Source organism: Mycolicibacter minnesotensis (assembly GCF_010731755.1).
Classification (GTDB): Bacteria; Actinomycetota; Actinomycetes; order Mycobacteriales; family Mycobacteriaceae; genus Mycobacterium; species Mycobacterium minnesotense.
The window spans coordinates 2,457,731-2,515,401 of the sequence record NZ_AP022589.1; the positions used below are offsets into that span (position 1 = coordinate 2,457,731).

Sequence of the window (57,671 nt, forward strand, 5' to 3'; positions counted from 1 at the left end):
CCGCCTATATCGCCCGCCGGACCGGCTGCGCGCAGGCGTCGCAGGCCATGGACGCTGCGGCGGCAGCCCTGGCTGATCCGGATCAGGCTCCCGCGAGTATCGATCCGGCCGACGCCTACTCGGTGGCGCTGGACCACTGGCTGGCCACCGGTGCGGCCGACCTCGACGAACGGGTGCCAGCGGTGCTGGCCGACCTGGGCCTGGACTCCGAGGCGGTGCAGCCCGAATCGACGCTGATGACCGGGCTGTCGGGTGGGCAGGCCGCCCGGGTGGGTTTGGCCGCGCTGATGCTTTCGCGGTTCGACATCGTCCTGCTCGACGAGCCGACCAACGATCTCGACCTGGACGGGCTGGCCCGGCTGGAGCAATTCGTCCGGGATCTACGCGGCGGAGTGGTGCTGGTCAGCCACGATCGGGAGTTCTTGGCCCGCAGCGTCACGCGCGTCCTGGAATTGGACCTGGCCCAGAACACCACGACGGTCTTCGGCGGCGGATACGACAGCTACCTCGAAGAACGAGAGATCAACCGCCGGCACCGGCGCGAGCAGTACGAGGAGTTCGCCGAGAAAAAAGCCGACCTGGTCGCCCGCGCCCGCACGCAGCGGGAATGGTCGAGCCAGGGCGTCCGCAATGCCATGCGCAAGGCGCCGGACAACGACAAGATCCGCCGACGCGCCGCCACCGAATCCAGCGAGAAACAGGCGCAGAAGGTGCGTCAGATGGAGAGCCGGATCGCCCGCCTGGAGGAGGTGGTCGAACCCCGCAAGGAATGGACCCTGCAATTCAGCATCGGGGCTGCGCCACGGTCAAGCTCGGTGGTCGCAACGCTCGACAATGCCGTGGTGCGCCAAGGCGATTTCACCCTCGGACCGGTGTCGCTACAGGTGGATGCGGGCGAACGGATCGGCATCGTGGGCCCCAACGGGGCGGGAAAGTCGACGTTGCTGCGACTGCTGCTCGGCCGCCAGCAGCCCGATGCGGGCCGGGCCAGCTTGGGAGCCAATGTCGCGATCGGTGAAATCGATCAGGCGCGGGCCGATTTCACCGGTTCCGCCCGTCTCGTCGACCGCTTCGAGCAGCGGGTGCCGGACTGGTCGACCGCCGACGTGCGAACCCTGCTGGCGAAGTTCGGGCTGACCGCCGACCATGTGGAACGCGCGGTCGACGACCTCTCACCCGGGGAGCGGACCCGCGCCGGCCTGGCGCTGCTGCAAGCCTGCGGCACGAACGTGCTGGTCCTGGACGAACCGACCAACCATCTCGATCTGCCCGCCATCGAACAGCTGGAGCAGGCGCTGGAAACCTACGACGGCGCGCTGTTGCTGGTGACTCACGACCGCCGGATGTTGCAGAACGTCCGATTGGACCGCTCCTGGCGAGTCGAGAACGGGCGCGTCACAGAGTTGTAGGCGAGCTGGCGCGTTCACGCGACTGGCATTTTCCTTAGAGATATGATGTGGTGTAGACCACGTTAGAAACTCTGATGTGACGTAGACCACAGGAGCCGATGTAATGACCGCTTTCTTGACTGGCTTGGGCGTCACGGCAGCCACCGCGACCACCGCCGCCGGCATGATGGGCCACGCCACCGTGGCACTGTGCGTCGGTCTGGTATCGGCGGCCTTCTTCGCCGGCCAGATCTGCTGAAAAGCCCCCTGAATGGCGGCACCTGAGCCGCCGAAATCCGCATCGGGTGCCCCTAGGGTGACGCTGGACGCCGACAACTATCGTCGAGCGATGACCCCCGAGGAGCGGCTGACCGCGCTCGAACACATCGAGGCGATCAAAGCCCTCAAACACCGCTACTTTCGGGCCTGCGATGCCAAAGACCCCGAAACCTTCCGGGCCTGCTTCATCGCCAATGGCGCCGACATCCACTACGGCGCATTGGGCGGGTTCGACGATGCCGACAAAATCGCCGCGGTATTCACCAAGATCGCGCTGCACACCGTGGACGGCAAACCGGTGATCCTGGACATGCACCACGGCATGCACCCCGACATCGCCCTCACCGGCCCCGGCACGGCCACCGGCCACTGGACGCTGAAGTTCCGCCAGCTCAACATGATCGAGCGCACCGAACGCCTGCTCACCGGTGAGTACGACGACGACTACCGGATCGAGGACGGGGCCTGGAAGATCGCCCGCAGCCACTTCCGCCAGCTCTGGGCCATCACCCGGCCCCTGGGCGATGACGCCATCGTGGAGGTTTAGGGCGATGAGTACACCGATCGCCTTGGTCACCGGCGCCAGCCGCAGCGTCGGCAAGGGCATCGCGCTGGCCCTGGGCTCGCACGGCTGGACCGTCTACGTCACCGCACGCGGTGAGGTCGGTGCCGACGGGCCACTGGATGAGACCGCCCGCGAGGTCACGCAGCGCGGTGGGCGCGGCATCGCCGTGCAGTGCGATCACCGCGACGACGCGCAGATCGCGACGCTGTTCGCTCGCATCGCCGAGGAGCAGGACGGCCGGTTGGATCTGCTGGTCAACAATGTCTGGGCCGCGCCCAAGGGCTTCGCCGGGTTCACCGAGAAGTTCTGGCAGCGCCCGCTGTCGGACTGGGACACCCTGATCGGGGTGGGCCTGCGCACCCACTACGTCGCCTCGGTGTACGCCGCGCAGCTGATGGTCCCGCGCGGGGCGGGCCTGATCGCCAACATCTCCTCATTCGGCGCCCGCGGACACCTGCACTCGGTGCTCTACGGCATGTCCAAGGCCGGGCTGGACAAGATGACCGCCGACATGGCCGTGGAGCTCACCGGTACCGGGGTGAGCGCGGTGTCGCTCTGGCCGGGCCTGGTGAAAAACGAAGTGATGCAGGGCTTCATGGATCGCGGCCTGGACAACTTCCAGGGCTTCCCGCTGGCCAACGCCGAAACGCCGGAGTTCATCGGCCGCGTCATCGCCGCCCTCGCCGTGGACCCCGACCTCGCCGCCCGCAGTGGACACACCCTGATCACCGCCGAGACCGCGCTGGATTACGGCATCACCGACCTGGCCGGTAACCAGCCCGATTCGCACCGGAGCCTGTTCGGCGGCGGCCCGCTGTATTGACGCTGCGGCTAATTTCAGCTGCTAGCCGTGGCGCCACACCCGCAGCGCCGCGGTGACCATCGGAATCTGCAACGGCAGACGCGCCAGCGTCGCGGCCCGCAACCACGGCTTGTCCCAGAACAGCCGGACGCTGTTGAGGTTTCCCGGGTACACGGCGACGAACAGCGCGGCGGCGGCCAGTCCGGCCCGCCTGCGGGTGCTAGGCACCAACAGCAGCGCCCCGATCACCACCTCGGCGACTCCCGAGGCGTAGGTGTAGAACCGGGCGCTGCCGGGCAGTTCGACCGGAATGATGCTGTCGAAGGGCTTGGGCCAGGCGAAATGGGCGGTCCCGATACCGAGCAGCATGCCGGCGAGCCAGCGAGCACGGGTAATCGCGGAGCGCTGCTGCACTGTGGTGGTCGTCACGCCCCGAGTGTAGCTGCGGCGGCTACCAGTTACTGGGGACGTAATCCTTGAGGAAGCAGCCATAAAGGTCCTCGCCGGCTTCCCCGCGCACGATCGGGTCATAGACCCGCGCGGCGCCGTCGACCAGATCCAACGGCGCGTGGAAACCCTCCTCGGCCAGGCGCAACTTGGTGGGGTGCGGACGCTCATCGGTGATCCAGCCGGTGTCCACCGCGGTCATCAGGATGCGATCGTTCTCCAGCATCTCGGCCGCACTGGTGCGGGTCAGCATGTTCAGCGCGGCCTTGGCCATGTTGGTGTGCGGATGCCCAGGGCCTTTGTACTGGCGGCTGAACTGGCCCTCCATCGCCGACACGTTGACGACGTACTTGCGGCGGGCGGTCGCTGCCGCCATCGCCGGGCGCAGCCGGCTCACCAGGATGAACGGGGCGGTCTGGTTACAGAGTTGCACCTCGAGCAGCTCCAAGGCGTCGACCTCGTGCACCCGCTGGGTCCAGCTGTTCACCGAAGCGGTGTCGGGCAACAGTCCGCCGGCATCGATCGCGGTGCCGGCGGCGATCCGCTCCGGGGAGGCGCTGCGCGCGGTCAGGGCCAGCTCGGTCAGGGCGTGCGGCTCCTGGTGCGCGGCGAGGCTGCCGGCCAGCGCCGCGGGATGGGCGTCGCTGACATGGTCGAAGGTGATGACGTCGACGAGCTCGTTGGCCGGAGTGCGCTCGGCCTGCACCAGGGCCGCATACGAGCCCGGCGCGCGCCGCACCGTTTGCGCCGCGTTGTTGATCAGGATGTCCAACGGGCCCTGGGCGGCCACCGTGTCGGCCAACGCCACCACCTGAGCCGGATCACGCAGGTCGATGCCCACCACCTGCAGCCGATGCAGCCAGTCGGCGCTGTCGGGCATCGCGGCGAACCGGCGCACCGCATCGTTGGGGAAACGGGTGGTGATGGTGGTGTGCGCACCGTCGCGCAGCAGCCGCAGCGCGATGTACATGCCGATCTTGGCCCGCCCGCCGGTGAGCAGGGCGCGTCGGCCAGACAGGTCGGTGCGGGCGTCACGCTTGGCCCGGCTCATGGCCGCACAGTCCGGGCAGAGCTGGTGATAAAACGCGTCGACCTGCGTGTAGTGCGTCTTGCAGATGTAGCAGGCCCGCGAGCGCAGCAGGGTGCCCGCCGAGGCCCCGACGGCCGCAGACACCAGCGGGATGCCCTGCGTCTCGTCGTCGATACGTCCCGGCGCTCCGGTGGCCGTGGCGGCGATCACGGCCTTATCGGCGGTGGCCACGGCGTCGCGCTTGGCGCTGCGGCGAGCCTTCTTGACCGCTTTGAACATGCGCGCGGTGGCCCGGCGCACCGCCACGGCGTCGGGGTGCTCGGGCGGCAGCGCATCGATCTCGGCCAGCACCTGTAGGCAGGTGGCGAGCCTTTCGGAGTCGATCGCGGTCACGTCTGGAAGGGTATCGGGCCTGGTGCCCGATTATTGAATTGCTCAAGATCGCCCATACACTCAGCGACGCAATGACCGACAACGCCCTGGACTCGCCGGTGGTCGCCGCCGCGCCGCAAAGTGGCCGGATCTCCGCCGAGGCAGCCCGCCGCCGAACCTTCGCCGTCATCAGCCATCCCGACGCCGGCAAATCCACCTTGACCGAGGCCTTGGTGCTGCATGCCAAGGCCATCACCGAGGCCGGCGCGGTGCACGGCAAGTCCGGTCGGCGCGCCACCGTGTCGGACTGGATGGAGATGGAGAAGGCCCGCGGTATCTCCATCACCTCGACCGCGCTGCAGTTTCCCTACCGCACGGCCAAGGGCCAGGACTGCGTTATCAACCTGCTCGACACCCCCGGCCACGCCGACTTCTCCGAAGACACCTACCGGGTGCTGACCGCCGTCGACTCCGCGGTCATGCTCATCGACGCCGCCAAGGGCCTCGAACCCCAGACCCTCAAGCTCTTCCAGGTGTGTCGGCACCGCCGGATCCCGATCATCACCGTGATCAACAAGTGGGACCGGCCCGGTCGGCATGCCCTGGAATTGATGGACGAGATCGCCGACCGGATCGGATTACGTCCCACGCCGTTGACCTGGCCGGTCGGCATCGCCGGAGAATTCGACGGGGTTCTGGACCGCCGTTCGGGAGACTTCATCCGGTTCACCCGTACCGCCGGCGGCGCCACCGCCGCGCCCGAGGAGCACATCGCCGCCGCCGACGCCCATGCCGCGGCCGGCGCCGACTGGGACACCGCGGTCGAAGAGTGCGAGCTGCTGTCTGCTGATGGATCCGATTTCGACCGCGAGGCGTTCCTGGACTGCTCGGCCACCCCCGTGCTGTTCACCTCGGCGGCGCTGAACTTCGGGGTGAACCAGCTGCTGGATGTGCTCACCGAGTTGGGACCGGCGCCCAGTGGTGCGCTTGACGTCGAGGGCGGCCGGCGCGCCACCGGCGCCCCGTTCAGTGCGTTCGTGTTCAAGGTGCAGGCCGGCATGGACTCCGCCCACCGCGACCGGATCGCGTTCGCGCGGGTGTATTCGGGCACCTTCGAGCGCGGTGATGTGCTGACCCACGCCGCGACCGGCAAGCCCTTTGTCACCAAGTACGCCCAGTCGGTGTTCGGCCAGCAGCGCTCCACCTTGGACACCGCCTGGCCCGGTGATGTGATCGGGCTGGCCAACGCCGCCGCCCTGCGTCCCGGCGACACGCTGTATTGCGATGTGCCGGTGCAATACCCGCCGATCCCGAGTTTCTCCCCGGAGCATTTCTCCGTAGCCCGCAACGTCGACCCCAGCAAGCACAAGCAATTCCGCCGCGGCATCGAGCAGTTGGATCAGGAAGGCGTGGTGCAGGTGCTGGTCTCCGATCGCCGCGGCGAGCAGGCCCCGGTGCTGGCCGCCGTCGGCCCCATGCAGTTCGAGGTGGCTGCCCACCGCATGGCCCGTGAGATGGGGGCGCCGATCACGCTGGAGCCGTTGCCCTATCAGGTCGCTCGGATCGTGGATGCCGCCGACGTCGACTTCGTCAGCAAGCAGTCCTTGGCGGAGGTCATGACCCGCACCGACGGCGTGCACCTGGTCTTGTTCTCCAACGCCTGGCGCCTGCAGGGCTTCCAGCGTGACAACCCCGACATCACGCTGCGATCGCTGGTGGCCGCGGAGAGCTGACCGAACCGGCGGCGCTCAGTCGCGCAATGCGGTAAGCAGTTCCGGCAGCGGCACCGTGGCGATCCCGATGGCGGCGTCGCCGATACCGTACGGCAGGACCAGGGTGTTGGCGTGCACCAGCGCGCCGCAGGAGTAGACGACGTTGGGCACGTAGCCGTTCTGCTCGTCGTCGGCAGGGCTCAGCAGCGGTTGGCGCAGCCGACCGACCAGCCGAGTCGGATCGTCGAGGTCAAGCAGAATCGCTCCGATGCGATAGGTGCGCATCGGGCCTACGCCGTGGGTGAGCACCAGCCAGCCGGCCTCGGTTTCGATGGGCGAACCGCAGTTCCCGAGCTGCAGGGCCTCCCAGGCCTGGGCCGGTCGCTGGACGGGAACCGCGCTCGGCCACACCGACAAGTGATCGGAGTAGGCGATCGCATTGGATTCGCGGTCCGCTCTCGACATGGCCGCGAACCGGCCACGGATCCGGCGCGGAAACAACGCCAGGCCCTTGTTGGCCGCGGCGCGGCCGACGATGGGCGTGGACGTGAACGACCGGAAATCCGTTGTCTCCAAGAGCTGTTGGCTGATGTGGGATCCGCTGTAGGCGGTGTAAGTGGCAAGCCACCTGACGGACCCGTCGTCGTCGGTGAAGCGGACGAATCGGGCGTCCTCCATCCCGGCCCCCTCAGCTTCCGTCGAAGGCCACAGCACCCGCTCGGTCAGCGGGATGTCCTCGGAGAAATCGACGCGGTACGACCGCTCGGCGATCGCGCGGATCTCTGAGATCGTCTCTTCGGCGCGTCCACGGGTACGCAGATGGGTGTGCAGCTTTGCAAGTTGGCTGTTCAGGTCAGCCTGGGTGAAACGGTCTCCGAGGGCGTTGAGGACGTAGTCGGTGGCCTCGCCGGTGTTGTCGAGACGGGCGAGCTCACCGCGAAAGACGGCTGAGTCCAGCAGGGTTGGGGTGGCGGCGCCGACGGTGGCGAAGGGGCCCCGGCCATCGATCGTGGCGCGGCCCGCCGCGTCGACGACGCCGGTGCGGAACCCGATCGAGGACCGATGTCCTTCTCCGATGCCCCGCACGCTCATCACGAAACGCAACTCACCGGCTGCCGTGCCCGCCTGGTCGGGGTGCGCCACGATGCTGGGGTTGCACAACGCCGCACCCTCAATGGCGTATTCACTGGTGAAGGCCGCACCCAACAACAGCATGCGTGTCTCGGAGAGTGCCTGGTCGGGATCCAGCCGGTCGGCAAGTTCCCGGGCGTGCCGACCGAAGGTGCCGACCAGATCGCGGTGACGCCCGTCGAAGCGTGTCACGACATCGTCGAGCGAGGACCGCACCTCGGCCTCGTCCAGTGCCAGAATCCGTCTCAGTACCACGCCCGCGCGGGACTCCTGGTGCTCGAAACCCTCCTGGCCGGGCACGAAGAGTCGTGTGACGACGCGCGCCGGGTCGGCCGCGAGCCGCCCGGGGTTGCGCCTGCCCAGGCTGTCCTGCGCCGAAGTCATTGCGGCACAGTCGAGAAATTCTGAGCGTGCTGCAGGGTCGACAACACGGCCAGAGTCGACTCGGCGCCCTGATTGCGATTCACCCCGTTGGCCTGCAGGCCGTCGAATCCGCCGCCGGTCTCGGGATCCCACATCGGTTGGCTCGCATCGTTGGCGCCCTGGAACCACGCCGCGGCCGCTCGGACACCCGCCGTCCAGATCGCACCAGCGTCAACGGCGGCGGCCCGTGCGCACGCATCCGCGAGCGTGGACACCTCGATCGGCTGCTGGTCGAATCCGGGCCGACGGTCATCGGGGCCCCGTCCTGCCACCGGGGTGGGGGAGAGGTGCCCGTCTGCCGTTTCGTAATCCACCAGCCACTCCAACAGATCCAGTCCGCGCTGCCACAGCGGTGGTGAGTCGAGCACCACGCCGGCCGCGATCATCGCCTCGGCGAGGACGGCATTGGCGTAGGTCAGCCGTGCTTCGGGCCATGGCCACGCGGGGTTGCTGCTCGGTTCGGTGACGGTGGCCGCGTAGTCGGTGATGAGTGCGCGCGCCGCGCGGTGGTCGGGGTCGACGGTCAGAAGTTCCGCTGCCCCCAAAGCTGCGAACGCCATGGCGCGCGGCCAGATCGACCGTCCCTGAGCGGCACGGTCGAACTGGACTATCGCGGACTGGCGCACCCAGCCCACTTCGCTTCTCGCAGCGGCCGTCCCGAGCCCCCAGACACACCTGCCCCAGCAGTCCTCGAAGGCCGGTTCGTCGGCCCAGCGGCCGGCGACATCCATCCGATTGCGGCATGCGCCGGTGAGGGCCTGCGCCTCGTTCAGGAACCGCACCGCGACACTGGCGAGGCGGCGCACGTCCCCCTCAGTTTTGGGCTGGCGGGCGGCGACCACCAGGACGCGGCTCATGTCGTCGGCGCAATAGCCGTGCTCGGGCCGCGGATCGGCGAAACAGGCGTGCTCGAAGGTGCCCCGATGGTCGGTCATCCGCAGCAGATGGTCGAAGATCGGGGCGGGCGTGGCGGCGGTCATACCGCCGCTGGCCGCTGCACCAGATGGCGGCGCGCCAAGCTCAGATAGGTCTTGGCGACACTCGTCCAGGCCATCGTCGGAGCCAGCCGGCGCGCCTCGGCGGCCATCGAGCCGGCCACCCGCGGGTCGGTCAGCAACCGGCGCAGGGCGGCCGCCAGCGCGTCGGGGTCATCGTGCCCGACGACGATGCCCGCCCCGGTGCCCAGGAGCTCAATGGCGTGCGGGAAGGCGGTGGCGACCACTGGCCGGCCGCACGCGATGGCATCGACCAGCACACCGGACGTGACCTGGTCGGTGGAGTCGTAGGGCAGGACGACCGCCGCAGCGGACTGGACCAGCTCAACCAGTGACGCAACGCCCCGGTAGCCGGGATCGAACGACACCGAGTCCGCGACACCGCTGCTTCGGGCCTGTTCCGCGCGGGCGTCTCGGTAGGCCTCGCCGTCGGCGGCCAGAACCTTCGGGTGCGTTCGTCCGGCTACCAGGTAGCGCGGCCGACCGGGGAGATCATGCAGCGATCCCATCACGTCGATCACCCGCTCGATGCCCTTGCCCGGCCCCAGCAGGCCCCAGGTCAGCAGGGTGGGCCTGCCGGAACGCTTCAACGAGACGCGCCCCGGTATGGTCGCGCCGTGTGGGATCGTGGTGACCTTACGGCGATCGATGTTGAAGTCCAAGCGCAGGCGCGCATTGGCGACCTCGGACATGACGACCACCTGATCCGCCCGTGCCGCGATCGCTTCGAACACCGAACGCTGATGTGGCGTAGGGTTTTTAAGAATCGTGTGCGCGACGACGATAGCCGGGACGTGTAACCCGCCGATCAGGTCCAACACCTCTTCCCCGTCGGCGCCGCCATAGATCCCGTACTCGTGCTGGATGATCGCGACATCGCACTGATTCAGTAATTCGGAGCTGGCCGCCACCGACGTCGCTGAACCGTTGATCAGCTCTCCGACAACTCGGGAACTACTGGTCGGCGACCCGTCCGCGATGCGTACCACGCTGACCTCGGCGCCGTTGGCGGACAATCCGTCGGACAGTGCGGCGGTGAACGTCGCCAGCCCGCACGGCGTCGGTGGATAGGTACTGAGGATGCCGATGCTGGGTGGACGCGAAAAACATTGGCCCGCAACAGGTGCGGCAAAGGACGGGTACGCGAACAGAGAATCCATGTTGATCCCGACAAACGGTCGTGACCGGTGTGCCCGGTGCGAGCGACTGCTCTACAAGATCAACGACGAAACGCTGACTCATCCCGGACTGGCTCGGCTCCCAACCCTGTCGAGCGTACACCCGTTCTCTCCGGGCTCATCCGCGTAGCCGAACCAAGCGCGTTGTCGAACTCTCATCGAGCTCCACCAGGTCTGAGTAGGACCGGAGGAAGTCGCTGAAGGATTTGTAGCCCAGCGCTTTTTCGCTGAACGAGGGATCCATCCGCTTCATCTGCGCCTTGACCGACGAGTTGTGCAGCCACTCGACGTCGTCTTTCTCCAAGCCGATCTGCAGCGCACGGATGAGCAGCGCGGTAGCGGTGTCCTGCGGATCCGGCTGAACCTCTTCGGGTTCCTCTTTGGCCTGCCGGGAGCGCCGCTTCGGTTCGGCCTCGGTCTCGGTCTCGGGGCTGGCCGGCGCGGGCTTGAACACCGGCACGCCGGGCAGCGCGTCATAGCTGACGAAGTCGTCGCAGGCCGCCGCCAGTGCGCGGCTGGTCGAACCGGCCACGCCGATCCCGACAACGTAGCGGCCCAAGCGTTTACAGCGCTGCGCCAGGGCGATGTAGTCGGAATCGCCGGCCACGATCACCACGTGAGTCAGGTCCGGCAGCCGGAACATGTCTTCGACCGCATCGACGGCCAGCCGGATGTCGGCACCGTTCTTGCCGTAGGCCGCCGCGGGGAACAGCTGCACCAGATCGACTGCGCGCCCGACCAGTTGCTGGCGGTAGCCGGTGTTGACCTCCGCCGACCAGTCGGCATAGGCGCGGGTGAGAACCAGCGTCCCGAACGATGACGCGAAGTCGATGATCGCCCCGACGTCGACGGTGGCTCGGGCCAACCGTTCCGGGTTCTTGGACAGGCCCTTGGACTTGTCCTTCTGAAACGAGCTTCGGCCGTTGACCTGGTCATAGCGGGAGATCACGATGTTGTCGAAGTCGAGGTAGACCGCGACCCGGGTATCGCCGGATTCTGTCATCGGTCCAGTGTGGCGCACCACCGGCCGCATCCCTAATGGCTTGGCGGCGACGGGGGAATTGCCCGCCTCTGAGCGACAACGGCGCCCGAGCGCGGCGGGGGGTGCGAATTGTCGCTCAGAGCAGGGCAATTGTCCGCAGGGTTCGGCGTGACGACACGCCGAAACGGCCCGGCAGCAGGGCGGAATCAGCTCGGCGTCCTCACGCCTCCCGCAGGCGTAGCGCCAGTCCCGACGCCCGCACCACCCGGCGACCCAGCGCGGCACGCACCGAGGCCTCGGAACCGATCACGCGCACCTTGGTCTTGGCCCGGGTCACCGCGGTGTAGAACAGCTCCCGGGTCAACAGCCGCGACTCGACGGGCGGCATCAGCACCGTCACCTCACCGGCCTGGCTGCCCTGGCTCTTGTGGATGGTCATCGCATACATGGTCTCCACCTCCGCCAGGCGGCTGGTGGCGAACTCCAGCGGCCCGGACGCCGTCGAGATCACCGCGCGCAACCCCTCGTTGCGGACCACCACCGCCCCGGTATCGCCATTGCGCAGCCCGAGCCCGTAGTCGTTCGCCGTCACCAGCAAGGGCCGTCCGGCATACCATTCGGTCCACATCGGATCACCGGTCTGCTCAGCGACGAGGCGGCGGATCTGCTGGTTCCAGTGCCGCACCCCGTACGGCCCCTCCCGGTGTGCACACAACAGCCGATGCTCATCCAGCGTCACCGCCGCCGCGGTGGCGTCACCGAGCAGCGCGGCCTGGCGCACCGCCAACGCATGGGGCACCACCAGCGCCGCCAATCGCTCGGCCACATCCCCCGCATGGTCGGTGTCGAGCCACTCCACGTGGTCACCGCCGGCGGCCAGCAGCGTGATCGCCTTATCAGCGTCGCCGTCGCGGATCGCCAACGCCAGCGCGCCGATCGACTCGCCGAATCGGTGCGACGTCTGCAGCGTCGCCACCCGAGTGTCCGGCCGCGCCGCCAGCCCGTCCACCAGATCGGCCAGCACCGCACCGGCTTCCACCGACGCGAGCTGGTCGGCGTCGCCCACCAGAATGAGCCGGGCATCGGGGCGCATCGCCTCCAGCAGCCGGGCCATCAGCGTCAGCGACACCATCGACGTCTCGTCGACGACGATCACGTCATGCGGCAGCCGGTTGGCCCGGTCGTGGCGGAACCGCACGGAACTGTCCGGTCGTGAACCCAGCAGCGTGTGCAGGGTGGTCGCACCCAACCCGGCGAGCCGCGCCTGATCCACCGGCTCCAGCTCGGCAACCTCGGCGGCGACCGCCTCGGTCAGCCGGGCCGCGGCCTTACCGGTCGGTGCGGCCAACGCGATCCGCAACCCGGACGTACCCGAGCGTTCGGCATGCTCGGCCAACAGTGCCAGCAGCCGTGCCACCGTGGTCGTCTTGCCGGTTCCCGGGCCACCGGTGAGCACCGTCACCGGCTGCGACACCGCGATCTCGGCGGCCGCGCGCTGCTCATCGAATGTGCCGGGCGGAAAAAGCCGCTCAAAGGCGGGCAGCTGCGCCGGTACCGTCCCGGGCGCCGACAATGCCAGCAGGTCCGTGCAGACCTGCTCCTCTTCGCGCCAGTACCGGTCCAGGTAGAGCAGTCGGCCGTCATAGAGCCGCAGCACCTGGGCCTGCACCAGCTGACTGCCCTGCACCGCGGCCAGCCAAGCCCCCGGCTCCGGCCAGGACACCTCCGCGTCGGCGGTGTCCGCGGCCACCGAGGCCAGATCCAGGCACACCGACCCATGTCGCAGTGCGCGCACCGTCAGCGCCAGCGCCAAGCCCACCGTCTCATCGCTCTCACCGCCCAGTGCCGTGATGCGTTGGGCGGCATGCACATCAGCGGCATCGAGCACGCCGGCCTGATTGAAGTCCCGTAACAGCCCAGTGGCGCCCGAGGCCACGCGCCACTCCAACAGCTCACTCATGCCGCCCGCCTTGCGTGCAACAGATCCGACAACGCCACCACCAGTGCCGTCGGTGGCCGCCAGGCGAACACCCCGGCGCGATGCCCCTCGATGACGGGCGTGTCCGGCCCGCACATCCCACGCACAAACAGATAGAGCACCCCACCCAGGTGTCGATCCGGGTCGTAGTCGGGCAGCCGCCACCGCAGGAAGCGGTGCAGCACAGCGGTATACAACAACGCCTGCAGTGGATAGTCCGAATGCAGCATCGCGGCGGTGAGCCGGTCGAAGCCATAGTCGGCGGCGGTATCGCCGAGCCGGTTGGTCTTGTAGTCGACCACCAGGAAGCGTCTCTGGGGTATCCGCAGCACCACGTCGATCGACCCGGACAGATATCCGCGCAGCGGCTGGCCGCCCAAGGCCTCGGTGGCCAGCCGGTCGGCATACGGCGCGAAGGGATCGTCGGCGGACAGGTGCTCGCGCAGCAGCGCCCCGACTTCGGCCAGCCGCACATCCGGAGCACCGCTTCGAACATCTCCGCCGGCGAGTGGGATCTCGAAATCGAGCTCCCGCAACCGGTCGCGGGTGCCGATGTCGCGCAGTGTCAGATCGTCGGCCAGTGGCCCCAGGGGAGTGTGGTGCATGGGCATCAGTGCGGCGGCCAGTGCGGAAGGCTCGGCGTCCACCGACCACCAGGCGGCGTGCAGGCGGACCTGGGTCTCCAGCTCGGCCGCCAGGTCAGCGGAGAACGGATCGGCGGTCTCCAACACGGCGTGCACCAGCGACCCGAACGCCGCTCCCGCGGGCAGCTCGGCCATCGGCGAGATCAGATCCGCCCCGTCCGGCGGCGCCGCGACCGGCACGGGAACGTCATCGGCTTCGTCGTCGCGGGCGGCCAGCTCCGGCTCACTGTGTACCCCGGACGCCGCGCCTGCCACGTCCGCCCCGCCTTCTGAGGCATGCCGGATCAGTCCCGAATACGACGTGCGCCGCCATCCGGTGTCGATGTGCCGGTGAAAGTGCCTCGCCCCCAATTCTTCTAGCGCCTGTGACGGAGTGACCGGGGTCAGCGCCGCGATCACCGAATCCTCGATCACCAGACCGCCGGCAGTCTCCCACTCCCGGAAGCAGGCCAGGGCGTCGGCGTCCGACGGCTTGGGGTCGCAGCGATCCGGCACCGGCGCCTCGCCCTGGCGCCTACCCCGTAGCAGCCGGGACAGACCGCCGTTGGGCTCGTCATAGGACGCCGACCACCACGCCACCACCTGCGACTGCGCGCGGGTCAAAGCCACGTAGGCGAGCCGAATATCGTTGCGGGCGGCCTCGGCCAGGCTCAGTCGTTGCACGTCGGTGTGGTCGGCGCTGTCCGGTCCGCCGACGTGGCGGCAACGCACGCCGGCCTCGTGGTACAGCGGGATGGCCTCGTCGAACATGTGCCGATTGAACGCGAACGGCAGGTACACGATCGGGAACTGCAAACCCTTGGAGCCCCACACCGTCAGGATCTGCACGGCGGCGGCGTCGGAGTCCAGCCGACGATTGTGCTGCCCGCCACCGTTTCCTTCCGTGCATTGGCGGCGCAACCATTCGCGTAGTGCCGGTAGGCCCAGCCGGTCTCGATGGGCGGCCTCATGCAGCAGCTGTGCCACATGCGCCAGATCGGTCATGGTGCGTTCCCCGCCGTACTCACCGAGCAGGCGGCGCTTGAGGCCGGCCAACTGTGCCGCCTCGAAAACCGCCGCCGGCCCATGCATCCGCAGTTCATCGGCCCAGTCCCGCAACGTCGACGCCACCGTGTCGGTCAACGCGTCGCCGCCGTCGGCCAGGGCGGCGGCGCTATAGCCGAAGAACACCGTCGCCGCGGCGGCCCGCACCAATCCGGCGCGATGCGTGGCTTCGAACGCCTCCAGCAGGCACAACCAGTCGGCGGCAGCAGCCGAGGAGAACACGTCGGCGTCGCCGGTGAACACCGCGGGAATACCGGCCCGCAGCAACGCTTCCTGGCAGGCGGCCGCGTCCTTGCTGTTCTCCACGATCACCGCCACGTCGCCGGGGCTGATCGTCCTTCCGTCGAACGTGGCGCCGCTGGCCCACAAGGCCGCGACGTCCGCGGCGAGATCGTCGGGGATATGGCGCCGCAGCTTGGGCATCGGGACGACACGCTCTGCGCTGACGCCGAAGGCCGCGCGACCGACCACCCGCAGCCGGAACGGCGCCGTGCTGGGCGCGCCCGCCAGCCGGGTTCGGCCGACCGCAGACTCCACTTCGTGGACCACGATCTGCGGATCGCCCAGCGCCGCGCCGCCCATCACCGTCTGCAATGCGCGGACCAGTGCCGCATCGCTGCGCCAGTTCACCGCCAGGGTGCGCTGCTGCCCAGCGGTGCGGGCCGCCTGCAGATAAGTGTGGATGTCGCCGCCGCGGAAGCCGTAGATCGCCTGTTTGGGGTCGCCGATCAGCACCACCGCCGAATGGCCGACGAAGCCGCGTTCGATCACCTGCCACTGAATCGGGTCGGTGTCCTGGAATTCGTCGACCATCACGATCGGCCAGCGCTGCCGCATCCGTTCGCGGGCCGGCGAATCCTCGGGTTCCAGCGCGCCGGCGAGCCGGCGTAGCAGGTCGTCGTACCCCAGCACGCCGAGCCGGCGTTTGCGCAGCTCCAATTCCGTGCAGACCGCGTCGACGAAACGCAGCCGCACCTCGGCGACCGTGCCAGGTTCGGGATCCTGCGGGCGCAGTTGGGCATACGGGTCGGAGACCACCACCCGGGCGAGTTTCAGCGCGTCGGCATAACTCAATGCCACCTCGTCGCGCTGCGTGCCGAACTTCGCCAGGTACAGGTCGTCGACGACCTTGGTCACCAGGTCGTCCAGGCTATCCACCAACTCCACACCCGCACTGGTGTCACCGGCGATGCCCAGTGATTTCAGCACCAGATGACAGAACTGGTGGGTGGTGGCGATGGTCGCGGCGTCAAAGCCGGCCAACGCATCACGCAGCCGGCGCCGGCGCAGCTCTCGTTCAGCTGTGCTGCCGTTGCATAGGTGCGCGACAAGATCGTTGGGTTCCTGTAAACCGATGCCGTCGAGGGCGGCCAGGGTCTCCACCAGTTGGCGACGCACCCGGTCGCGCAGCTCTCGGGTGGCGGCGCGGCTGAAGGTGATCAGCAGCATCTCGTCCAGCGTGGCGTGCCCTTCGGCCAGATAGCGGGTCACCAACCCGGCCAGGGTGAACGTCTTACCGGTTCCGGCGCTGGCCTCCAGCACGGTGGTGGTGCCGCGGGCCGGCAGCGGGCCCAGCAGATCGAAGCGTTCCATCAGCGCCCCCGCCTCTCCGCGCGTAGCAGCGGCAGCCACAGTCGAGCCGCCAGCGCGCCCAGCCGGGTGTCCTCGCCGTCGATCTCCTCACCCGGGCGCGGGGGCACCTGCAGCACGTCGAACGGCGCACGCGGGCCCCAGACCCGGACGCTCGCCGGCTCGGCATCCTCGCCGGGGTAGCGCTGGGTGGCCCACTTGCTGCTGGCATACCCGACCGGGTCGCGCCCGGCGTGGCGCTTCTCGGCCCACGCGAAGGATGTCTTGATCGGCAGCGGCAGTGGTTCGCAACGCCCGATGTCATAGAGCCACAACAGCTCCCGCAACGTTTGGGCCGGGTTGGGCGGCGCCCCGAGAACCCGCTGCAGGGCGCGTTCGCCGTCGCGGGCCCTGCCGATGCAGCGCGCGGTCCATTCGACATCGGGACGTTGGGCGGCCAACACCACCAGCGGAATCCATGCCTGCAACAAGTGGGTGTCGCGCAGCTTGGAGTAGTTGACCGACACCGTGGCGGTATCGAACACCGGAGTGACGGTGCCGGTCAGCCGGCGTCCGCCCCCGAGATCGAGATCGATGTCGTAGGTCACCGGAGGGCCGTGGCGATGCTCGAGCGCCGCGGCGGCCAAGTGCACCACACGGTCCCGGATCTGTTTCGCGGTGCGCCAGCCCAGCTGCCCGGGCGGCAGGCTGCCGCGCCGCCACTCGGCGGCGATGGCGTTGGCGGGGTCGGTCCCCCGCAGCATGTCGTGCAGCATCCGGTTGCCGACCGCCCATTCGCCAAGGGCGTCGATCTCGACGGGCATACCGTCTTCGACCTCGTCGACCTCCCACGGCAGCGTGTAGTTCAGCGCACTGAAAAATCCCTTGACCGGGTCCTTGAAGAACTTCAGCAGGTCGATGAGTGCGACATCTCCCAGTGGCGGTGCAGCCAGCGGCTCGGTGATGAACCGCTGTGCGTCGCGGCGAGTTCCGGCGGCGGTTCTGGCTGCCAGCGGGACGGTCGGGTCGAAGGTGAACGGCACGTCGGGGATCAGCCGTCCGGGCTCGACGTTCTTGACGTCGAACGGCTGCAGCGGATGCTCCACGACAAGGTGTTCGCGTACCGGTTCCGGCGTGGTCTGATCCAGCGCGTCGATCAGCTCGGCCAAGGGGACAGCGGGCGGGCGGGGGTGGCCGCTGTGTTCGTCTGCGCCGGTGTAGGTGATCACCAGCTTGTCGGTGGCCGCGGTGATCGCATCCAGCAGCAGTTGCCGGTCCTCAGAACGGATGTCACGTTCCCCGGTCATCGGCCGTCGCGCCAGCACGTCGTCGCCGTCGGGCAGGTCCAACCGGGGGAACACGCCGTCGTCCACGCCCAAAAGGCACACCACCCGGTGCGGCACCGACCGCATCGGCACCATGGTGCACACCGTCAGTGTTCCGGTCCGGAAGTTGGCCCGATTCGGGCGCCCCGCCAGATGCCCGGCCATCAGGATGCGCACGTCGGGCAGCCGCAGCGCGGTGTCGCTGCGGTCGGCGGCGTGTTCGAGCACCTGCGTCAACTCCCGCTGCAGATGCGCGCTCTGCCAGGCCTCTGTGCCGGCGTCGGCCAGCTCGGCGACCCCGTCGCGCAGCACGGTGATCCACTCCGCCAGCGGGCGCGTGCCATCGAGCCTGTCGACGGTCGCCTGCAACCGTGCCACGAACTCGGCCAGCTTGCCGGCCAGTTCCACCTGACTGCTGCCGACATCGTCGAGGGGCAGCGCGGTATCGAGCCAGGCCTGCGAATCATCGGACATCGCCACCCCGGTCAGGATGCGGTCCAGGCCGAATCTCCAGGTGTTGTGCACGATGTGCGACAGCCCGTAGGGCTCGCGGGTGTGCGGATCAAAGCCCCAACGGATGTTGGCAGTACGCACCCACGTGGTGATCTGGGACAAGTCGTTGTCGGTGAAGCCGAACCGCGCCCGCACCGGGTCGGTGTGGGCGAGGTTGAGCACCGCGGTGGCCGTAGCGCGACTGCCCGCGATCTCCAGCAGTTCGGCGGCCACCGCCAGCAGCGGATTGGTCTGGGTCAGTGCCCGGTCGGCCAGCTGCACCCGCAATCGGTGCGCCGGGTGGGTATCACCGGCCAGCTCGCCCAGTCCGAAGTCGGCGACGATCAGCGGTGCGTAGGCCTCGATGTCGGGGCACATGACCACGATGTCGCGGGGCTCGAGCGTGGGATCGTCCTGCAGCAGCCCGAGCAGGACCTCGCGCAGCACGTCGACCTGCCGGGCGGGGCTGTGACAGCTGTGCACCTGCACCGAGCGGTCAGACGCGGAAAAGCTGCGGCCCTCGGGACGCAGGGCGTTGACGCCCAGATCGGATTGCAGCCAACCCAACAGCGTGTCCGGTCGCGTTGGGGCACGCAGGTATTCGTCGCTGTCGGGCGCAGCGGGCAGGCCGCGCTGCAACTCGCGCAGATCACGGCCCAGGGTCTCCAGCACGGGATGACGTGCCCGGTGCCGGGTTTCGTCGTCGACACGTGGCACCGGGCCGTGCACGCCATGAAGCGCCTGCCACAGCGCATCAGAGGCGTGCGGAAGCCACAGGTGCAGGTCGTGATGGGTGGCCAGCGCTTGCAGCAACTCGATGTCGGTGCACGCCAACCGGGTGTGCCCAAACAGTGAGAGGCGGGTCGGCAGCGTCTCGACGGGTGCCTGGCGCAGGCGGGCGACGGTGTCGCGGTGCCGAACGTTCGGGGGATCGATCCCGACCGCAGCCACCAGCGCGCGCCACAGCGGTGGCTGCCAGCCCAGATCGTCGTGCAACACCCCGCCGGCACCGTCAGTGGACTCGCCGTTGCTCCAGTCGATCAGCAGTTGAGGCCGCTGACGGGCGTATGAGGCGAACAATCCGGCCAGTCTCCGGGCTACCGCGTAGCGCCTGCCGCGGCGCAGCTCACCCTCTGGGCTGGGGTCTGCGTGGCCCACATGCCTTGCCAGCGTGGCACACCAGGGCGCATCCAGGCTCGCGTCGATCACCGCTAACAGCGGCCAGGCCAGGGCATCCGGTGACCATGGATCGTCGTCGCCCGCGCCGGTGACCTCGGCGATCAGCGACCCCGGGCTGCGGAACTCGACCCCCGCACACACCCCGTCCCCCGCGGGGCCGGCACCCAAAACATGCGACAGCCGCTGGGACAGCCAGCGCTCCACGCCGCGGGCCGGCACCAGCACCAGCTCGATGTCGAACGGGTCGGCCGGGGGCGTAGCCAGCAGTGCTCCCAGCCCGTCGACCAGGGTGTCGGTGCGTTCGGCGCGGTGCAGGTGAAGGCCCATCGCGCTCACCATAAACCGCGGTGCCGACGGCGCGGCCTCGTAGGCTGGGACGCGTGAAAGCCGTCAGCTGTAGTAACGCCCAACTCGAGGTCGTCGACCTCCCGACTCCGATCCCGGCCAGCGGCCAGCTACTCATCGACGTGCTGCGCTGCGGCATCTGCGGGTCCGACCTGCATGCCCGCCAGCACTGCGACGAGGTCGCCGAGGTCATGGCCATCACCGGATATGACGGATTCATGCGCTCCGATCAGCAGGTGGTGTTGGGGCACGAGGTCTGCGGCGAAGTGCTCGACCACGGTCCCCGCACCCGCAAGGCGCCCCGCCCCGGTACCCGCGTGGTTGCCCTGCCGCTGCTGCGGCGCGGTGCCGACGTCCACGCCCTCGGGCTGTCGGTATCGGCGCCCGGCGGCTACGCCGAGCAGATGCTCGTAGAGCAGTCGCTTGCCCTGCCGGTCCCCAACGGCCTGGCTACCGAAGCGGCCGCACTCACCGAGCCCATGGCCGTCGCCTGGCATGCCGTGCGGCGCGGGGAGGTGCGCAAACGCGACATCGCGATTGTGATCGGCTGCGGACCGATCGGCCTAGCAGTGGTGTGCATGCTCAAAGCCCGCGGTGTGCGCACCGTGATCGCCAGCGACTATTCGCCCGGCCGGCGAGCATTGGCCACCCGCTGCGGCGCCGACATCGTTGTCGACCCGGCGCAGGATTCGCCGTATGCCGCCGCCGGGGGCCACGGCCACCTGGAAAAGGCACCGGATGCGCTGAGTTTGGCGGTCGGAACCGTCGAGAAGCTCTACAAGGCGCGGTTGCCCTGGTGGCATGTCTGGCGGGCCGCCGAGGCCGTCGGCGCCGCCACACCGAAGCGGCCGGTGATTTTCGAGTGCGTCGGGGTGCCCGGCGTCATCGACAGCATCATCGCCGGGGCGCCGTTGTTCTCCCGGGTGGTCGTGGTGGGAGTCTGCATGGGAACCGACACATTCCGGCCGGCGATCGCGATCAACAAGGAAACCGACCTGCGGTTCGTCTTGGGCTACACACCCATGGAGTTCCGCGACACCCTGCACATGATCGCCGAGGGCAAGGTCGACGTCTCGCCCCTGATCACCGGCACCGTCGGCCTGGACGGGGTGGCCAACGCGTTTGACGCCCTGGCTGATCCGGCCCGACACGCCAAGATCCTGATCGACCCCAGCAGCTCCGTGCGGGAGGTCTCCGCGTGACGGCGGGTATCAGACGAATCGCGATCAGCACCGGTGGAGGTGACGCGCCCGGCCTCAACGCCGTCATCTACGCCGCCACCCTGGCCGGGCGCAGGCGCGGCTGGGATGTCGTCGGTATCCGCGACGGCTTCAACGGACTGCTGCTCGGCGACGACTACCCCGACGGCGGGTTGATCGAGCTGACCCGCAACCGGGTGCGCGGCATCATCCACCAGGGCGGAACCATCTTGGGCAGCACCAACCGCGGAAACCCGATCGCCTACCCGATGCGACAGCCCGACGGCAGCTGGACCGAACAGGACCGCACCGCGGAGCTGCTCGACCTGGTGGCCAAGCATGAGATCGACGCGGTGATCACCGTGGGCGGCGACGGCTCGCTGGCGATCGGCAACCACCTCCACGAGGCAGGGCTGCGCCTGGTCGGAGTGCCCAAGACCATCGACAACGATCTGGAAGGCACCGCCGCGACCTTCGGATTCGACAGCGCCGTCGACTTCGCCTCGGAGTGCATCGATCGATTGTTCTCCACGGCCACCTCCCACAGCCGGATCATCGTGGTGGAGGTGATGGGTCGCTACGCGGGCTGGATCGCGCTGCACGCCGGCATGGCCTCGGGGGTGCATGCTGTGCTGCTGCCGGAGATCCCGTATCGACTCGAGTCGGTGGCGGAGCTGATCTGCGAACGCGCACAACGTGGTTCGACGTATTCCATCGTCTGTGTCGCCGAAGGCGCCACACCGGTGGACGGCGAGCGCACCGTGGCGGGCAAGGCGGTGGGCCAGGCCGAACGCCTGGGCGGCGTGGGCGCCAAGGTGGCCGCCGAACTCGAAGCGCTCACCGGGCGGGAGTCCCGCGCGGTGGTGCTCGGTCACCTGTTGCGCGGCGGCTCACCGACATCGGCGGATCGCCTACTGGGGCTGCGGTTCGGCGCCGCCGCGGTGCGGGCCCTCGACGAGGGCCACAGCGGTGTGATGGTGGCCCTCAATCCGCCGACGGTCAGCTACGTGCCGTTGGCGGAGGCCACCCGCCGGCTCAAGACCGTTCCACTGGACTGCGATGCCATCCAGACGGCGCGGGACCTCGGCATTCGATTCGGCGACGAGTCCTGAGCCGCGGGATTCGCTGCCGAGCCGGAAAACCGCGACGCGACACGCCGGCGATGCGTCGTGTGATTCCGTCTCGACCGGTGTGCGGGTCAGAAGGCAACGGTAAACCCATGCCGAAAAACCAGATCCGCGGTCAGGTCCGGGCGCTCTGAGAGTGGCCAGGATTCGACGGTGAACGGTGCGGCGCCGAAGAACGCGTAATTGACCGAGGTCTCCGGGGTGGTACGCGAGCGATAGACGATGGCATCCGGGCATTCGTCGGGCTCAGGCCACCAGCGCCGCACGGCGTCGGCCAATTGCTGGCAGGTCGCCCAGACCGCCTCGTGCTGGCCGGTGTTGATCTGGTCGTCGACGCCGAGGGCATCGAGGTTGCGTTCGGTGCGGAGGTCGAGCACCCGCAAGTGCCGTGCGGCAGAAAGGCGCACCAAGTGGTGGCGGGCGTGGTCGCCGGGGATCATCAGGCCGGTCAGTCGGTAGCGCTCCCGGAAGGCACCGACAAGATCGGTTGCCGCGTAACGCGTGCGGAATGCCGCAGACGGTGAATCGAAGCGGTAGCGCGGGTGGGTGAACCCGTCCCACGTCCACTGGTCGGGATGCTCGGCGTCGAGACGCCACAGCGGCGTCCCGGCAGTGATCCGGCGGCGGCGCAGTCCGCTGGGTCGGGTCTGGGGCAGGGGCGCCCGATACCCAGGGGGAAGCTCAGGCACCGAGCGCGGTGAGCAGTCGGCGTGCGTCCGCCGCGGTCTCGGGGTGGCGCAGCGCCTCGGCGATCGAGACACCGCCCAATTCATCATGGGTAAGCCGCATGATCCGGTCGGCGGCCAGCGGATCGGTGGTGAAGCGACCCAGCAGTTCCAGGATCTCGGGCAAGTCGCGGCGCAGTTGGGCGTCGTCGAATTGCCAGGCCGGAAACCAGGTCTGATTGCCCACGGCCGCGCCGATCAGCTTGCCGCGACTACGCAGCCGATGCACCGCCTGCGGCGTGCCGAGCCGCAGCAGTTCCTGGGCCTGGGGGGTGGGCAATGCCCCGGCGACGAAGTCGTCGACCAGGGCGGCGCGACGCTGATCGTTGAGTGCGTGGGCGGCGATGCGCTCCAAGGTGCCCTGCGGGACCGTGGGTGCCTCGAGCAGCGCATCGAGGACCTGGGCGAACCCGGCGTCGGTGCGGGCGCGTTCGGCTACCTGGCGGGCGATCGGTGCGACGATGGGCATGCGATCGATACTACCCGGCACCGACCGCTATTGAAACAATCGAAACAGTTAGTCATGGCCGGGCCTGCGCCGGCGGGTCAGCGCCCGCCAGCCCAGCGCCCCAGCAGCTAGGGCGACGATCGCGCCCAGCAGCGGCCAGACGCCTAAGGCGTCGACCTGATCGGCCAGCCAGGACTGCACCGCGCCCGCCGCCCCGATCAGCGGATCGTCGGGGTCGGCACCGGCGAAGTACAGCCGGATCTCGTAGTAGCCGTAGTAGCTCACGTACAACCCCGTCAGCAGCACGACCACCCCGGCGATCCGGCCCACATACGGCAGCACCCGTCGCAACGCCGAGCTTGCCGCCGAACCCGTCAGCGCCACCGCGATGGCCGCGACACCGACAGTGATGCTCATGCCGGCGGCGTAGGCGATGAATGCCAGCAGCCCGGCGAGCATCGATCCCTGCCGGAAGGTCGTGCTGATCACGGCCAGGAACGGCGCGATGGTGCACGACAGGGAGGCCACCGCATAGCCGACGCCGTAGCCGTACATCGATCCCAGGTGCGCCGTGGGAGTCCCCCCGGCCGCGGCGGGCAGCAACACGGCGAGGTCGCGGCCCGAGACCAGCCACACGCCGATGGCCAGCAGTGCCACACCGATCACCACGGTGGCGAACGGCAGATACTTCTGCGCCGAGGCGATCAACGGCGAGACCACCAACCCGAAGATCCCGAACACCGTCAAGAATCCGGTCGCCATCACGACGGTGGCCAACCCCGCCCTGGCCAGCGCGACCGGGCGCGACGTCTCGCCGCTGCTGGCGATCACCAGGCCCAGATATCCGGGCAGGAACGCAAAGCCGCACGGGTTCAGTGCCGCCACGAGCCCGGCACCCAGAGCGAAACTGAGTGTTGCGGTGTCGATCACGAACCGGTCAGAGCCTGCAGCCGCCTGCTGAGTTCGGCTTCGGGCAGCGAGCCCGTCACCACCTCCACCCGCCCGTCCGGGTGGATGAAGGCATAGGCGGGCTGACGCGTCACCCCGAACCTGGCCCAGACCGCGGCGTCGGTGTCGGCCAGCTCGGTGAACTCGTCGACGCCGTAGCGGGTGGCGAACGCCCGCAGCGCATCCAGCCGGTCCTGCGCGCCGACTCCGACGAAGGTGACCTTGGTGTGTTCTGCGGCCATTCGAGCGACCATCGGCGCATCGCGCTGGCACAGCGGGCACCACGGCGCCCAGAACCACAGCACGGCCGGCCTGCCGCTCAGGCTTGCGCCGGAAAACGGTCGGCCGTCGAGGGTCTGGGCGGCGAAATCCAGTTGCGCGTTCTCGGCCCGCGTCTGTGAACCGCATCCGAAGATCAGGACGGCGATCGCTGCCACCGCCATGAGCAGAACGGCCGATCGGCGGCGCCCAGAAGCCGTGTCAGAGGGCATACCGGCGAGTATGCCACCGTCCCCTGCGAATCTGAGGTTGTGCCATGGCGCACGGTTTCGAAGACCGAACCGGAAGGGCATGCTGGAAGCCATGAATCGAAGCCAGATCACCGAGCAGATCATCGCCGCCCGCATCGCGAAAGGCTTGACGTGGCAGGAGTTGGCCGACGCGATCGACAGGCCGGTGGTCTGGACCACCTCGGCACTGCTGGGCCAGCATCCCATTCCTGCCGAGCTGGGCACCGTCCTGGCGGGGTTGCTTGGGCTGGACTCGTCGGCGGTGCCGGTACTGGCCGCAGTGCCGATGCGCGGCGGGCTCACTGCCCCGCCCACCGACCCGACCATCTACCGGCTCTACGAGGCGGTGGGCGTCTACGGTCCGGCCATCAAGGAACTGATCCATGAGCAGTTCGGAGACGGCATTATGAGCGCGATCAACTTCAGCCTGGACTTCGAGCGCAAACCGCATTCGGGCGGTGACCGGGTGGTGATCACCTTCGACGGTAAATTCCTTCCCTACGAATGGAATTCAGCGGACTGAGTGCCCGCTGATGGTTGATCGCCCGGCGGCCGGCGCCCGGCCCCCCACCGCAGACCTGGTGCTGTCCGGCGGGGGAGTGCGCTTTGTGGGACTGGTCGGCGCGGTCGTCGCGCTGATGGACGCCGGCTACTCGGTGCAGCGCATCTCCGGGGTGTCCGGCGGCTCGGTGGTGGGCACGATTCTGGCCGCCGCTGTCCAGGGTGACCAGTTGACCCCGGCTCAGCTCAAGGAACTGGCGCTGTCGGTACCGCTGCGCGCCTGGCGTGACGCGGGGCCGATCCCCGTGGTGGGACCGGTGTGGGGATTCTTGCGCGACAGCGCCCTCTACCGCGGAGATGTCGCCCATGCGTGGATCCGCAGCGAGTTGGCGAACCTGGGAGTGCGTTCCTGGGGCGATCTGGCCTACGACGCTGACAACCTGGCGCCCGAGCGGCGCTACCGTGCGGTGGTCACCGTGACCGACGTGACCACCGGGCAGTTGGTCCGGCTGCCGTGGGACTACCGGCGGGTCTATGGCCTCGATCCTGACGAGCAATCGGTCGCCGACGCGGTGCGGGCCTCGATGGCGGTGCCGTTCTTTTACCGCCCGGTGACGCTGACCAGCTCCCACGGCCTGCGATCCACCCTGGTAGACGGTGGAGTGCTGTCCAATTTCCCGATCTACACCTTCGACCGGCTCGACGGCCGCCCTCCGCAATGGCCCACATTCGGCATCACGGTGGTCCCCGAACTCTCCGACGGGTTGGGCGCCATGGTCCCGGTGCTGCGGCCGCTGCGGCTGTTCGGACAATCCCTGCTGTTGGAGAACCTGATCAGCACCATACTGGTCGGCCATGACCAGACGTACCTGAACCAGCCGGGGGTCAGCGTGCGGGCCATCAAGGTCAACTCCACCGACGTCAGTGTGCTGGACTTCGACATCTCCCGCGACCGGCTGGAAAAGCTCTACGACAACGGTTACGCCGCCGCAACCGATTTCCTGTCGACCTGGGATTGGCCTGCCTACCTGCGGCGCTTCCGCGCAGCGCGCTACCCCGAGGCCGACTAGATCAATCCGGCGAGCGCAGGCTCAGCTGCGGTGCTTGCCCAGTTCCGCGCTGGCATCGCCGAGCCGCACCGTGATGTCGGTGTTGCCGGCGGCCTCCAATTGCTCGCGGCCCCGCAGCCGGTCCTGGATCTCGCGGGCTGCCCCGTTGATCCGCTCGATCTCGCCGCGGAACATGTCCGGACGGGTTTCCTTGCTTGCGTAGTGGAAGTAGCTGAGCAGGCTGCGCAGTAGCTCCAGCTTCTGCTTCTCCCGCTTGGCCAGGTCATGTGTCGTCATCAACTCGACCCGACGTACCGGAGGCAGGTCGGCCCAGTCCAGGACCACCTTGTTCTCGTAGCGTGCCTGCTTGCCACGCCGCCCGAACCAACTCTTCGGCTCGCCGGGGCTGTCGGCGTAGCTGATGGTTCCGGTGAAGCGCGATTCGATGCCTTCGCCCAGCTCGGCCCGGTCGATCGCCGAGTCCCACACCGTGCGCCACTCCTGGTTTGGGGCCAGCACGGTCAGTTCTTCGGGCAGCTGCAGGGCTACCACGTCGGCGTAGCCGTCCGAGGCGGTCTCGTAGCGCGCCACGGTGGGGGGCTGGCTGAACGAGAACCGGATGTCGTAGGCGGCGGTCTTGCCGAAGTTGCGGACCACCAGCTCGATGACGTGCCAGTCGGCGGCGTGTGGCTCCATGAACATCGCCACGTGCGGGCGGCTCTGCTCGGCGGCCAGCCGGCGGTTGCGCTGCAGCTGACGGTTCAGATAGAGCAGCGCCAGCACGGTGATGACGATGGCCAGCCATGCGGCCCACGCCAGCCAGGCATCTGCGCCCGCGTGCGCGACGTCATACAAGCGGTCCTCAACTGATCCCATCAGCCATCCCCTCATCCGCCCATCAGCATGCGCCACCGGTCCAGGCTTCCGGCGCTGAATACGTAGTTGGACCGCTTGACTTCCGAGAGCGCGGCGCTCGGGTCGGCGGAATACCAGTGGCCGGGGAACACCGTCGGGTCGCCCGGCAACGCAGCCAACTGCTGCAGGCTGCGATACATCTCGTCGGAGTCCCCGCCCGGAAAGTCGGTGCGGCCGCAGCCCTCCAGGAACAGAGTGTCGCCGGCCACCAACCGGCCATCCAGCAGGAAGCACTGGCTGCCCGGCGTGTGGCCGGGGGTGTGCAGGAGCTCGATGTCGATGTCGCCGACACTGACCCTGTCGCCGTGGTCATGTGCGGTCAGGTCCGACAGTGGGATCTCTGTCACCCGCGAAACCCACTGAACCTCATGGGTGTTCACGTGCACGGGGACGCTGACCCGCTCCAGAAGCTCGGCCAGGCCCTTGAGTTCGAAGCCCATCATCTTGCCGCCCACGTGATCCGGGTGGTGATGAGTGACCAGCACGCCGGACAGGCGCATGTCGTCGGCCTCAAGGATGTCGAGCAGATCCCCAGCGGCATAGGCCGGGTCGATCACCACAGCGTCGCCGGTCTGTCGATCGCCGATCAGGTAAGCGAAGTTGCGCATCTGCGCAGCGATCGGGTCGCCGGCCGCGAAATCGCGTCCGGAGAGCAGCTGGCGGAAGTACAGCCGGTCGGAATCGGGCACGCCCTTCAGCCTAAAGCAGCCCGACGATGGCAAGTGCGGCATATGCAGTGTTGGACCCGCCCGTGAAAGCGTCCTGTCGTCGCGGTTTGGCGACCTCGTGGGCGAGGTTGTAACCTTCTACAGGCTTGCAGCGCCCGAAGGGGTTGCTGTGGGTGACCGCCCCCTTAGCTCAGTCGGCAGAGCGTTTCCATGGTAAGGAAAAGGTCAACGGTTCGATTCCGTTAGGGGGCTCGGTGGACGCCAGTCGGTGCGCCGACTAGCGCCGATCGGGGCGGTGTAGCTCAGCTGGTTAGAGCGCACGACTCATAATCGTGAGGTCGGGAGATCGAGCCTCCCCACCGCTACTGCAAGCAATACGACATGTGAAGAGGGACAGACGTGGCCTCCAGTACTGATGTGCGGCCGAAGATCACCTTGGCCTGCGAGGTGTGCAAGCACCGTAACTACATCACCAAGAAGAACCGCCGTAACGACCCCGACCGGCTGGAGCTGAAGAAATTCTGCCCCAACTGCGGCAAGCACGAGTCGCACCGCGAATCTCGCTAAGCAGGCCGAGCCGTGTCGTTGGCTGATCGCCTCGCCGGGAAGCACTACCGCTATCCCGACCACTACGAGGTGGAGCGGGAAAAGATCCGCGAGTACGCGCACGCGGTCAAGGCGGTCGACCCGGCCAGTCTCGACCTGCGCGCGGCGGCAGGGCTCGGTTACGAGGGCTTGGTGGCCCCGCTCACCTATATCTCGGTCTTCGGCCACATGGCCATTTCTGGGTTCTTCGAGCACTGCGGCGTCGAGGTGTCTGACGCGCAGATCGTTCAGGTCGACCAGAAGCTGGAGTTTCTCCAGCCGATCAAAGAGGGCGACCGACTGTATTGCGACGTGTCGGTCGAGTCGATCCGTCGTGCGCACGGTACGGACATCATCATGACCAAGCAGGTTGTCACCAACCACGCCGGTGACATCGTGCAGAAGACGTATACGACGCTGGCGGGTCGCGCCGGCGATGGAGATAAGGGTTTCACCGATGGCGTTGCGTGAGTTCAGTTCGGTCAAGGTCGGCGATCAGCTGCCCGAGCGGGTCATCCCGCTGTCGCGACAGGATCTGGTCAACTACGCCGGTGTGTCCGGTGACCTCAACCCGATCCACTGGGACGACGAGATCGCCCAGCAGGTGGGGCTGGACACGGCCATCGCTCACGGCATGCTGACCATGGGGCTCGGTGGCGGTTACGTCACGGCCTGGGTGGGTGACCCGGGTGCGGTGACCGAATACAACGTGCGCTTCACCTCGGTGGTGCCGGTGCCCAACGACGGCAAGGGCGCTGAGATCACCTTCAGTGGCCGGGTGAAGTCGGTGGATCCCGAATCGAAGACGGTGAGTATTGCGCTCACCGCCACCACCGGTGGCAAGAAGATCTTCGGGCGGGCGGTCGCATCCGCAACGTTGGCCTAGGGACGCGCGGCGATGGCAATCAAAACTGATATCCGGGGCATGATCTGGCGATACCCCGAGTCGTTCGCGGTGGGCCGCGAGAAGATCCGTGAGTTCGCCCGGGCTATCAAAGCCGAGGATCCGTCCTGTTTCGATGAGGCCGAGGCCGCCAAACTGGGCTACGACTCGCTACTGGCGCCGCTGACCTTCGTGGCAATTCTGGCGAAGCTGGTGCAATCGGACTTCTTCAGGCACGTCGACACCGGCTACACAACTATGCAGATGGTTCAGGTGGACCAGGGGTTCACCTACCGCAAGCCGATCAAGGCCGGCGACACGCTCTACGCCCGGATGGAGATCGCCTCGGTCAATGAGCGTTTCGGTGCCGACATCGTCACCACCCGCAACATCTTGACCAATCAGGACGGCGATGTGGTGCTGGAGGCCTTCACCACGATGATGGGTCACGACGGCGACGATTCGGTCAATCTCCGGTGGGACGCCGAATCCGGTCAGGTAGTCCGAACAGCCTGATTAGTAACTGGCCCACGCGGCGAGGTACACTCAGATTTCGGGGTTTTCCCAGCATTAGCGCGCTTTCCGTGATGCGAACGGGGGGCGCGCGAATTGTGTGAGCCGGAGACGGCACACAGGTGAAGCACCCGAACCCATAGGTTGGTGCGCCAACCGCGAAGGGGCGTAGCTCAACTGGCAGAGCAGCGGTCTCCAAAACCGCAGGTTGCAGGTTCAAGTCCTGTCGCCCCTGCTGACGTGCCATGGTGGACACTGGACATCATGCGCGGAACGGCAACGAGGTAAGCGCGAACAACGAAGGAGCATGCGGTGACCGACGAGCTCGACCGTCCCGACGCCGCAGCCGACGGCGACAGCGATACCGAATCCGGTAGCGGCAGTCGCACGGCCGTGGCGAACAGGCAGGTCGGCGACCCGCTGCGGCCCACGGGCAAGCGTTCCCGGCGCCGTGTCGGCGGCGACGCCGACGTGGACTCGACTGCCATCGAACTGGACGCCGAAGACGCCGCGGACGCCGAGAAGGCCAAGAAGAAGAAGGCCAAGAAGAAGGCCGAAGGTCCCTCGCGCAACCCGTTCGTCTACGTCTTCAACTTTCTCAAGCAGGTCGTCGGCGAACTTCGCAAGGTGATCTGGCCGAACCGCAAGCAGATGGTCACCTACACCGCGGTGGTGCTGGCTTTCCTGGTCTTCATGGTGGCGTTGGTCGCCGGGGCAGACTACGGATGGGCCCGCCTGGTGCTGCTGGTGTTCGGCCAGTGAAGTTATAGGAAGGACTGACAACCGTGACTACCTTCGACGGCGACACGCCTGCGGGCGAGCCGGTCGACGTGGCGGAGGCCGCGGAGGACTCCGTGACGGAGGCGACCGAGTCGCCCGAGGCCGCCGAGGCGGCTGAGTCTCCCGAGGCTGACGCTGAGGCCCCCGAGGCCGCCCAGGACGAGCCGGCAGAGGAGCTCGACCCCGCGGTCGCGCTGAAAGCCGAACTGCGCGCCAAGCCGGGCGACTGGTACGTCATCCACTCTTACGCCGGTTACGAGAACAAGGTGAAAGCCAACCTCGAGACCCGCGTGCAGAACCTTGACGTCGGCGACTACATCTTCCAGGTGGAGGTGCCCACCGAAGAGGTCACCGAGATCAAGAACGGCCAGCGCAAGCAGGTCAACCGCAAGGTGCTGCCGGGCTACATCCTGGTTCGGATGGACCTCACCGACGACTCCTGGTCGGCGGTGCGCAACACCCCCGGCGTGACCGGCTTCGTCGGCGCCACCTCGCGGCCGACCTCACTGCCGCTGGACGACGTCGTCAAGTTCCTGTTGCCGCAGGGCGCGGCTAAGAAGCAGGCTCGTGCCACCGCAGGTGCCGCCGCGTCCGCCCACGAGGGTGGTCTGGACCGGCCGGTCATCGAGGTCGACTACGAGGTCGGCGAGTCGGTCACCGTCATGGACGGACCGTTCGCGACGCTGCCGGCCTCCATCAGCGAGGTCAACGCCGAACAGCAGAAGCTCAAGGTGCTGGTGTCGATCTTCGGTCGCGAGACACCAGTGGAACTGGCCTTCACCCAGGTCTCCAAGATTTAGTCAGTACGAAAGGAACATCCCTCATGGCCCCGAAGAAGAAGGTCACCGGGCTGATCAAGCTCCAGATCAAAGCCGGCGAGGCTAACCCCGCGCCGCCGGTCGGACCCGCGCTTGGTCAGCACGGCGTGAACATCATGGAATTCTGCAAGGCGTACAACGCCGCGACGGACGGCCAGCGCGGCAACGTCATCCCCGTGGAGATCACCGTCTACGAGGACCGCAGCTTCACCTTTGCGCTTAAGACCCCGCCCGCGGCCCGGATGCTGCTCAAGGCAGCCGGCATCGCCAAGGGTTCGGCGGAGCCGCACAAGACCAAGGTCGCCAAGGTGACCTGGGACCAGGTGCGCGAGATCGCCGAGACCAAGAAGGCTGACCTCAACGCCAACGACATCGAGGCCGGAGCCAAGATCATCGCCGGAACCGCCCGCTCCATGGGCATCACCGTCGAGTAGTTAGCACTACCCCCGTGGGAGGGCCAGCTTCGGCCCGCCGACCACAACCAACCATGAGATTGGATAACCCATGAGCAAGACCAGCAAGGCCTACCGCGCCGCCGCCGAGAAGGTGGATCGCGACAACCTCTACACCCCGCTGCAGGCCGCCAAACTGGCCAAGGAGACGTCGTCGACCAAGCAGGACGCCACCGTCGAGGTCGCCATCCGGCTCGGTGTGGACCCGCGTAAGGCCGACCAGATGGTCCGCGGCACCGTCAACCTGCCGCACGGCACCGGTAAGACCGCCCGCGTCGCGGTGTTCGCGGTCGGTGAGAAGGCTGAGCAGGCTATCGCCGCCGGCGCCGACGTGGTCGGCAGCGACGACCTGATCGAGAAGATCCAGGGCGGCTTCCTGGACTTCGACGCAGCGATCGCCACCCCGGACCAGATGGCCAAGGTGGGCCGTATCGCCCGCGTGCTGGGCCCGCGCGGCCTGATGCCCAACCCCAAGACCGGCACCGTGACCCCCGACGTCGCCAAGGCCGTCGCGGACATCAAGGGCGGCAAGATCAACTTCCGGGTGGACAAGCAGTCCAACCTGCACTTCGTCATCGGCAAGGCGTCGTTCGACGAGAAGAACCTGGTGGAGAACTACGGGGCCGCCCTCGACGAGGTGCTGCGGCTCAAGCCGTCGTCCTCCAAGGGCCGCTACCTCAAGAAGGTCACCATCTCGACGACGACTGGCCCCGGTATTCCGGTGGACCCGGCCGTTACCCGCAACTTCACGGCTGAATAAGACACCACGAAAAAGCCCCCGCACGCTAGCGCGTGCCGGGGGCTTTTTCGTGGTGCTGTGGGAGTCAGTCGGCTTGCTTGGCGTAGCTGACCAGGCTGACATCCAGCACCTCGTCGGTGAAGTAGTACTCGCAGCCACGCAAGTACTTCATGTAGCGCTCGTAGACCTCTTCGGACTGGATCTCGACAGCCTCAGCGTGGTGGGCTTCCAGCGCGTCGCCCCAGATCCTGAGGGTCTTGATGTAGTGCGACCGCAGCGAAAGTGCCTCGGGCACAGCAAAGCCGGCCTTCTCACCGTGATCCACCATCATCTGGGTGGTGGGCAGCCGCCCGCCCGGGAAGATCTCGGTGAGGATGAACTTGATGAACCGGGCGGTCTCGAACGTCAGCTTCTTGCCGCGTGCGTTGAGCTCGTAGGGATGAAAGCTCACGCTGCTCTGGATGGTCATGCGGCCGTCGGCCGGCATGATGTCGTAGGAATTCTTGAAGAAGTTGTCGTAATTCTCGAATCCGAAGTGCTCAAACGCCTCGATGGAGACGATCCGGTCCACCGGGTCGTGGAACTGCTCCCAGCCCTGCAGCAGGACCTTCCGCGACCGGTCGGTGTCGATGTCGTCCAGCAGACTCTGCGAGTAGGCGTGCTGGTTCTTCGACAGGGTCAAGCCGATCACGTTCACGTCGTACTTCTCGACAGCGCGCTTCATGGTCGCGCCCCAGCCGCAACCGATATCGAGCAGCGTCATCCCGGGCCGCAGGTCCAACTTGTCCAGATTCAGGTCCAGCTTGGCGATCTGGGCTTCTTCCAGGGTGGCGTCCGGCGGCTCGAAGTACGCACAGCTGTACATCCGGGTCGGGTCCTGGAACAACGCGAAGAAGTCATCGGACAGGTCGTAATGGGCCTGAATGTTCTCAAACTTCGGACGCATATCCGCGGTCGGTATCGCTTTGTCCACCATCTGTGACTGCTTGCCTTCCTGATGAAACCCGCTCAGACCGGACCCATTGGGAGTTGCGTGATCGGCACCGGTCAACTGTTGAAGCTTAGCGGGTCGACGGTGGATCGGATGGCGTCAAACCGCCAGGCCGATCCGAACTATTTCTGCAGCGTGTACTGGTGGACACTGGTGTTCCCGTTGCGGAACAGTTCCACACAGCCGTTGAGGTACTTGTCGAAACGGTCGTAGGCCTCCTGGCCCTGCACCTCGATAGCCCGCTCCTTGTTGGCCTCCAACATCGCCGCCCAGTCCTGAAGAGTGCGTGAGTAGTGGAACCCGATCTCGTCGTCCCGAGTCACGGTGAATCCGGCGTCGGCGGCGTACTTGCGGGGCAACCACGCCGACGGAAGCTGACCGCCGGGGAAGATCTCCCTCATGATGAAGAGCGTGAACTTGGCCAGCGACATGGTCATCGGAATGCCCTTGGCCTGCGCCTCGTCCTGACCGCTGATCGCGGTGATCGTGTGCAGGAGCATCCGGCCGTCGTCGGGCAGCGCGTTGTAGGTGATGTCGAAGAAGTCCGGCCAGCGGTCGCGGCCGAAGTGCTCAAATGCGCCGATCGACACGATCCGGTCCACCTTGTCGGTGAACTCCTCCCAGCCCTGCAGTCGCACCTCGACGTTGCGTTTGGTGTCGACCTTGGCCAGCTTGTCGATGGCGTATTGACGCTGCTCACCACTGAGGGTGAGTCCGATGACGTTGACGTCGTACTTCTCGATCGCGTGCTGCATGCAGGCCCCCCAACCGCAGCCGATGTCGAGCAGCGTCATACCGGGCTCCAGGCCCAGTTTGCCCAGCGCCAAGTCGAACTTGGCGATCTGAGCTTCGTCGCAGGTGGTGTCCTTGTGCGGGTAGAACCCGCAGGTGTAGCCCATCGTCGGACCAAGGAACAGCTCGTAGAACTCGTTGGAGATGTCGTAGATCGACTGCAGTTCTTCGTACTTCGGTTCCAGCTTGGGCATGGTTTAGTTCGCTCGCGATCTTCTCTGAATTGGGGGGAGAGTGTGCCCAGAATACCGTTGCGGTTCTGTTATGAGCACTTCGGTGTGGCCTTGACCACTTGACGGCCACCGTACGGTCTGCGGGCCAGACTACCGTGCAGCGGCAAATGTCGTGGTCAACTCACTGATAACCGGGTCCCACAACTCTTCGGGCAGGTCGTGGCCCATGCCTTCGAACAGCACCAGTCGGGCGCGATCGATGGCGTCCGCCACCGCGCGGCCCCCCGCCGGACGCATCAGCTTGTCCGCCAGTCCGTGGATGACCACGGTCGGTGCGGTGATCAGCCGGTCATAGGCGGCCAGACTGCCGCTGGCCAGGATCGCGCCGAACTGCCGTGCGATGCCCCACGGATAGTAGCTGCGTTCGTAGGCCTCGAGGATGTTGGCGCGCAGCCTGTGCTCGGGCGCGGGGTATCCGGGACTGCCGATGATTCGGCTGGCCCGCACCGCGTTGTCGATGATCACTTCGCGGGGCGAATCCGGGGATGGTCCGGTCAGCAGCGCGAGCAGCGCCCGCGGCGCCGGCGGCGGTAGAAACGGCCGGTTGTTGCTGGAAAAGATGATGCCCAGTGAACGGGTCCGTTCTGCGAAGCGGGCTGCGAAAACCTGCGCGATCATGCCGCCCATCGAGGCGCCGACCACGTGGGCCTGATCGATCTCCAGGTGATCCAGCAGGGCGGCGGCGTCGTCGGCCATGTCCTCCAGGGTGTAGACCGCCGGGCTGGGCTTGCCCAGCCAGAACCGCGCCATACGCGGGACCAGCCCGCCGCGGGAATGCTCGCGGCCCAGCTTGCTCGACAGCCCGACATCCCGATTGTCGTAGCGGATCACCCGAAGTCCCTGGGCCACGAGCTTCTCGCAGAACCCGGTTCGCCACAGCAGTAATTGGGCCCCCAGGCCCATCACCAGCAGCACCGGCGGGTCCCCTGGATCTCCGAGATCCTCATAGAAGATCTCCAGATCGCCCGAGCGGGCAGTACCGATGCGCTTCTCCACCGCGGTCACGCTCCCGAGTCCTTGTTGTCGTCTTTGTGCTCACGGCTGACGTCCACCATGAAGTTGGCGAAGTAGCCGGTCAGCTGTGGATCGGACATCATCTGCCAGCGTGGCGCCAACAACTTCATATAGCGCTCCACGTAGAGAAACTGCTTGCCGATCAGCACCAGCTCACGCGGCAGCTTGACGTCGTAGGCATCGGCCAGGGCGCCGAGTTGCTTGCCGATGTCGGCGTAGGACATATCGCCCAGCGATGTCATGGTCAGCGGTGTGGCGAACGCCTCGAGATCCTTGGCGGCCTGGCCCTCGGGCTTGACGGTGCCGACCGCGCCCATCAGCACCACGATCTTGCCGGCTGCGGCGTGATCCTTCTTGACCAGCAGTGCGTAGACCAGTTCGCGCAGCAGCCAACGGGTGCGCGGGTCGATCCGGCCCATGATTCCGAAGTCCAGGAACACCACCCGGCCCTGATCGTCCACCAGCAGATTTCCCGCGTGCAGGTCGCCGTGAAAGAGGCCGTGCCGCAGCCCGCCCTCGAAGGTGGAGAACAACAGTGCCTTGACCAGTTCCACGCCGTCGAAGCCGGCCTTGCGGATGGCGGGGGCGTCGTCGATGCGCAGGCCCGACACCCGCTCCATGGTCAGCACCCGCTCGCTGGTGAAATCCCAGTACACGTCGGGCACCTTGATATTGCGGCCCAATGGGGAGGCGTGCAGATGCGACACCCAGGTCTGCATCGACTGGCCTTCGATGCGGAAGTCCAGCTCCTCGGCGAGGTTGTCGGCGAAATCTGCGATCACATCGCCGGCCGACAGGCGGCGGCCCAGTTTGGCCAGCTCGACCAGCTGCGCGAAGCGCTTGAGGATCTGCAGGTCGGCGGCAACCCGGCGGCGGATGCCCGGCCGCTGGATCTTGACCACGACCTCCTCGCCGCTGTGCAGGGTGGCGAAGTGCACCTGGGCGATGGACGCCGACGCGATCGGGGTCTCGTCGAACGCCGCGAACAGCTCCTGCGGCGCGGCGCCCAGTTCTTCGACGAACAGGGCGTGCACCGCATCGGGATCGGCGGGGGGGACGGAGTCCAGCAGGCCGCGGAACTCCCGCGACAGCGGTTCGCCGAACGCACCGGGGCTCGAGGCGATGATCTGTCCGAACTTGACGTAGGTGGGCCCCAACGCGGCGAAGGTCTGCGGCAGCTCGCGGATGACCTTCTGCTGAATCGGTCCGGGCTTGAGCAGCCGGGTGAAAACCCGGGTGACGGCGCGGGTGAGCTGCCATCCCGTCGCGCCGATGCGGGCCGCCTCGACCGGCAGCGGGACCCGGTCCAGCTGGGCCACCTGGCGGGGTGCGGTCGAACTCATGGCTGCAGTCTGCCAAATCAGCGCCGGAAGTTCTCCGCCAGCCGGGCCCCAGCCGACGACTCAGCCACCTGCGGGCCGATCTGCTGAGCCCCGAGCGCCGCCGGTTGCCGAAAGGCCCCGATTCACGGGTGCGCATCCGTAGGTTTGTGCCATGCGGATCCTCGAGGTCGAGTCGACCGAGAAGTTCGTCGGGCCGGCGAGCGCGCCGCTACAGCTGGTCCGGATCGGCTACCGCGGCGCCGCTGAGCCCACGCCCGTGCGAATCGAGGGCGACGGTCTGGCCGGTCATGCGGTGGCCGAACCCGGCGACGGCGTCATCGAGGTACCGGTGCACGTGGCCGACGCGGTGCCCGGCCAGCAGCGCAACGCCCGCGTCAACGGCACCGATTTCACCTTCACCGTCGCCGAACCCGGCTGGACTGTGTTCATGGTCGGCCACTTCCACTACGACCCGGTGTGGTGGAACACCCAGGCCAACTACACCAGCGTGTGGACCGAGAACCCGCTCGGCGCGTGCCGCCAGACCAACGGTTTCAACCTGGTGCGCGGCCACCTGGACTGGGCACGCGACAATCCCGACTACAAGTTCGTCCTGGCCGAAGTCGACTACCTCAAGCCGTACTGGGACACCCGCCCACAGGACCGAGCCGAGCTGCGCGGGCTGATTGAACAGGGCCGGGTCGAGGTGATGGGTGGCACCTACAACGAACCGTCGACCAACCTCACCGACGCCGAGACCACGATCCGCAACCTGGTCGCCGGGATGGGCTTTCAGCGCGACATCATGGGCAATCCGACGGGGCCCTCCACCGCCTGGCAGCTCGACGTATTCGGCCACGACCCGCAGTTCCCAGGCCTGGCCGCCGACGTCGGACTGACTTCCAGCGCCTGGGCGCGCGGTCCGTTCCACCAGTGGGGGCCAATGGCCGACCAGGGCGATCCGCGCCGCATGCAGTTCCCCAGCGAGTTCGAATGGATTGCGCCCTCGGGGCGCGGCCTGCTGACCCACTACATGCCCGCGCACTACGCGGCCGGCTGGTGGATGGACGCCAGCGCGACTCTGGCCGACGCCGAGGACGAGGTCTACCGGCTGTTCGCTGAGATGAAGAAGGTGGCCGCCACCCGCAACGTGCTGCTGCCGGTGGGTACCGACTTCACGCCCCCCAACCGCTGGATCACCGAGATCCACCGGGACTGGAACACGCGCTACACCTGGCCGAAGTTCGTGTGCGCCCTGCCCAGCGAGTTCTTCGCCGCGGTGCGCGCCGAACTGGCGCAGCGCGGCGCTGACCCATCCCCGCAGACCCGCGACATGAACCCGATCTACACCGGCTGCCACGTCTCCTATATCGACACCAAGCAGGCCAACCGGGCCGCCGAATCGGCGGTGCTCGGTGCGGAACGCTTCGCGGTGTTCGCCGCGGCGCTGACCGGAGTGGACTACCCGGAGGCGGCGCTGGCCAAGGCCTGGTCGCAACTGTCCTACGGGGCCCACCACGACGCGATCACCGGTTCGGAGGCAGACCAGGTCTACCTGGACCTGCTGACTTCCTGGCGCGACGCCTGGCAGCTGGGCGCCGAGACTCGCGACAACGCACTGGCGGCGCTGTCGGGGTTGGTCGACAGCGGCGCCGGCGATGCCAGTGCAGTGGTCTGGAATCCGGTGGCACACGACCGCACCGACATCGTGACCGTGCGCCTGCAGACGCCGCTGCCTGCCGGTGCACACGTGATCGCTCCCGACGGCACCCAACTTCCCGCCCACGTCGAACACGGGGGCACCACGGTCAGCTGGCTGGCCAGCGATGTGCCGTCGTTGGGCTGGCAGGCCTACCGACTGACGCCCGGACCGGACGTCGGGGGCTGGCAACCGGTGACCGGCACTCGGATCAGCAACGAGCTTCACCAGCTGACTGCGGACCCGGAGCGGGGCGGGGGGATCAGCTCGTGGCGGCACCGGGGGCGCGAGATGGTGATCGATGGTGGGCTGGGCAACCAGCTTGCCGTCTACGACGAGTACCCCCGGCACCCGCAATCCGGGGAAGGGCCGTGGCATCTGGTGCCCAGCGGCAACCTGTTCACCTCGGCGGTCGCTCGCGACGTGACGGTTCAGGCCTATCGGGGGCCGCTGGGAGAGCGGCTGGTGGTGTCCGGGCGGATCCGCACCGTGTTGACCTACACCCAGACTGTGACGTTGTGGCAGGGCGTTGACCGGGTGGATTGCACCACCACCATCGACGAGTTCACCGGCGCCGACCACTTACTACGCCTGCGTTGGCCCTGCCCGGTCCCCGGCGCCATGCCGGTCGCCGAGGTGGCCGATGCCGTCATCGGGCGAGGCTTCGGACTGCTGCATGAGCCCAGCGGGCGCGCGGTGGACACCGCCCGACACCCCTGGACCCTCGACACCCCCGCCAACCGGTGGTTCGGCCTGTCCGCGACGGCCCGAATCAGCGCCGGCGGCGGCAGTCGGGCGGTCTCGGTCGCTGAAGTCGTCACCCCGAACGGCCTGACGGCACCGCGGGCACTGATGGTCGCGCTGGTGCGTGCCGGTGTCACCGCCACCTGCTCGGACGCCGAGGGACCCCGTTACGGCAACCTCGACGTCGACTCCAACCTGCCCGACACCCGGATTGCCCTGGGCGGGCCGGACCGCAATGCCTTCACTCGCGCCGTGTTGACCGCCGCCGATCCGGCCTACACCGCAGAACTGCAGCGCCAGCTTGAGCGGCACGGCACGGCACGGGTGTGGGTGCCGGCGGAGACATCCCTCTCCGAGGTCTGGGTTCCCGGCGCCGACCTGACCGGACCGCGGGCGCTGCCGGTGCTGGTGGTCGCTGCCCGCGACGACGACGCCCTGCACTCCGAGATCACCCGAGTGGCCGAGGAGTTGGCCAGCGCCGAGATCGTGGTGCACCAAGATGCGGACGCGGCCATGGAACCCTTCGAGGCGCGCACCGTCGCACTACTCAACCGCGGGGTGCCAAGTTTCGCGGTGGATTCGGCGGGCACCTTGCACACCGCGCTGCTGCGATCCTGCACCAGCTGGCCGTCGGCGTCGTGGACCGACGACCCGCGCCGCACCGCTCCCGATGGCAGCGCTTTTCAGCTCCAGCACTGGACGCACACCTTCGACTACGCGCTGGTGGCCGGCGACGGCGATTGGCGCCATGCGGCGATCCCCGCACGCAGTGCCGAGTTCGCCGACCCGCTGCAGGCTGTGGCGGTAGCGGGAGGCGATGGCCGGCTGGCGGCGAGCGGTTCGCTGCTGCGCCTCGACCCGGGCGGTGGCGTCGTACTGGGGGCGCTCAAGGCGGCGGGCAACCCGACGGCGTGCGGCAGCGCGGAACCCGTCGACCCGACGACCGTCACGCTGCGGTTGGTCGAGACCCGCGGCGCCGACGTCGCCGTCACCTTGTGCAGCGACGTGGGGACGTTGACCGTGTTGGGCCGGGCGGACCTGCTGGAACAGTCGTATGACCATCCGGCACCGGACCGGCTGCACGGCTACGAGGTCGCCACCATAACTGCGCGCCTCGGTGCCGAAGCCCTCGGCGCCAGTGCCCGGCTGGCGCCCGAGGCCGAGGCGGCCCAGCCGCTCTACGCCCGCTATTGGCTGCACAACCGCGGTCCGGCGCCGCTGGGTGGCCTGCCGATGACCCCCGCGTTGCACCCGCACCGGGTTGCGGCGCTGCCGGGCACGAGGCTGTCGCTGGACCTGACCGTCGCCAGCGACTGCGTCGACGCGGTCCTGTCGGGCACGCTGACGGTCCAGTGCCCCGCGGGTTGGACCAGCACGACCACCCGGCAGGCGGTGCGGTTAGCGGCCGGTGACCATCAGAGCATCCCGCTGGCGGTGACCGTCCCAGACGACATCAGGCCGGGGCTCTATCCGGTGCGCGTCCGGCTGGACCCCACCGGTGACATGTCAGGGGCCTGGCGACAGTCGGTCGAAGATGTGACGGTGGTGCGTGTCGCGGAACCGGGTCGTGACCGGTTGCTGTACATCGATGATCCAGCCGGGGTGGAGGTCATGGCCGGGCGGTCAGCGCGCCTCACGGTCACCGTGGGCACCGACGCGCACGCGGACCTGGCGGTCGAAGCGCACCTGATCAGTCCCTGGGGTACCTGGGAGTGGGCCGGCCCGGCGGTGCTGGGTGCTGTGGTGCCGGCGGGCGGGCGCGTGCAGGTGGGTTTCGACATCGCGCCACCGGTGTGGGCGCGCCCCGGGACCTGGTGGGCGCTGGTCCGGGTGGCCGGCGCGGGAGCGCTGGCGTATTCGGCGGCGGTGCGCATGGCGGTCCTGGCACCGGCAGCGGTGGGTGGGGACTGATGGCCGGCATCCTCGCGCTGGACGTCGGCGGTACCAAGATCGCCGCCGGCCTGGTGGACCCCGACGGATCGCTGGACTACACCGCCACGCTGCCCACCCGTGCCTCCGAGGGCACCGAGATGGTGTGGTCGGTGGTGGCAGAGCTGATCGAGGACGTCGTACAACGGGCGGGTGGCCGGGTGGACGCCGTGGGCATCGGTTCGGCCGGGCCCATCGACGTCCAAGCCGGCACCGTAAGCCCGGTGAATATTCCGGGCTGGCGTGGTTTCGCGCTGCGTGACCGGGTGGCGGCCGCGGTGCCCGGGGTGCCGGTCCGATTGGGCGGCGACGGCGTCTGCATGGCCCTGGGCGAACACCGCTACGGCGCGGGGCGGGGTAGGCGGGCCATGTTGGGCATGGTGGTCTCGACCGGGGTGGGCGGTGGCCTGGTGTTTGACGGGTCCCCCGTGCTCGGACGCACCGGCAATGCCGGCCATGTCGGGCACGTGGTCGTCGACCCTGACGGGGATCGGTGCCGGTGCGGCGGTCGCGGCTGTGTGGAGACCATTGCCTCCGGACCGTCGATGGTGCGCTGGGCACTGGCCCAGGGGTGGTCGCCGGACACCCGGGACGGGACCCGCGCCGACGCAAAGACACTGGCAGCGGCCGCCGAAGCCGGGGACCCGGTGGCACTGCGTGCGTTCCGGCGCGGCACCGACGCGCTGGCGGTGATGATCGCCTCGGTGGCAGCGGTGTGCGACCTGGATCTGGTGGTGATCGGCGGGGGAGTCGCCAAGTCCGGTGCCTTGCTGTTCGGCCCGTTGCGGGAGGCGCTGGCCGAGCGCGCCCGACTCGACTTCCTGGTCGGACTCCAGGTCGTGTCCGCCCAACTCGGCGGCGACGCGGGGCTGGTGGGTGCAGCCGCGTTGGCCATGCTGCGTTGACTCTGCGCTGGCGGCGGCGCAGTGCGAGTAGGCCCCGCCGTGGACGCAGAGTCAACGCAGGGATGCGGGCCGTTTTGGCTGATCGGGCTTCGTCACGTTATGGTGTGAGGCGATCCACCGAAGACCGTAGGTCACCGAGCAATCGGTTGAAGGTCCGGGAACCTCCCGGCGGCCCACGCAGGAGGACGAGGCACCGGCTCCGCCGGCACACACTGTGACGCCCCGACCGCATCCTGCGTCGGGGCGTTCGTTATTTCCCGGGTGGCTCACTTGAGACAAGTACAGCGACACCGAGGAGGTATGCATGGCGCGGGCTGACAAGACCGCCGCCGTCGCGGACATCGTCGAGCAGTTCAACGGCTCGACCGCCACCGTGATCACCGAGTACCGCGGTTTGACGGTTGCGAACCTGGCGGAGCTTCGGCGTTCGCTCAGCGGCTCGGCCACCTACACGGTGGCGAAGAACACGCTGGTCAAGCTGGCCGCCGCGGAGGCCGGAGTCGAAGGGCTCGACGAGTACTTCGCGGGCCCGACGGCGATCGCGTTCGTCCAGGGCGAGCCGGTTGACGCCGCAAAGGCGATCAAGAAGTTCGCCAAGGACCACAAGGCGCTGGTCATCAAGGGCGGCTACATGGACGGTCGCGCATTGACCGTCGCCGAGGTCGAGCGGATCGCCGACCTGGAGTCGCGCGAGGTGCTGCTGGCCAAGATGGCCGGTGCGATGAAGGGCAACCTGTCGAAGGCCGCCGGCCTGTTCGCCGCTCCGGCGTCGCAGATGGCTCGCCTGGCAGCTGCCCTGCAGGAGAAGAAGCCTGCCGCCGAGGCCCCGGCCCCGGCTGCGGCCGAAGCTCCGGCCGAAGCCGCCGAGGCGCCCGCCGAAACCGAAGCCGCGGCCGATGCCGCCGAGGCTCCGGCTGAGGCCGCCGAATAACTAGGTACAGAACCAACCCCACTTCCTAAACGGAATCAGAAAGGACCGAAATCATGGCCAAAATTTCCACCGAAGAGCTGCTCGACGTCTTCAAAGAGATGACTCTGCTGGAGCTGTCGGAGTTCGTGAAGCAGTTCGAAGAGACCTTCGACGTGACCGCTGCCGCTCCGGTCGCCGTTGCCGCCGCCGGGGGCGCCCCCGCCGCCGCTGAGGCAGCCGAGGAGCAGTCCGAGTTCGACGTCATCCTCGAGTCGGCCGGCGAGAAGAAGATCGGCGTGATCAAGGTAGTCCGCGAGGTCGTCTCCGGCCTGGGCCTCAAGGAAGCTAAGGACCTGGTCGACAGCGCTCCCAAGGCGCTGCTGGAGAAGGTCACCAAGGACGCTGCCGAGGACGCCAAGGCCAAGCTCGAGGCGGCCGGCGCCACCATCACCGTCAAGTAGTTCGTTCTACCGTCAATGCCCCCGGAACCCACGAGGTTCCGGGGGTTTTGTCTGTTCAGGCCCGAGCGGCCGCGGCGGCCAGCGACTGCGCCGCCCGCTCGGGGGTGTCACCCAGGGCGACCAGCAGACTGATCGTCATCGGGCTCAACACCTGGATCGCTGCGGTAAGACCGTGGTCGGCGTCACCGAAGAAGCCGGCCAACTCCAACATCATGAATCCATGCATCACCGTCCAGAACTGCGCGGCGGCCGCCACCACGGCGCCGTCGGCGCTTTCGGGCGTGGCCGCCGTGAGCCGGCCGGCCTCGATCGATCGCTGGACGCCGCGAACCAGGTGCGCGAAGCTGGGCACCTCGACGTCGATCTGATCGGTGCCCAGCGTCAGCATGTTGTGGGCTGGGGCGTTGATGCCGTGCGCGCTGGTACTGCCGAACATCAGCCGGTACAGGTGCGGCCGCCCGATCGCGAATGTGCGGTAAACGATTCCGGTGGACAACAGGTCGGCCACCGGATCGTCGGTCGGAGGGAGCGTCAGCGCCGCATCGAACTGGCGCAGACCTTCCTCGGTGACCGCGGTGATCAGCTGGGGCAATCCACCGAAATGCGTGTAGACCGCCATCGTGGACGTGCCGGCGGCGGCAGCGATCTTGCGCGTCTGCAGAGCGTGGGGCCCGTGTTCGTCAAGCAGTGCCAGGGCCGCGACCAGTAAGTCCTCTCGCACGGTCCGCTCCCGTTGCACAGTCACGGTTGCCATCGTCGCACAGCCGGCGTACGGTACCTATAATCCTGAAATAACACTGTTATGGAGCCTGTGTATGTCGCTTGAAGCCACCCGCGCCGACCAGGCGACCAACCCCTACCTGGAGGATGTTCTGGCCCCGGTGAGCGCCGAACTCACGGCCACCGACCTGCGCGTCACCGGGCAGATCCCGGACTACCTCGACGGCAGATACCTGCGCAACGGCGCCAATCCCGTCACCGCAGCCGATCCCGCCACCTATCACTGGTTCACCGGTGACCCGATGGTGCACGGCGTGGGGCTGGGACAGGGGCGCGCGCACTGGTACCGCAACCGCTGGGTGCGTACCCCGGGGGTCTGCGCTGCGCTCGGCGAACCCCTGCCGGGGCGCATCGGCGTTCGGGCCGGGATGCAGTCGGTCGGCCCCAACACCAACGTGATCCGCCACGCCGGCAAGACGCTGGCACTGGTGGAGGGCGGCGTGGCCAACTACGAACTCACCGCTGACCTCGACACGGTGGGCACCTGTGACTTCGACGGCACGCTGCGCGGGGGCTACACCGCCCACCCGCACCGTGACCCGGTGAGCGGCGAGCTACACGCCGTCTCTTACTCGTTCGCCCGCGGCAAGACCGTGCAGTATTCGGTGATCGACACCGCCGGGCGTGCCCGCCGCACGGTCGACATCAAGGTGACCGGGTCGCCGATGATGCACGACTTCTCACTCACCGACAAGTACGTGGTGGTCTATGACCTGCCGGTCACCTTCGATTCGGCCAACGTGCTACCGGTCAATATGCCCCGCTGGCTCAAGGCGCCCACCCGCAAGGCGCTGGGCGCGCTGGTCGGCAGGTTTCGGGTGCCGGGTCCGGTACTTGCGATGGTCAACCGCGACAGCAGGCCACCGGCCGGGTTGCCGTACGCATGGAACTCCGATTATCCGGCGCGCATCGGTGTGATGCCGCGGGAGGGCGAGCCCACAGTGCGATGGTTCGACGTTGAACCCTGCTATGTCTTTCATCCCCTGAACGCCTACACCGAGAGCTCGGCGACGGGCCAGGAACTGCTGGTGCTCGATGTGGTCCGCTACGCGAAGGTGTTCGACGAAGACCGGCGCGGCCCCGGGGACGCACCGCCCACGCTGGATCGCTGGACGATCAACCTCGACACCGGCGCGGTGCGCACCGAGTCGCGCGACGACCGGCCGCAGGAATTCCCGAAGATCAACGAATCGCTGCTGGGGCGCAAGCACCGCTTCGGCTACACCGTCGGCATCGACGGCGGGATTCTGGGTGACACCCAGGCGGCGATGTCGACCGCGCTGTACAAACACGACTACCTGACCGGCTCGAGCCTGACCGCCCCGATCGACCCGCAGTTGGTGATCGGTGAGATGTCCTTCGTTCCGCGCCCCGGCGGCAGCGCGGAAGACGATGGACTGTTGATCGGTCTGGCCCACCACCGTGGCCAGGACGAGGGGCAACTGGTGATCCTCGACGCCGCCACGTGTGAGTCGGTAGCCACCGTGCACCTGCCGCAACGGGTCCCGATGGGCTTCCACGGAAACTGGACACCTGCCGACTGAGGCGGACCGCCGATAAGGGTCGCACCTGTGCGCTACAGTGGCCCAAGCCACAAGCCAGTCGTGGCACGACCAGACGTTGCGGAAGGACCTCACTAATGGGTGTCGCCATCGAGGTACAGGGGCTTACCAAGTCCTTCGGATCGGCCCGGATCTGGGAAGACGTCACCATGACAATTCCCGAGGGAGAGGTCAGCGTTCTGCTCGGCCCCTCCGGTACCGGCAAGTCCGTGTTCTTGAAGTCCCTGATCGGCCTCCTGCGGCCCGAGCGGGGTTCGATCGTCATCGACGGCACCGACATTCTGCAGTGTTCGGCCAAGGAGCTCTACGAGATCCGCACCCTGTTCGGCGTGCTGTTCCAGGACGGCGCCCTGTTCGGCTCGATGAACATCTACGACAACACCGCCTTCCCGCTGCGTGAGCACACCAAGAAGTCCGAGAAGGAAATCCGTGACATCGTCATGGAGAAGCTCGAGATGGTCGGTATGCCCAACGACGGCTACAAGTTCCCGGGCGAGATCTCCGGCGGTATGCGCAAGCGTGCCGGACTGGCACGTGCGCTGGTTCTCGACCCGAAGATCATCCTCTGTGACGAGCCGGACTCCGGCCTGGACCCGGTCCGTACGGCCTACCTGAGCCAGCTGTTGATCGACATCAACGCTCAGATCGACGCCACCATCCTCATCGTGACGCACAACATCAACATCGCCCGTACTGTGCCGGACAACATCGGGATGTTGTTCCGCAAGGAGCTGGTCATGTTCGGGCCCCGCGAGGTGCTGCTGACCTCCGACGAGCCGGTGGTGCGTCAGTTCCTCAACGGTCGGCGTATTGGCCCGATCGGCATGTCGGAGGAGAAGGACCAGGCGACAGCTGCGGCCGAGGAGGCCATGCTGGCCGCCGGTCAGAGCGACGGCGGCGTCGAAGAGGTTGAGGGCGTGCCGCCTCAGCTCAGCGCGACCCCCGGCCTGCCTGAGCGCAAGGGTGTGGCGCGGCGCCAGGCCCGGGTCCGCGAGATCCTGCACACCCTGCCCCCCAGTGCGCAGGAGGCCATCCGCGATGACCTGGAAGGCACCCACAAGTACGCGGTGCACCAGTTCCCGGCGGACGAAGACGCGCCCACCGCGTCGATCCCGACCCCACCGGGCTGATCCCACGCCGGCTCACGCCGTGTCAGCTCTTGACGGAAGGACCTAAACGGTCCAATCTTGTCACCAGCACACGTACGGGAGCCTCAGCGGAGGTCAGCCAGCACCGATAGGGTCCCGGGACGTCGCAGTTGAGGATTGCGTCAGCCTGCGCTATTGTTGGACGTTGCGCTGGCTTCCTCCTGCCCATCCTTACTCGCACCCGACACCGCTGTACCAGCCTGAGTCACATTCGTTGACGCGTTTCAGGCGTGTTACCTCGTGGTTTGGTTGTGCGTGAGACCGGACAGAACGTTCGCCAGCCGAACCAACGGTCGATATTCGCAGCGAACGGAGCCGGTGAAGCCGGAATCCGCTGGCCGCATTAGGTGCTGGAAGGATGCATCTTGGCAGTCTCCCGCCAGAGCAAAAAGAACACCTCAGGTACTACCACCCAGAATTCTCCCAACAGTTCTGTTCCCGGAGCTCCGAATCGGGTCTCCTTCGCCAAGCTGCGCGAACCCCTCGAGGTTCCGGGTCTGCTCGACGTGCAGACCGACTCGTTCCAGTGGCTGATCGGGGCTGCACAGTGGCGCGAGAAGATGGCCGAGCAGACCGGCGCTGCGCCCAAGGGTGGTCTTGAAGAGGTTCTCGAAGAGCTCTCCCCGATTGAGGACTTCTCCGGCTCGATGTCGCTGTCGTTCTCCGACCCGCGGTTCGACGAGGTCAAGGCCCCGGTCGACGAATGCCGCGACAAGGACATGACCTACGCCGCCCCGCTGTTCGTCACCGCGGAGTTCATCAACAACAACACCGGCGAGATCAAGAGCCAGACGGTGTTCATGGGTGACTTCCCGATGATGACCGAAAAGGGCACGTTCATCATCAACGGCACCGAGCGGGTGGTGGTTTCCCAGCTGGTGCGTTCCCCCGGTGTGTACTTCGACGCCAACATCGACAAGTCCACCGAGAAGACGCTGCACTCGGTCAAGGTGATTCCGGGCCGCGGTGCCTGGCTGGAGTTCGACGTCGACAAGCGTGACCTGGTCGGCGTTCGCATCGACCGCAAGCGCCGCCAGCCGGTCACCGTGCTGCTCAAGGCGCTGGGCTGGACTTCGGATCAGATCCGGGAGCGGTTCGGCTTCTCCGACATCATGATGTCGACGTTGGAGAAGGACAGCGCGGCCAACTCCGACGAGGCTTTGCTGGACATCTACCGCAAGCTGCGTCCGGGCGAGCCCCCCACCAAGGAGTCGGCGCAGACCCTGCTGGAGAACCTGTTCTTCAAGGAGAAGCGCTACGACCTGGCCCGGGTGGGTCGCTACAAGATCAACAAGAAGCTGGGCTTGACCGCCAACCCGGGCGAGCCGCAGCCGACCACGCTGACCGAAGAGGACATCGTGGCCACCATCGAGTACCTGGTGCGTCTGCATCAGGCGGCTCAGGACGGCGACGGTGTGTCCGCCACCATGACGGTGCCGGGCGGCGTCGAGGTTCCCGTCGAGGTCGACGACATCGACCACTTCGGCAACCGCCGACTGCGCACCGTGGGTGAGCTGATCCAGAACCAGATCCGGGTCGGGCTGTCCCGGATGGAGCGTGTGGTCCGCGAGCGGATGACCACCCAGGACGTCGAGGCCATCACGCCGCAGACCCTGATCAACATCCGCCCGGTGGTCGCCGCGATCAAGGAGTTCTTCGGCACCAGCCAGCTCTCCCAGTTCATGGACCAGAACAACCCGTTGTCAGGTCTGACCCACAAGCGCCGCCTGTCGGCGCTGGGACCGGGTGGTCTGTCGCGTGAGCGGGCCGGCCTGGAAGTTCGTGACGTGCACCCGTCCCACTACGGCCGGATGTGTCCGATCGAAACCCCGGAAGGCCCGAACATCGGTCTGATCGGGTCGCTGTCGGTGTACGCGCGGGTCAACCCGTTCGGTTTCATCGAGACGCCGTACCGCAAGGTCGTGGAGGGTGTCGTCACCGACGAGATCCACTACCTGACCGCTGACGAGGAGGACCGCCACGTTGTGGCGCAGGCCAACTCGCCGCTGGAGGAGGACGGCCACTTCACCGAGGACCGGGTTCTGGTTCGTCGTAAGGGTGGCGAGGTCGAGTACGTGTCGTCCGCCGAGGTCGACTACATGGACGTCTCACCGCGCCAGATGGTGTCGGTGGCCACGGCCATGATTCCGTTCCTCGAGCACGACGACGCCAACCGTGCCCTGATGGGCGCCAACATGCAGCGTCAGGCGGTTCCGCTGGTGCGCAGCGAGGCGCCGCTGGTGGGTACCGGCATGGAGCTGCGGGCCGCGATCGACGCCGGCGACGTGATCGTCGCCGACAAGACCGGTGTCATCGAGGAAGTGTCCGCCGACTACGTCACGGTCATGGCCGATGACGGAACCCGGCAGACCTACCGGATGCGCAAGTTCAACCGGTCCAACCACGGCACCTGCGCCAACCAGCGTCCGATCGTCGACGCCGGCCAGCGCGTGGAGACCGGCCAGGTGATCGCGGACGGCCCGTGCACCGACAACGGCGAGATGGCCCTGGGCAAGAACCTGCTCGTGGCGATCATGCCGTGGGAGGGGCACAACTACGAGGACGCGATCATCCTGTCCAACAGGCTGGTCGAAGAGGACACGCTGACCTCGATCCACATCGAGGAGCACGAGATCGACGCCCGCGACACCAAGCTGGGCGCCGAGGAGATCACCCGGGACATCCCGAACGTCTCCGACGAGGTGCTGGCTGACCTCGACGAGCGCGGCATCGTCCGCATCGGCGCCGAGGTCCGCGACGGCGACATCCTGGTCGGCAAGGTCACGCCCAAGGGCGAGACCGAGCTGACGCCCGAGGAGCGGTTGCTGCGTGCGATCTTCGGCGAGAAGGCCCGCGAAGTCCGCGACACGTCGCTGAAGGTGCCGCACGGTGAGTCCGGCAAGGTCATCGGAATCCGGGTGTTCTCCCGCGAGGACGACGACGAGCTGCCCGCCGGGGTCAACGAGCTGGTGCGCGTCTACGTCGCGCAGAAGCGCAAGATCTCCGACGGTGACAAGCTGGCTGGTCGCCACGGCAACAAGGGTGTTATCGGCAAGATCCTGCCGGCCGAGGACATGCCGTTCCTGCCGGACGGCACCCCGGTCGACATCATCTTGAACACCCACGGTGTGCCGCGGCGTATGAACATCGGTCAGATCCTGGAGACCCACCTGGGCTGGATCGCCAAGACCGGATGGAACATCGATGTTGCGACCGGCGTGCCGGACTGGGCGGACAAGCTCCCCGAGGAGCTGTACTCCGCCGGCCCGGACACCCGCACCGCGACCCCGGTGTTCGACGGCGCGCAGGAGGCCGAGCTGCAGGGCCTGCTGTCCTCGACGTTGGCCAACCGCGACGGTGAAGTCATGGTCAACGCGGACGGCAAGGCGCGGCTGTTCGACGGCCGCTCCGGTGAGCCGTTCCCGTACCCGGTGACCGTCGGCTACATGTACATCATGAAGCTGCACCACTTGGTGGACGACAAGATTCACGCTCGTTCCACCGGTCCGTACTCGATGATCACCCAGCAGCCGTTGGGTGGTAAGGCGCAGTTCGGTGGCCAGCGGTTCGGTGAGATGGAGTGCTGGGCCATGCAGGCCTACGGTGCGGCGTACACGCTGCAGGAGTTGCTGACGATCAAGTCCGACGACACGGTCGGCCGTGTCAAGGTCTACGAGGCGATCGTCAAGGGCGAGAACATCCCTGAGCCCGGTATCCCCGAGTCCTTCAAGGTGCTGCTCAAAGAGCTGCAGTCGCTGTGCCTCAACGTTGAGGTGCTGGCGAAGGACGGTGCCGCGATCGAGTTGCGCGAAGGCGAGGACGAGGACCTGGAGCGGGCAGCCGCCAACCTGGGAATCAACCTGTCCCGCAACGAATCCGCTTCTGTGGAAGACCTCGCTTAATTACCAGCTACTAAACCCGCAAGGGGAAAGGGAGTTACGTGCTCGACGTCAACTTCTTCGATGAGCTCCGCATCGGTCTGGCTACCGCGGAGGACATCCGGCAATGGTCTTACGGTGAGGTCAAGAAGCCGGAAACGATCAACTACCGCACACTCAAGCCCGAGAAGGACGGCTTGTTCTGCGAGAAGATCTTCGGACCGACTCGCGACTGGGAGTGCTACTGCGGCAAGTACAAGCGGGTGCGCTTCAAGGGCATCATCTGTGAGCGCTGTGGCGTCGAGGTGACTCGCGCCAAGGTGCGTCGTGAGCGGATGGGCCACATCGAACTGGCCGCACCGGTCACCCACATCTGGTACTTCAAGGGCGTGCCGTCGCGTTTGGGCTACCTGCTGGACCTGGCGCCCAAGGACCTCGAGAAGATCATCTACTTCGCGGCCTACGTCATCACCAGCGTCGACACCGAGATGCGGCACAACGAGCTGTCCACGCTGGAAGCCGAGATGGTCGTCGAGAAGAAGGCCGTCGAAGACCAGCGCGACGCCGACCTGGAGGCTCGTGCCCAGAAGCTGGAGGCCGACCTCGCTGAGCTGGAGGCCGAAGGCGCCAAGGCTGATGTGCGCCGCAAGGTTCGGGATGGCGGCGAGCGCGAGATGCGTCAGCTGCGTGACCGCGCCGGGCGTGAGCTGGAGCGGCTGACCAACATCTGGGACACGTTCGTCAAGCTGGCTCCCAAGCAGTTGATCATCGACGAGACCGTCTACCGCGAGCTGGTGGACCGTTACGGCGAGTACTTCACCGGCGCCATGGGTGCCGAGTCGATCCAGAAGTTGATCGAAACCTTCGACATCGACGCCGAGGCGGAGTCGCTGCGCGACACCATCAAGAACGGCAAGGGGCAGAAGAAGCTTCGTGCTCTCAAGCGCCTCAAGGTGGTGGCCGCGTTCCAGCAGTCGGGTAACTCCCCGATGGGCATGGTGCTCAACGCGGTACCGGTGATCCCGCCGGAACTGCGTCCGATGGTGCAGCTCGACGGTGGCCGCTTTGCCACCAGCGACCTCAACGACCTCTACCGCCGGGTCATCAACCGCAACAACCGCCTCAAGCGACTGATCGACCTCGGCGCGCCCGAGATCATCGTCAACAACGAGAAGCGGATGCTGCAGGAGTCCGTCGACGCACTGTTCGACAACGGACGTCGTGGCCGGCCGGTCACCGGACCGGGCAACCGTCCGCTGAAGTCGTTGAGCGACCTGCTCAAGGGCAAGCAGGGCCGGTTCCGTCAGAACCTGCTCGGCAAGCGTGTCGACTACTCCGGCCGTTCGGTCATCGTGGTCGGTCCGCAGCTCAAGCTGCACCAGTGCGGTCTGCCGAAGCTGATGGCCCTGGAGCTGTTCAAGCCGTTCGTGATGAAGCGACTGGTCGACTTGAACCACGCGCAGAACATCAAGAGCGCCAAGCGGATGGTGGAGCGTCAGCGCCCCCAGGTGTGGGACGTCCTCGAAGAGGTCATCGCCGAGCACCCGGTGTTGCTCAACCGTGCACCCACGCTGCACCGCCTGGGTATTCAGGCCTTCGAGCCGCAGCTGGTGGAGGGCAAGGCCATCCAGCTGCACCCGCTGGTGTGTGAGGCCTTCAACGCCGACTTCGACGGCGACCAGATGGCAGTCCACCTGCCGCTGAGCGCCGAGGCGCAGGCCGAGGCCCGCATCCTGATGCTGTCGAGCAACAACATCCTGTCGCCGGCCTCGGGTCGCCCACTGGCTATGCCGCGACTGGACATGGTCACCGGGCTGTACTACCTGACCACCGAGATTGACGGTGAGCCAGGCGAATACACTCCGGGTGCCAAGGACCGCCCGGAGTCCGGTGTGTACTCCTCGCCGGCCGAGGCGATCATGGCCGTCGATCGTGGTGCGCTGAGCGTGCGGGCCAAGATCAAGGTGCGTCTGGACCAGCTGCGGCCGCCGGCCGACGTGGAGACCGAGCTGTTCGGTGTCAACGGCTGGCGCCCGGGCGGTGCCTGGATCGCCGAGACCACGCTGGGGCGGGTGCTGTTCAACGAGCTGCTGCCGACCGGGTATCCGTTCGTCAACAAGCAGATGCACAAGAAGGTTCAGGCCGTCATCATCAACGACCTGGCCGAGCGCTACCCGATGATCGTGGTCGCCCAGACCGTCGACAAGCTCAAGGACGCCGGCTTCCATTGGGCCACGCGTTCGGGGGTCACGGTCTCGATGGCCGACGTGCTGGTGCCGCCGCGGAAGAAGGAGATCCTCGACTCTTACGAGGAGCGGGCAGACAAGCTGGAGAAGCAGTTCCAGCGCGGTGCCCTCAACCGCGACGAGCGCAACGAGGCGCTGGTGGAGATCTGGAAGGAAGCCACCGAGGAAGTGGGTCAGGCACTGCGTGACCATTACCCGGCCGACAACCCGATCATCACGATCGTCGACTCCGGTGCCACGGGTAACTTCACCCAGACCCGGACCCTGGCCGGCATGAAGGGCCTGGTGACCAACCCCAAGGGTGAGTTCATCCCGCGTCCGATCAAGTCCTCCTTCCGTGAGGGCCTGACGGTGTTGGAGTACTTCATCAACACCCACGGCGCCCGTAAGGGCTTGGCGGACACCGCCCTTCGTACCGCTGACTCGGGTTACCTGACCCGTCGTCTGGTGGACGTGTCTCAGGACGTGATCGTGCGCGAGCACGACTGCGGCACCGAGCGCGGCATCATGGTGGACCTCGCCGAGGTGGCCGCGGATGGATCGCTGATCCGCAACCCGTTCATCGAGACGTCGGCTTACGCCCGCACGTTGGCCGTCGACGCGGCCGACGAGAAGGGCAAGGTCGTGATCGAGCGCGGCCACGACCTCGGCGACCCGTCGATCGAGGCGCTGCTGGCTGCCGGCATCGCGCAGGTCAAGGTGCGTTCGGTGCTGACCTGCGCCACCGGAACCGGCGTCTGTGCCACCTGCTACGGCCGGTCGATGGCCACCGGCAAGCTGGTCGACATCGGTGAGGCGGTCGGCATCGTCGCCGCCCAGTCGATCGGTGAGCCCGGTACTCAGCTGACCATGCGTACCTTCCACCAGGGTGGTGTCGGCGACGACATCACCGGTGGTCTGCCGCGTGTGCAGGAGCTGTTCGAGGCCCGGATTCCGCGTGGCAAGGCGCCTATTGCCGACGTCGCCGGACGGGTGCAGCTGGAAGAGGGCGAGAAGTTCTACAAGATCACGATCGTGCCGGATGACGGTGGCGAGGAAGTGGTCTACGACAAGCTGCCCAAGCGTCAGCGGCTGCGCGTGTTCAAGCACGAGGACGGCTCGGAGCGGTTGCTGTCCGACGGCGACCACGTCGAGGTCGGCCAGCAGCTCATGGAAGGCTCGGCCGACCCGCACGAGGTGCTGCGGGTGCAGGGCCCCCGTGAGGTGCAGATCCACCTGGTCAACGAGGTCCAGCAGGTCTACCGGGCTCAGGGTGTGTCGATCCACGACAAGCACATCGAGGTGATCGTCCGGCAGATGCTGCGGCGCGTCACGATCATCGACTCGGGCGCCACGGAGTTCCTGCCCGGTTCGCTGACCGAGCGTGCTGAGTTCGAGACCGCGAACCGTCGTGTGGTGGCTGAGGGCCTGGAGCCCGCGGCCGGACGTCCGGTGCTGATGGGTATCACCAAGGCGTCGCTGGCCACCGACTCGTGGCTGTCGGCGGCTTCCTTCCAGGAGACCACCCGCGTGCTGACCGATGCGGCGATCAACTGCCGTAGCGACAAGCTGCAGGGCCTGAAGGAGAACGTGATCATCGGTAAGTTGATCCCGGCCGGTACCGGCATCAACCGGTACCGCAACATCGCCGTGCAGCCCACCGAAGAGGCCCGGGCCGCCGCGTACACGATCCCGTCCTACGAGGATCAGTACTACAGCCCGGACTTCGGCGCCGCCACCGGTGCCGCGGTTCCGCTGGACGACTACGGGTACAGCGACTACCGCTAGTCATCGACGAGAAGAGCCCCGGGGTGGGCGGGTTCACATGGTCGTCGCAACACTCTCGATTGAGAGGTTGCGGCGACCATGTCGTTTTTGGAGGACTGTGCGCGGTTCGGTGACCAGCTAGCGAAGTTGGTCGATGCTGGGGTTCCGGTTAAGGAGGCTGCGGTCGCGGTCGGCCTGTCCGGTGATCGGTGCTATGCGATTCTGCGGGCTATCGGCCGGCCCGCCGGGCAGGCCCGGGGTCCTGGCAAGCGTGGTGATCAGCGTGGGGTTGCCGATCGGGACGTCATCGTGGCCGTATTCGACAAGACGGGCTCGATCAATCAGGCGGCAAAAGCCTGTCGGGTATCGCATTCGGTGGCGCGTCGAATATTGGTCGTCGAGGGTTTGGTCACCACCGAGAAGATCCCGCCGAAGGGCAAGGACGAGGCCAAACGTCGTTGCATGGAGCTGCTCGCGGCCGGCTGGTCAACCGCGCAGGCAGCTCGTGAGGTCGGTGTGAACGTACGGACCGCGCGGGACTGGCGCCAGGGGATTCGCCACGTCAACAACACGCGGATCTATCCCGATGGCCGGGTCGTGGACTACAACCACGGCACCGTCTACAAACAGCCTGTGACCAGTGTGACCTGCGATGACGCCGGGCCGCCGGCGATTGACGGCCGGTATCTGTCGATCGAGGATCGGGTAGCGATCGCCGATGGCCTGCTCGGGAGGGATTCGCTGCGGGCGATCGCCGACCGGATCGGCAAGAACGTCTCCACCGTCTCGCGGGAGGTCCGCAGACACAGCATTGATGGCCGATATCTGCCGTATCAGGCCGATCGTGTGGCAGTGGCGGCCCGGGCGCGGCCCAAGCAGTCCAAACTGGTGGTGAACACGGTCCTGCGGGAGGCGGTCGAGGAAGGCTTATCGCGCAAGCTCTCACCGGAGCAGATCTCGCGCCGCCTGCGCCGGGATCATCCCGACGACGAGAGCATGTGGGTGAGCCACGAAACGATCTACCAGGCCCTCTACTTCCAGGCCCGAGGTAGCTTGAAACGAGAAGTGCAGCAAGCACTTCGGACCGGACGAACGAGACGTAAACCGCACCGCAAAGAGGGCGAACGCTATCAGCGGTTCACCGACCCGATGGTGATGATCAGCGACCGCCCCGCCGAAGTCGAAGACCGTGCGATCCCCGGGCATTGGGAAGGCGATCTGATCACCGGGGAGAAGAACCAAACCGCGATCGGCACCCTCGTGGAGCGAACGACTCGTTACACGATGCTGCTGCACCTACCCCACGAGCATGACGCCCAGACCGTGCGCGATGCACTGATTGCGACTATGAGCACCCTGCCGGCGCATCTGCGGGGGTCACTGACCTGGGACCAAGGCGCCGAGATGGCCGGACACAAGCAGTTCAGCATGGCCACCGACATGGCCGTCTATTTCTGCGATCCGGCCAGCCCCTGGCAGCGTGGCAGCAACGAGAACACCAACGGACTGCTGCGGCAGTACTTCCCCAAAGGAACCGACCTGAGCATCTACGGACCCGAAGACCTCGAACACGTCGCCCAAGAACTCAACGGCCGCCCACGCAAAACGCTCGGCTGGGACACCCCAGCCGAGCGCTTGCGTGATCTACTACTGGCCAACTAACCAGCAGTGTTGCGACGACCCCTAGAAACCGCCTCCCCGGGGCTTTTCTCGTATCAGCTGCCGAGCGTCAGCTGCCGAGCGTGAAGCCATCTTCACGTTCGATCATCGAGCGTGAAGCCATCTTCACGCTCGACGCGGAGGGCGGCGACGGTTGCGGGCCAGCGCTAGACCGGGTTGCATCGGTGTCATGGGGGATGAAGTCAGCCGCACCACCTACACCCGCAGTCAGCGCCGGCAGTACCGGCACAAGATCCAGCAGTGCCTGGATGTCTTCGAGACGATGCTGGCACAGTCCAGCTTCGAGTGTGAGCGGCCACTGACCGGAATGGAGATCGAAGGGAACCTGATCGGCGACGACTACCGGCCCGCAATGTCGAACGCCGGCGTGCTGTCCGCGATCGACGATCCCGCATATCAACGTGAATTAGGTTCCTACAACATCGAATTCAACGTGCCTCCGCGCCAGCTCACGGCGCTGTCCGCATTGGACTTGGAGACCGACGTTCGGGCCAGTCTCAACGACGCGGAGGCCAAGGCCCGCGCGAACGGCGCACGGATCGTGATGATCGGCATCTTGCCGACGCTGATGCCCGAGCATCTGGCCGGCGATTGGATGAGTGACTCAGCACGGTATGCGGCGCTCAACGACTCCATCTTCGCCGCCCGGGGTGAAGACATCGGCATCGATATCGACGGGCCGGAGCCACTGAGCCTGCAGGTGGAGGACATCGCGCCGGAGTCGGCGTGCACCAGCATGCAGTTGCACCTTCAGGTGTCGCCGGCGGATTTCGCCGACCATTGGAACGCCGCACAGGTCCTGGCCGGCCCGCAGCTGGCGATTGGCGCCAACTCGCCCTACTTCTTTGGCCACCGGTTGTGGGCGGAGACTCGGGTGGAGCTGTTCGCCCAG

The 57,671-nt window shown here is 67.2% G+C and carries 47 protein-coding genes and 3 tRNA genes (2 of these 50 running past the window's edge); 30 read left to right on the forward strand and 20 right to left on the reverse strand.

Annotation, left to right across the window (positions count from 1 at the left end; genetic code table 11):
* The 4 genes from G6N09_RS11375 to G6N09_RS11385 all read left to right on the forward strand — a co-directional run.
* A protein-coding gene (locus tag G6N09_RS11375) for an ABC-F family ATP-binding cassette domain-containing protein (protein ID WP_083022754.1) crosses the window boundary here: on the forward strand, window positions 1-1,409 show its 3' portion. Its footprint begins 256 nt before the window's first position; only the last 1,409 of its 1,665 coding nucleotides appear in the window; the start codon falls outside the window, past its left edge; the stop codon is at window positions 1,407-1,409.
* A gap of 103 nt (window positions 1,410-1,512) precedes the next feature.
* Entirely contained in the window at window positions 1,513-1,647 is a 135-nt protein-coding gene (locus tag G6N09_RS20320) for a hypothetical protein (RefSeq protein ID WP_264002423.1), read from the forward strand.
* A gap of 90 nt (window positions 1,648-1,737) precedes the next feature.
* Window positions 1,738-2,214, forward strand: coding sequence for a nuclear transport factor 2 family protein (locus G6N09_RS11380; protein WP_083022831.1), 477 nt, complete (start codon window positions 1,738-1,740; stop codon window positions 2,212-2,214).
* A 4-nt stretch (window positions 2,215-2,218) separates the two neighbouring features.
* Complete coding sequence (locus G6N09_RS11385; RefSeq protein ID WP_083022755.1) at window positions 2,219-3,055, forward strand: SDR family NAD(P)-dependent oxidoreductase; 837 nt, start codon at window positions 2,219-2,221, stop codon at window positions 3,053-3,055.
* Between the two features lie 21 nt (window positions 3,056-3,076).
* Here the strand turns inward: G6N09_RS11385 and G6N09_RS11390 are convergent, their stop codons facing one another.
* Window positions 3,077-3,403 (reverse strand): DoxX family protein, encoded by a 327-nt coding sequence (locus G6N09_RS11390; RefSeq protein ID WP_109558810.1) that lies wholly within the window; start codon window positions 3,401-3,403, stop codon window positions 3,077-3,079.
* An 82-nt stretch (window positions 3,404-3,485) separates the two neighbouring features.
* Entirely contained in the window at window positions 3,486-4,904 is a 1,419-nt protein-coding gene (locus tag G6N09_RS11395; RefSeq protein WP_083022757.1) for an SDR family NAD(P)-dependent oxidoreductase, read from the reverse strand.
* A 71-nt stretch (window positions 4,905-4,975) separates the two neighbouring features.
* Between G6N09_RS11395 and G6N09_RS11400 the strand changes: the two genes are divergently transcribed.
* The gene (locus G6N09_RS11400) at window positions 4,976-6,616 is read left to right on the forward strand and encodes a peptide chain release factor 3 (RefSeq protein WP_083022758.1); all 1,641 of its coding nucleotides are present in this window, start codon (window positions 4,976-4,978) and stop codon (window positions 6,614-6,616) included.
* A gap of 15 nt (window positions 6,617-6,631) precedes the next feature.
* Here G6N09_RS11400 and G6N09_RS11405 read toward each other — a convergent pair whose 3' ends face one another.
* The 7 genes from G6N09_RS11405 to recC form a co-directional block, all read right to left on the reverse strand.
* Window positions 6,632-8,110 (reverse strand): glycoside hydrolase family 130 protein, encoded by a 1,479-nt coding sequence (locus tag G6N09_RS11405; protein WP_083022759.1) that lies wholly within the window; start codon window positions 8,108-8,110, stop codon window positions 6,632-6,634.
* Complete coding sequence (locus tag G6N09_RS11410; RefSeq protein WP_083022760.1) at window positions 8,107-9,129, reverse strand: glycosyltransferase; 1,023 nt, start codon at window positions 9,127-9,129, stop codon at window positions 8,107-8,109. The genes G6N09_RS11405 and G6N09_RS11410 overlap by 4 nt, the downstream gene beginning before the upstream one ends.
* Complete coding sequence (locus G6N09_RS11415) at window positions 9,126-10,304, reverse strand: glycosyltransferase (protein WP_083022761.1); 1,179 nt, start codon at window positions 10,302-10,304, stop codon at window positions 9,126-9,128. Before G6N09_RS11415 ends, G6N09_RS11410 begins: the two co-directional genes overlap by 4 nt.
* Before the next feature lie 136 nt (window positions 10,305-10,440).
* On the reverse strand, window positions 10,441-11,325 hold the full coding sequence (locus G6N09_RS11420; RefSeq protein WP_109558811.1) for an NYN domain-containing protein: 885 nt from the start codon (window positions 11,323-11,325) through the stop codon (window positions 10,441-10,443).
* 199 nt (window positions 11,326-11,524) lie between these two features.
* Window positions 11,525-13,264 carry an exodeoxyribonuclease V subunit alpha gene (gene recD, locus G6N09_RS11425; protein WP_083022762.1) on the reverse strand — a complete coding sequence of 580 codons (1,740 nt, stop codon included), beginning with the start codon at window positions 13,262-13,264 and terminating at the stop codon, window positions 11,525-11,527.
* Entirely contained in the window at window positions 13,261-16,563 is a 3,303-nt protein-coding gene (recB, locus tag G6N09_RS11430) for an exodeoxyribonuclease V subunit beta (RefSeq protein ID WP_083022833.1), read from the reverse strand. Before recB ends, recD begins: the two co-directional genes overlap by 4 nt.
* A complete protein-coding gene (gene recC, locus G6N09_RS11435; RefSeq protein WP_083022834.1) occupies window positions 16,563-19,862 on the reverse strand; it encodes an exodeoxyribonuclease V subunit gamma in 3,300 nt (1,099 codons plus the stop codon). Before recC ends, recB begins: the two co-directional genes overlap by 1 nt.
* A 53-nt stretch (window positions 19,863-19,915) precedes the next feature.
* Between recC and G6N09_RS11440 the strand changes: the two genes are divergently transcribed.
* A complete protein-coding gene (locus tag G6N09_RS11440; protein WP_083022763.1) occupies window positions 19,916-21,082 on the forward strand; it encodes a zinc-binding dehydrogenase in 1,167 nt (388 codons plus the stop codon).
* The gene (locus tag G6N09_RS11445) at window positions 21,079-22,191 is read left to right on the forward strand and encodes a 6-phosphofructokinase (protein ID WP_083022764.1); all 1,113 of its coding nucleotides are present in this window, start codon (window positions 21,079-21,081) and stop codon (window positions 22,189-22,191) included. Before G6N09_RS11440 ends, G6N09_RS11445 begins: the two co-directional genes overlap by 4 nt.
* An 86-nt stretch (window positions 22,192-22,277) precedes the next feature.
* On the opposite strand, the gene G6N09_RS11450 is transcribed toward G6N09_RS11445, so the two are convergent.
* The 4 genes from G6N09_RS11450 to G6N09_RS11465 are packed head-to-tail and all read right to left on the reverse strand — an operon-like array spanning window position 22,278 to window position 24,818.
* Window positions 22,278-22,895 carry an RES family NAD+ phosphorylase gene (locus G6N09_RS11450; RefSeq protein WP_109558795.1) on the reverse strand — a complete coding sequence of 206 codons (618 nt, stop codon included), beginning with the start codon at window positions 22,893-22,895 and terminating at the stop codon, window positions 22,278-22,280.
* Window positions 22,888-23,400, reverse strand: coding sequence for a hypothetical protein (locus G6N09_RS11455; protein ID WP_083022765.1), 513 nt, complete (start codon window positions 23,398-23,400; stop codon window positions 22,888-22,890). Before G6N09_RS11455 ends, G6N09_RS11450 begins: the two co-directional genes overlap by 8 nt.
* Before the next feature lie 48 nt (window positions 23,401-23,448).
* Window positions 23,449-24,309: a cytochrome c biogenesis CcdA family protein gene (locus G6N09_RS11460; RefSeq protein ID WP_083022766.1), complete on the reverse strand. Its 861-nt coding sequence runs from the start codon at window positions 24,307-24,309 to the stop codon at window positions 23,449-23,451.
* Window positions 24,306-24,818: a redoxin domain-containing protein gene (locus G6N09_RS11465; RefSeq protein WP_109558812.1), complete on the reverse strand. Its 513-nt coding sequence runs from the start codon at window positions 24,816-24,818 to the stop codon at window positions 24,306-24,308. Before G6N09_RS11465 ends, G6N09_RS11460 begins: the two co-directional genes overlap by 4 nt.
* A 91-nt stretch (window positions 24,819-24,909) precedes the next feature.
* Between G6N09_RS11465 and cynS the strand changes: the two genes are divergently transcribed.
* Entirely contained in the window at window positions 24,910-25,359 is a 450-nt protein-coding gene (gene cynS / locus G6N09_RS11470) for a cyanase (RefSeq protein WP_456320060.1), read from the forward strand.
* A gap of 10 nt (window positions 25,360-25,369) precedes the next feature.
* Complete coding sequence (locus G6N09_RS11475; protein WP_083022769.1) at window positions 25,370-26,407, forward strand: patatin-like phospholipase family protein; 1,038 nt, start codon at window positions 25,370-25,372, stop codon at window positions 26,405-26,407.
* A 21-nt stretch (window positions 26,408-26,428) separates the two neighbouring features.
* Here G6N09_RS11475 and G6N09_RS11480 read toward each other — a convergent pair whose 3' ends face one another.
* Together G6N09_RS11480 and G6N09_RS11485 are read right to left on the reverse strand one after the other, a co-directional pair.
* Entirely contained in the window at window positions 26,429-27,262 is an 834-nt protein-coding gene (locus tag G6N09_RS11480; protein WP_083022770.1) for a DUF8453 domain-containing protein, read from the reverse strand.
* Window positions 27,263-27,273: 11 nt separating this feature from the next.
* Window positions 27,274-27,990, reverse strand: coding sequence for an MBL fold metallo-hydrolase (locus G6N09_RS11485; RefSeq protein WP_244959504.1), 717 nt, complete (start codon window positions 27,988-27,990; stop codon window positions 27,274-27,276).
* 158 nt (window positions 27,991-28,148) lie between these two features.
* On the opposite strand from G6N09_RS11485, the gene G6N09_RS11490 reads away from it, so the two are divergent.
* The 11 genes from G6N09_RS11490 (at window position 28,149) to rplA (ending at window position 32,760) form a co-directional block, all read left to right on the forward strand.
* Window positions 28,149-28,221 (forward strand) — tRNA-Thr (locus tag G6N09_RS11490).
* A gap of 39 nt (window positions 28,222-28,260) precedes the next feature.
* Window positions 28,261-28,334 (forward strand) — tRNA-Met (locus G6N09_RS11495).
* Window positions 28,335-28,368: 34 nt separating this feature from the next.
* Window positions 28,369-28,536, forward strand: a complete 168-nt coding sequence (gene rpmG, locus G6N09_RS11500) for a 50S ribosomal protein L33 (RefSeq protein ID WP_024440978.1) — start codon at window positions 28,369-28,371, stop codon at window positions 28,534-28,536.
* 12 nt (window positions 28,537-28,548) lie between these two features.
* Window positions 28,549-29,025 carry a (3R)-hydroxyacyl-ACP dehydratase subunit HadA gene (hadA, locus tag G6N09_RS11505; RefSeq protein WP_083022772.1) on the forward strand — a complete coding sequence of 159 codons (477 nt, stop codon included), beginning with the start codon at window positions 28,549-28,551 and terminating at the stop codon, window positions 29,023-29,025.
* A complete protein-coding gene (gene hadB, locus G6N09_RS11510) occupies window positions 29,012-29,440 on the forward strand; it encodes a (3R)-hydroxyacyl-ACP dehydratase subunit HadB (RefSeq protein ID WP_083022773.1) in 429 nt (142 codons plus the stop codon). The genes hadA and hadB overlap by 14 nt, the downstream gene beginning before the upstream one ends.
* Before the next feature lie 12 nt (window positions 29,441-29,452).
* The gene (hadC, locus tag G6N09_RS11515; protein ID WP_083022774.1) at window positions 29,453-29,953 is read left to right on the forward strand and encodes a (3R)-hydroxyacyl-ACP dehydratase subunit HadC; all 501 of its coding nucleotides are present in this window, start codon (window positions 29,453-29,455) and stop codon (window positions 29,951-29,953) included.
* A 159-nt stretch (window positions 29,954-30,112) separates the two neighbouring features.
* A tRNA-Trp gene (locus G6N09_RS11520) sits at window positions 30,113-30,185 on the forward strand.
* 77 nt (window positions 30,186-30,262) lie between these two features.
* Window positions 30,263-30,712, forward strand: coding sequence for a preprotein translocase subunit SecE (secE, locus tag G6N09_RS11525; protein WP_083022775.1), 450 nt, complete (start codon window positions 30,263-30,265; stop codon window positions 30,710-30,712).
* A gap of 23 nt (window positions 30,713-30,735) precedes the next feature.
* Window positions 30,736-31,530, forward strand: coding sequence for a transcription termination/antitermination protein NusG (gene nusG, locus G6N09_RS11530; RefSeq protein WP_083022776.1), 795 nt, complete (start codon window positions 30,736-30,738; stop codon window positions 31,528-31,530).
* A gap of 23 nt (window positions 31,531-31,553) precedes the next feature.
* Entirely contained in the window at window positions 31,554-31,982 is a 429-nt protein-coding gene (gene rplK, locus G6N09_RS11535; RefSeq protein ID WP_083022777.1) for a 50S ribosomal protein L11, read from the forward strand.
* Between the two features lie 70 nt (window positions 31,983-32,052).
* The gene (gene rplA / locus G6N09_RS11540) at window positions 32,053-32,760 is read left to right on the forward strand and encodes a 50S ribosomal protein L1 (protein WP_083022778.1); all 708 of its coding nucleotides are present in this window, start codon (window positions 32,053-32,055) and stop codon (window positions 32,758-32,760) included.
* A 64-nt stretch (window positions 32,761-32,824) separates the two neighbouring features.
* On the opposite strand, the gene G6N09_RS11545 is transcribed toward rplA, so the two are convergent.
* From G6N09_RS11545 to G6N09_RS11560, 4 genes are all read right to left on the reverse strand, one after another.
* On the reverse strand, window positions 32,825-33,715 hold the full coding sequence (locus G6N09_RS11545; RefSeq protein WP_083022836.1) for a cyclopropane mycolic acid synthase family methyltransferase: 891 nt from the start codon (window positions 33,713-33,715) through the stop codon (window positions 32,825-32,827).
* Window positions 33,716-33,852: 137 nt separating this feature from the next.
* A complete protein-coding gene (locus G6N09_RS11550; RefSeq protein WP_083022779.1) occupies window positions 33,853-34,716 on the reverse strand; it encodes a cyclopropane mycolic acid synthase family methyltransferase in 864 nt (287 codons plus the stop codon).
* Window positions 34,717-34,845: 129 nt separating this feature from the next.
* Window positions 34,846-35,751 (reverse strand): alpha/beta fold hydrolase, encoded by a 906-nt coding sequence (locus G6N09_RS11555; RefSeq protein WP_083022837.1) that lies wholly within the window; start codon window positions 35,749-35,751, stop codon window positions 34,846-34,848.
* Window positions 35,752-35,756: 5 nt separating this feature from the next.
* Window positions 35,757-37,112: an ABC1 kinase family protein gene (locus tag G6N09_RS11560; RefSeq protein ID WP_109558797.1), complete on the reverse strand. Its 1,356-nt coding sequence runs from the start codon at window positions 37,110-37,112 to the stop codon at window positions 35,757-35,759.
* 151 nt (window positions 37,113-37,263) lie between these two features.
* On the opposite strand from G6N09_RS11560, the gene G6N09_RS11565 reads away from it, so the two are divergent.
* From G6N09_RS11565 to rplL, 4 genes are all read left to right on the forward strand, one after another.
* The gene (locus tag G6N09_RS11565) at window positions 37,264-41,445 is read left to right on the forward strand and encodes a glycoside hydrolase family 38 N-terminal domain-containing protein (RefSeq protein ID WP_083022780.1); all 4,182 of its coding nucleotides are present in this window, start codon (window positions 37,264-37,266) and stop codon (window positions 41,443-41,445) included.
* Window positions 41,445-42,368: an ROK family protein gene (locus tag G6N09_RS11570; protein WP_083022839.1), complete on the forward strand. Its 924-nt coding sequence runs from the start codon at window positions 41,445-41,447 to the stop codon at window positions 42,366-42,368. Before G6N09_RS11565 ends, G6N09_RS11570 begins: the two co-directional genes overlap by 1 nt.
* Window positions 42,369-42,672: 304 nt before the next feature.
* The gene (gene rplJ, locus G6N09_RS11575; RefSeq protein WP_083022781.1) at window positions 42,673-43,299 is read left to right on the forward strand and encodes a 50S ribosomal protein L10; all 627 of its coding nucleotides are present in this window, start codon (window positions 42,673-42,675) and stop codon (window positions 43,297-43,299) included.
* Window positions 43,300-43,352: 53 nt separating this feature from the next.
* The gene (gene rplL / locus G6N09_RS11580) at window positions 43,353-43,739 is read left to right on the forward strand and encodes a 50S ribosomal protein L7/L12 (RefSeq protein WP_083022782.1); all 387 of its coding nucleotides are present in this window, start codon (window positions 43,353-43,355) and stop codon (window positions 43,737-43,739) included.
* Window positions 43,740-43,794: 55 nt separating this feature from the next.
* On the opposite strand, the gene G6N09_RS11585 is transcribed toward rplL, so the two are convergent.
* On the reverse strand, window positions 43,795-44,493 hold the full coding sequence (locus G6N09_RS11585) for a TetR/AcrR family transcriptional regulator (RefSeq protein WP_083022783.1): 699 nt from the start codon (window positions 44,491-44,493) through the stop codon (window positions 43,795-43,797).
* Between the two features lie 61 nt (window positions 44,494-44,554).
* Between G6N09_RS11585 and G6N09_RS11590 the strand changes: the two genes are divergently transcribed.
* From G6N09_RS11590 to G6N09_RS11615, 6 genes are all read left to right on the forward strand, one after another.
* A complete protein-coding gene (locus tag G6N09_RS11590; protein WP_083022784.1) occupies window positions 44,555-46,063 on the forward strand; it encodes a carotenoid oxygenase family protein in 1,509 nt (502 codons plus the stop codon).
* 95 nt (window positions 46,064-46,158) lie between these two features.
* Window positions 46,159-47,211 (forward strand): ABC transporter ATP-binding protein, encoded by a 1,053-nt coding sequence (locus G6N09_RS11595; RefSeq protein WP_083022785.1) that lies wholly within the window; start codon window positions 46,159-46,161, stop codon window positions 47,209-47,211.
* A 365-nt stretch (window positions 47,212-47,576) separates the two neighbouring features.
* A complete protein-coding gene (gene rpoB, locus G6N09_RS11600) occupies window positions 47,577-51,131 on the forward strand; it encodes a DNA-directed RNA polymerase subunit beta (protein ID WP_083022786.1) in 3,555 nt (1,184 codons plus the stop codon).
* A gap of 38 nt (window positions 51,132-51,169) precedes the next feature.
* The gene (locus G6N09_RS11605; RefSeq protein WP_083022787.1) at window positions 51,170-55,120 is read left to right on the forward strand and encodes a DNA-directed RNA polymerase subunit beta'; all 3,951 of its coding nucleotides are present in this window, start codon (window positions 51,170-51,172) and stop codon (window positions 55,118-55,120) included.
* 441 nt (window positions 55,121-55,561) lie between these two features.
* Window positions 55,562-56,761, forward strand: a complete 1,200-nt coding sequence (locus tag G6N09_RS11610) for an IS30 family transposase (protein ID WP_165756617.1) — start codon at window positions 55,562-55,564, stop codon at window positions 56,759-56,761.
* Window positions 56,762-56,948: 187 nt separating this feature from the next.
* Window positions 56,949-57,671, forward strand: the 5' portion of a protein-coding gene (locus G6N09_RS11615) for a glutamate-cysteine ligase family protein (protein ID WP_083027776.1). 777 nt of this gene lie beyond the right edge of the window; the window shows 723 of its 1,500 coding nt (coding positions 1-723); its start codon is at window positions 56,949-56,951; its stop codon lies off the right edge, out of view.

Excerpts from the sequence above, each read along its gene's own strand:
- G6N09_RS11545 (WP_083022836.1), bottom strand. The coding sequence starts at position 33,715 with ATGGTGGACAAAGCGATACCGACCGCGGATATGCGTCCGAAGTTTGAG.
- G6N09_RS11585 (WP_083022783.1), bottom strand. The coding sequence starts at position 44,493 with ATGGCAACCGTGACTGTGCAACGGGAGCGGACCGTGCGAGAGGACTTA.
- G6N09_RS11380 (WP_083022831.1), top strand. The coding sequence starts at position 1,738 with ATGACCCCCGAGGAGCGGCTGACCGCGCTCGAACACATCGAGGCGATC.
- G6N09_RS11415 (WP_083022761.1), bottom strand. The coding sequence starts at position 10,304 with ATGGATTCTCTGTTCGCGTACCCGTCCTTTGCCGCACCTGTTGCGGGC.
- G6N09_RS11610 (WP_165756617.1), top strand. The coding sequence starts at position 55,562 with ATGGAGCTGCTCGCGGCCGGCTGGTCAACCGCGCAGGCAGCTCGTGAG.
- rplL (WP_083022782.1), top strand. The coding sequence starts at position 43,353 with ATGGCCAAAATTTCCACCGAAGAGCTGCTCGACGTCTTCAAAGAGATG.
- G6N09_RS11595 (WP_083022785.1), top strand. The coding sequence starts at position 46,159 with ATGGGTGTCGCCATCGAGGTACAGGGGCTTACCAAGTCCTTCGGATCG.
- G6N09_RS11480 (WP_083022770.1), bottom strand. The coding sequence starts at position 27,262 with ATGGGATCAGTTGAGGACCGCTTGTATGACGTCGCGCACGCGGGCGCA.
- G6N09_RS11565 (WP_083022780.1), top strand. The coding sequence starts at position 37,264 with ATGCGGATCCTCGAGGTCGAGTCGACCGAGAAGTTCGTCGGGCCGGCG.
- G6N09_RS11390 (WP_109558810.1), bottom strand. The coding sequence starts at position 3,403 with ATGCTGCTCGGTATCGGGACCGCCCATTTCGCCTGGCCCAAGCCCTTC.
- rplA (WP_083022778.1), top strand. The coding sequence starts at position 32,053 with ATGAGCAAGACCAGCAAGGCCTACCGCGCCGCCGCCGAGAAGGTGGAT.
- G6N09_RS11570 (WP_083022839.1), top strand. The coding sequence starts at position 41,445 with ATGGCCGGCATCCTCGCGCTGGACGTCGGCGGTACCAAGATCGCCGCC.
- hadC (WP_083022774.1), top strand. The coding sequence starts at position 29,453 with ATGGCAATCAAAACTGATATCCGGGGCATGATCTGGCGATACCCCGAG.
- recD (WP_083022762.1), bottom strand. The coding sequence starts at position 13,264 with ATGAGTGAGCTGTTGGAGTGGCGCGTGGCCTCGGGCGCCACTGGGCTG.
- G6N09_RS11420 (WP_109558811.1), bottom strand. The coding sequence starts at position 11,325 with ATGACAGAATCCGGCGATACCCGGGTCGCGGTCTACCTCGACTTCGAC.
- hadB (WP_083022773.1), top strand. The coding sequence starts at position 29,012 with ATGGCGTTGCGTGAGTTCAGTTCGGTCAAGGTCGGCGATCAGCTGCCC.
- G6N09_RS20320 (WP_264002423.1), top strand. The coding sequence starts at position 1,513 with ATGACCGCTTTCTTGACTGGCTTGGGCGTCACGGCAGCCACCGCGACC.
- G6N09_RS11590 (WP_083022784.1), top strand. The coding sequence starts at position 44,555 with ATGTCGCTTGAAGCCACCCGCGCCGACCAGGCGACCAACCCCTACCTG.
- G6N09_RS11455 (WP_083022765.1), bottom strand. The coding sequence starts at position 23,400 with ATGCCCATCGTCGCACCGATCGCCCGCCAGGTAGCCGAACGCGCCCGC.
- G6N09_RS11400 (WP_083022758.1), top strand. The coding sequence starts at position 4,976 with ATGACCGACAACGCCCTGGACTCGCCGGTGGTCGCCGCCGCGCCGCAA.
- G6N09_RS11385 (WP_083022755.1), top strand. The coding sequence starts at position 2,219 with ATGAGTACACCGATCGCCTTGGTCACCGGCGCCAGCCGCAGCGTCGGC.
- G6N09_RS11405 (WP_083022759.1), bottom strand. The coding sequence starts at position 8,110 with ATGACTTCGGCGCAGGACAGCCTGGGCAGGCGCAACCCCGGGCGGCTC.
- recB (WP_083022833.1), bottom strand. The coding sequence starts at position 16,563 with ATGGAACGCTTCGATCTGCTGGGCCCGCTGCCGGCCCGCGGCACCACC.
- G6N09_RS11475 (WP_083022769.1), top strand. The coding sequence starts at position 25,370 with ATGGTTGATCGCCCGGCGGCCGGCGCCCGGCCCCCCACCGCAGACCTG.
- G6N09_RS11465 (WP_109558812.1), bottom strand. The coding sequence starts at position 24,818 with ATGCCCTCTGACACGGCTTCTGGGCGCCGCCGATCGGCCGTTCTGCTC.
- G6N09_RS11410 (WP_083022760.1), bottom strand. The coding sequence starts at position 9,129 with ATGACCGCCGCCACGCCCGCCCCGATCTTCGACCATCTGCTGCGGATG.
- rplJ (WP_083022781.1), top strand. The coding sequence starts at position 42,673 with ATGGCGCGGGCTGACAAGACCGCCGCCGTCGCGGACATCGTCGAGCAG.
- rplK (WP_083022777.1), top strand. The coding sequence starts at position 31,554 with ATGGCCCCGAAGAAGAAGGTCACCGGGCTGATCAAGCTCCAGATCAAA.
- G6N09_RS11550 (WP_083022779.1), bottom strand. The coding sequence starts at position 34,716 with ATGCCCAAGCTGGAACCGAAGTACGAAGAACTGCAGTCGATCTACGAC.
- recC (WP_083022834.1), bottom strand. The coding sequence starts at position 19,862 with ATGGGCCTTCACCTGCACCGCGCCGAACGCACCGACACCCTGGTCGAC.
- G6N09_RS11560 (WP_109558797.1), bottom strand. The coding sequence starts at position 37,112 with ATGAGTTCGACCGCACCCCGCCAGGTGGCCCAGCTGGACCGGGTCCCG.
- cynS (WP_456320060.1), top strand. The coding sequence starts at position 24,910 with ATGAATCGAAGCCAGATCACCGAGCAGATCATCGCCGCCCGCATCGCG.